General features: G+C 42.3%; 52 protein-coding genes and 1 tRNA gene (2 of these 53 only partly in view). 15 read left to right on the forward strand and 38 right to left on the reverse strand.

Going from position 1 to position 57,671, the window contains the following annotated elements:
* A protein-coding gene (locus FKV42_RS09915; RefSeq protein ID WP_196214107.1) for a PGF-pre-PGF domain-containing protein crosses the window boundary here: on the forward strand, nt 1-561 show its 3' portion. The gene continues 1,968 nt to the left of window position 1, outside the view; 561 of the gene's 2,529 nt are visible here — the last part of the coding sequence; its start codon lies beyond the left edge, outside the window; its stop codon occupies nt 559-561.
* 77 nt (nt 562-638) lie between these two features.
* Here FKV42_RS09915 and FKV42_RS09920 read toward each other — a convergent pair whose 3' ends face one another.
* The 6 genes from FKV42_RS09920 to mcrB form a co-directional block, all read right to left on the reverse strand.
* The gene (locus FKV42_RS09920; RefSeq protein ID WP_154810045.1) at nt 639-1,781 is read right to left on the reverse strand and encodes a TIGR04083 family peptide-modifying radical SAM enzyme; all 1,143 of its coding nucleotides are present in this window, start codon (nt 1,779-1,781) and stop codon (nt 639-641) included.
* A 181-nt stretch (nt 1,782-1,962) separates the two neighbouring features.
* Nucleotides 1,963-3,681, reverse strand: a complete 1,719-nt coding sequence (gene mcrA, locus FKV42_RS09925; RefSeq protein WP_154810046.1) for a coenzyme-B sulfoethylthiotransferase subunit alpha — start codon at nt 3,679-3,681, stop codon at nt 1,963-1,965.
* A gap of 10 nt (nt 3,682-3,691) precedes the next feature.
* On the reverse strand, nt 3,692-4,441 hold the full coding sequence (gene mcrG, locus FKV42_RS09930; RefSeq protein WP_154810047.1) for a coenzyme-B sulfoethylthiotransferase subunit gamma: 750 nt from the start codon (nt 4,439-4,441) through the stop codon (nt 3,692-3,694).
* Nucleotides 4,442-4,453: 12 nt separating this feature from the next.
* Nucleotides 4,454-5,056, reverse strand: a complete 603-nt coding sequence (gene mcrC / locus FKV42_RS09935) for a methyl-coenzyme M reductase I operon protein C (protein WP_154810048.1) — start codon at nt 5,054-5,056, stop codon at nt 4,454-4,456.
* A gap of 8 nt (nt 5,057-5,064) precedes the next feature.
* Nucleotides 5,065-5,559: a methyl-coenzyme M reductase operon protein D gene (mcrD, locus tag FKV42_RS09940; RefSeq protein WP_154810049.1), complete on the reverse strand. Its 495-nt coding sequence runs from the start codon at nt 5,557-5,559 to the stop codon at nt 5,065-5,067.
* Between the two features lie 49 nt (nt 5,560-5,608).
* On the reverse strand, nt 5,609-6,913 hold the full coding sequence (mcrB, locus tag FKV42_RS09945; RefSeq protein WP_154810050.1) for a coenzyme-B sulfoethylthiotransferase subunit beta: 1,305 nt from the start codon (nt 6,911-6,913) through the stop codon (nt 5,609-5,611).
* 398 nt (nt 6,914-7,311) lie between these two features.
* On the opposite strand from mcrB, the gene mmp10 reads away from it, so the two are divergent.
* Nucleotides 7,312-8,547, forward strand: a complete 1,236-nt coding sequence (mmp10, locus tag FKV42_RS09950; protein ID WP_154810051.1) for a methyl coenzyme M reductase-arginine methyltransferase Mmp10 — start codon at nt 7,312-7,314, stop codon at nt 8,545-8,547.
* A 46-nt stretch (nt 8,548-8,593) separates the two neighbouring features.
* Here mmp10 and FKV42_RS09955 read toward each other — a convergent pair whose 3' ends face one another.
* Complete coding sequence (locus tag FKV42_RS09955) at nt 8,594-12,016, reverse strand: DNA polymerase II large subunit (RefSeq protein WP_154810052.1); 3,423 nt, start codon at nt 12,014-12,016, stop codon at nt 8,594-8,596.
* A gap of 274 nt (nt 12,017-12,290) precedes the next feature.
* On the opposite strand from FKV42_RS09955, the gene FKV42_RS09960 reads away from it, so the two are divergent.
* Nucleotides 12,291-12,749 (forward strand): hypothetical protein, encoded by a 459-nt coding sequence (locus FKV42_RS09960; protein WP_154810053.1) that lies wholly within the window; start codon nt 12,291-12,293, stop codon nt 12,747-12,749.
* 42 nt (nt 12,750-12,791) lie between these two features.
* Here the strand turns inward: FKV42_RS09960 and FKV42_RS09965 are convergent, their stop codons facing one another.
* Complete coding sequence (locus tag FKV42_RS09965; RefSeq protein ID WP_230375588.1) at nt 12,792-13,004, reverse strand: winged helix-turn-helix domain-containing protein; 213 nt, start codon at nt 13,002-13,004, stop codon at nt 12,792-12,794.
* Nucleotides 13,005-13,274: 270 nt separating this feature from the next.
* On the opposite strand from FKV42_RS09965, the gene FKV42_RS09970 reads away from it, so the two are divergent.
* The 3 genes from FKV42_RS09970 to FKV42_RS09980 all read left to right on the forward strand — a co-directional run bounded on the left by FKV42_RS09970 (nt 13,275) and on the right by FKV42_RS09980 (nt 14,793).
* Nucleotides 13,275-13,360, forward strand: a tRNA-Leu gene (locus FKV42_RS09970).
* A gap of 18 nt (nt 13,361-13,378) precedes the next feature.
* Nucleotides 13,379-14,218: a fumarate hydratase gene (locus FKV42_RS09975; RefSeq protein WP_154810055.1), complete on the forward strand. Its 840-nt coding sequence runs from the start codon at nt 13,379-13,381 to the stop codon at nt 14,216-14,218.
* Nucleotides 14,218-14,793 carry a FumA C-terminus/TtdB family hydratase beta subunit gene (locus FKV42_RS09980; protein ID WP_154810056.1) on the forward strand — a complete coding sequence of 192 codons (576 nt, stop codon included), beginning with the start codon at nt 14,218-14,220 and terminating at the stop codon, nt 14,791-14,793. The genes FKV42_RS09975 and FKV42_RS09980 overlap by 1 nt, the downstream gene beginning before the upstream one ends.
* A 43-nt stretch (nt 14,794-14,836) precedes the next feature.
* On the opposite strand, the gene FKV42_RS09985 is transcribed toward FKV42_RS09980, so the two are convergent.
* The 4 genes from FKV42_RS09985 to minD form a co-directional block, all read right to left on the reverse strand.
* Complete coding sequence (locus tag FKV42_RS09985; protein WP_154810057.1) at nt 14,837-15,826, reverse strand: type II secretion system F family protein; 990 nt, start codon at nt 15,824-15,826, stop codon at nt 14,837-14,839.
* 1 nt (nt 15,827) lies between these two features.
* Nucleotides 15,828-16,751, reverse strand: coding sequence for a type II secretion system F family protein (locus tag FKV42_RS09990; RefSeq protein ID WP_154810058.1), 924 nt, complete (start codon nt 16,749-16,751; stop codon nt 15,828-15,830).
* On the reverse strand, nt 16,744-18,930 hold the full coding sequence (locus FKV42_RS09995; RefSeq protein WP_154810059.1) for a type II/IV secretion system ATPase subunit: 2,187 nt from the start codon (nt 18,928-18,930) through the stop codon (nt 16,744-16,746). Before FKV42_RS09995 ends, FKV42_RS09990 begins: the two co-directional genes overlap by 8 nt.
* Nucleotides 18,931-19,013: 83 nt before the next feature.
* Nucleotides 19,014-19,808 (reverse strand): cell division ATPase MinD, encoded by a 795-nt coding sequence (gene minD / locus FKV42_RS10000; protein WP_154810060.1) that lies wholly within the window; start codon nt 19,806-19,808, stop codon nt 19,014-19,016.
* 181 nt (nt 19,809-19,989) lie between these two features.
* Here minD and FKV42_RS10005 point away from each other — a divergent pair, with 181 nt between their 5' ends.
* Together FKV42_RS10005 and FKV42_RS10010 are read left to right on the forward strand one after the other, a co-directional pair.
* Nucleotides 19,990-20,511: a DUF367 family protein gene (locus FKV42_RS10005; protein WP_154810061.1), complete on the forward strand. Its 522-nt coding sequence runs from the start codon at nt 19,990-19,992 to the stop codon at nt 20,509-20,511.
* Nucleotides 20,512-20,537: 26 nt separating this feature from the next.
* Complete coding sequence (locus FKV42_RS10010; RefSeq protein WP_154810062.1) at nt 20,538-20,996, forward strand: TIGR00725 family protein; 459 nt, start codon at nt 20,538-20,540, stop codon at nt 20,994-20,996.
* 22 nt (nt 20,997-21,018) lie between these two features.
* Here FKV42_RS10010 and xth read toward each other — a convergent pair whose 3' ends face one another.
* On the reverse strand, nt 21,019-21,792 hold the full coding sequence (gene xth / locus FKV42_RS10015) for an exodeoxyribonuclease III (protein ID WP_154810063.1): 774 nt from the start codon (nt 21,790-21,792) through the stop codon (nt 21,019-21,021).
* A 246-nt stretch (nt 21,793-22,038) separates the two neighbouring features.
* Here xth and FKV42_RS10020 point away from each other — a divergent pair, with 246 nt between their 5' ends.
* From FKV42_RS10020 to FKV42_RS10040, 5 genes are all read left to right on the forward strand, one after another.
* Nucleotides 22,039-22,434: a Fur family transcriptional regulator gene (locus FKV42_RS10020; protein WP_154810064.1), complete on the forward strand. Its 396-nt coding sequence runs from the start codon at nt 22,039-22,041 to the stop codon at nt 22,432-22,434.
* A gap of 1 nt (nt 22,435) precedes the next feature.
* Nucleotides 22,436-23,110: a peroxiredoxin gene (locus FKV42_RS10025; RefSeq protein ID WP_268865978.1), complete on the forward strand. Its 675-nt coding sequence runs from the start codon at nt 22,436-22,438 to the stop codon at nt 23,108-23,110.
* Nucleotides 23,111-23,147: 37 nt separating this feature from the next.
* Complete coding sequence (locus tag FKV42_RS10030) at nt 23,148-23,645, forward strand: ferritin-like domain-containing protein (protein WP_154810065.1); 498 nt, start codon at nt 23,148-23,150, stop codon at nt 23,643-23,645.
* A 324-nt stretch (nt 23,646-23,969) separates the two neighbouring features.
* Nucleotides 23,970-26,213: a DNA topoisomerase I gene (locus tag FKV42_RS10035; RefSeq protein WP_154810066.1), complete on the forward strand. Its 2,244-nt coding sequence runs from the start codon at nt 23,970-23,972 to the stop codon at nt 26,211-26,213.
* A gap of 28 nt (nt 26,214-26,241) precedes the next feature.
* Entirely contained in the window at nt 26,242-27,480 is a 1,239-nt protein-coding gene (locus FKV42_RS10040) for an MBL fold metallo-hydrolase (RefSeq protein WP_154810067.1), read from the forward strand.
* Between the two features lie 37 nt (nt 27,481-27,517).
* Here FKV42_RS10040 and FKV42_RS10045 read toward each other — a convergent pair whose 3' ends face one another.
* The 5 genes from FKV42_RS10045 to FKV42_RS10065 all read right to left on the reverse strand — a co-directional run bounded on the left by FKV42_RS10045 (nt 27,518) and on the right by FKV42_RS10065 (nt 32,501).
* Nucleotides 27,518-28,165, reverse strand: a complete 648-nt coding sequence (locus FKV42_RS10045; RefSeq protein ID WP_154810068.1) for a tetratricopeptide repeat protein — start codon at nt 28,163-28,165, stop codon at nt 27,518-27,520.
* Nucleotides 28,166-28,385: 220 nt separating this feature from the next.
* Entirely contained in the window at nt 28,386-28,919 is a 534-nt protein-coding gene (locus FKV42_RS10050; RefSeq protein WP_230375591.1) for a hypothetical protein, read from the reverse strand.
* Nucleotides 28,920-28,977: 58 nt separating this feature from the next.
* A complete protein-coding gene (gene mobA, locus FKV42_RS10055; protein ID WP_154810069.1) occupies nt 28,978-29,580 on the reverse strand; it encodes a molybdenum cofactor guanylyltransferase in 603 nt (200 codons plus the stop codon).
* Nucleotides 29,577-31,556 carry a DUF460 domain-containing protein gene (locus tag FKV42_RS10060; RefSeq protein WP_154810070.1) on the reverse strand — a complete coding sequence of 660 codons (1,980 nt, stop codon included), beginning with the start codon at nt 31,554-31,556 and terminating at the stop codon, nt 29,577-29,579. Before FKV42_RS10060 ends, mobA begins: the two co-directional genes overlap by 4 nt.
* A 57-nt stretch (nt 31,557-31,613) precedes the next feature.
* The gene (locus FKV42_RS10065) at nt 31,614-32,501 is read right to left on the reverse strand and encodes a serine/threonine-protein kinase RIO2 (protein ID WP_154810071.1); all 888 of its coding nucleotides are present in this window, start codon (nt 32,499-32,501) and stop codon (nt 31,614-31,616) included.
* A gap of 218 nt (nt 32,502-32,719) precedes the next feature.
* Here FKV42_RS10065 and FKV42_RS10070 point away from each other — a divergent pair, with 218 nt between their 5' ends.
* Nucleotides 32,720-33,352 carry a hypothetical protein gene (locus FKV42_RS10070; protein ID WP_154810072.1) on the forward strand — a complete coding sequence of 211 codons (633 nt, stop codon included), beginning with the start codon at nt 32,720-32,722 and terminating at the stop codon, nt 33,350-33,352.
* Nucleotides 33,353-33,376: 24 nt separating this feature from the next.
* On the opposite strand, the gene larC is transcribed toward FKV42_RS10070, so the two are convergent.
* From larC to FKV42_RS10125, 11 genes are all read right to left on the reverse strand, one after another.
* Nucleotides 33,377-34,582, reverse strand: coding sequence for a nickel pincer cofactor biosynthesis protein LarC (larC, locus tag FKV42_RS10075; RefSeq protein ID WP_154810073.1), 1,206 nt, complete (start codon nt 34,580-34,582; stop codon nt 33,377-33,379).
* Between the two features lie 82 nt (nt 34,583-34,664).
* Nucleotides 34,665-35,441, reverse strand: a complete 777-nt coding sequence (larB, locus tag FKV42_RS10080; protein ID WP_154810074.1) for a nickel pincer cofactor biosynthesis protein LarB — start codon at nt 35,439-35,441, stop codon at nt 34,665-34,667.
* Between the two features lie 81 nt (nt 35,442-35,522).
* On the reverse strand, nt 35,523-36,080 hold the full coding sequence (larC2, locus tag FKV42_RS10085; protein ID WP_230375611.1) for a nickel pincer cofactor biosynthesis protein LarC2: 558 nt from the start codon (nt 36,078-36,080) through the stop codon (nt 35,523-35,525).
* 50 nt (nt 36,081-36,130) lie between these two features.
* Nucleotides 36,131-37,912, reverse strand: a complete 1,782-nt coding sequence (locus FKV42_RS10090) for a hypothetical protein (protein WP_154810076.1) — start codon at nt 37,910-37,912, stop codon at nt 36,131-36,133.
* Between the two features lie 114 nt (nt 37,913-38,026).
* The gene (locus FKV42_RS10095; protein WP_154810077.1) at nt 38,027-38,683 is read right to left on the reverse strand and encodes a flavodoxin family protein; all 657 of its coding nucleotides are present in this window, start codon (nt 38,681-38,683) and stop codon (nt 38,027-38,029) included.
* Between the two features lie 51 nt (nt 38,684-38,734).
* Nucleotides 38,735-39,934: an aldo/keto reductase gene (locus tag FKV42_RS10100; protein ID WP_154810078.1), complete on the reverse strand. Its 1,200-nt coding sequence runs from the start codon at nt 39,932-39,934 to the stop codon at nt 38,735-38,737.
* 169 nt (nt 39,935-40,103) lie between these two features.
* On the reverse strand, nt 40,104-40,418 hold the full coding sequence (locus tag FKV42_RS10105; RefSeq protein WP_154810079.1) for a DUF6951 family protein: 315 nt from the start codon (nt 40,416-40,418) through the stop codon (nt 40,104-40,106).
* Nucleotides 40,415-42,085 carry a methylamine methyltransferase corrinoid protein reductive activase gene (locus tag FKV42_RS10110; RefSeq protein WP_154810080.1) on the reverse strand — a complete coding sequence of 557 codons (1,671 nt, stop codon included), beginning with the start codon at nt 42,083-42,085 and terminating at the stop codon, nt 40,415-40,417. Before FKV42_RS10110 ends, FKV42_RS10105 begins: the two co-directional genes overlap by 4 nt.
* Nucleotides 42,067-42,228 carry a hypothetical protein gene (locus tag FKV42_RS10115; protein ID WP_154810081.1) on the reverse strand — a complete coding sequence of 54 codons (162 nt, stop codon included), beginning with the start codon at nt 42,226-42,228 and terminating at the stop codon, nt 42,067-42,069. The genes FKV42_RS10110 and FKV42_RS10115 overlap by 19 nt, the downstream gene beginning before the upstream one ends.
* A gap of 13 nt (nt 42,229-42,241) precedes the next feature.
* Nucleotides 42,242-43,852, reverse strand: coding sequence for a TCP-1/cpn60 chaperonin family protein (locus FKV42_RS10120; protein ID WP_154810082.1), 1,611 nt, complete (start codon nt 43,850-43,852; stop codon nt 42,242-42,244).
* Entirely contained in the window at nt 43,849-45,783 is a 1,935-nt protein-coding gene (locus tag FKV42_RS10125; protein WP_154810083.1) for a hydantoinase/oxoprolinase family protein, read from the reverse strand. Before FKV42_RS10125 ends, FKV42_RS10120 begins: the two co-directional genes overlap by 4 nt.
* Before the next feature lie 29 nt (nt 45,784-45,812).
* On the opposite strand from FKV42_RS10125, the gene FKV42_RS10130 reads away from it, so the two are divergent.
* Nucleotides 45,813-45,956, forward strand: coding sequence for a hypothetical protein (locus tag FKV42_RS10130; protein ID WP_154810084.1), 144 nt, complete (start codon nt 45,813-45,815; stop codon nt 45,954-45,956).
* 10 nt (nt 45,957-45,966) lie between these two features.
* Here FKV42_RS10130 and FKV42_RS10135 read toward each other — a convergent pair whose 3' ends face one another.
* The 9 genes from FKV42_RS10135 to FKV42_RS10175 form a co-directional block, all read right to left on the reverse strand.
* Complete coding sequence (locus FKV42_RS10135) at nt 45,967-47,871, reverse strand: methyltransferase cognate corrinoid protein (protein WP_154810085.1); 1,905 nt, start codon at nt 47,869-47,871, stop codon at nt 45,967-45,969.
* A gap of 366 nt (nt 47,872-48,237) precedes the next feature.
* On the reverse strand, nt 48,238-49,023 hold the full coding sequence (locus FKV42_RS10140) for a helix-turn-helix transcriptional regulator (RefSeq protein ID WP_154810086.1): 786 nt from the start codon (nt 49,021-49,023) through the stop codon (nt 48,238-48,240).
* Entirely contained in the window at nt 49,020-51,572 is a 2,553-nt protein-coding gene (locus tag FKV42_RS10145; protein ID WP_154810087.1) for a sensor histidine kinase, read from the reverse strand. Before FKV42_RS10145 ends, FKV42_RS10140 begins: the two co-directional genes overlap by 4 nt.
* A gap of 268 nt (nt 51,573-51,840) precedes the next feature.
* Nucleotides 51,841-53,040, reverse strand: coding sequence for an aldo/keto reductase (locus tag FKV42_RS10150; protein WP_154810088.1), 1,200 nt, complete (start codon nt 53,038-53,040; stop codon nt 51,841-51,843).
* A gap of 15 nt (nt 53,041-53,055) precedes the next feature.
* A complete protein-coding gene (locus FKV42_RS10155; protein ID WP_154810089.1) occupies nt 53,056-54,264 on the reverse strand; it encodes an MFS transporter in 1,209 nt (402 codons plus the stop codon).
* Nucleotides 54,265-54,488: 224 nt separating this feature from the next.
* Complete coding sequence (locus FKV42_RS10160; protein WP_154810090.1) at nt 54,489-55,592, reverse strand: aldo/keto reductase; 1,104 nt, start codon at nt 55,590-55,592, stop codon at nt 54,489-54,491.
* 206 nt (nt 55,593-55,798) lie between these two features.
* Nucleotides 55,799-56,788: an alpha/beta hydrolase gene (locus FKV42_RS10165; protein WP_154810091.1), complete on the reverse strand. Its 990-nt coding sequence runs from the start codon at nt 56,786-56,788 to the stop codon at nt 55,799-55,801.
* A 122-nt stretch (nt 56,789-56,910) separates the two neighbouring features.
* Nucleotides 56,911-57,486, reverse strand: coding sequence for a TetR/AcrR family transcriptional regulator (locus FKV42_RS10170; RefSeq protein ID WP_154810092.1), 576 nt, complete (start codon nt 57,484-57,486; stop codon nt 56,911-56,913).
* A 101-nt stretch (nt 57,487-57,587) separates the two neighbouring features.
* Nucleotides 57,588-57,671: the end of an ABC transporter permease gene (locus FKV42_RS10175; protein WP_154810093.1), read on the reverse strand. Its footprint extends 1,152 nt past the window's final position; only the last 84 of its 1,236 coding nucleotides appear in the window; its start codon lies beyond the right edge, outside the window; its stop codon occupies nt 57,588-57,590.

Consider the following 57,671-nt stretch of genomic DNA (forward strand, 5'->3'; position numbering starts at 1 on the left):
GATGGTGAAGGTCCTGTGCTTGGAATCGGTTTTGATGCAGAAACTGATGAAGGTCTCGTTGTTACAAAGGTCCAGGTTCTTGGTGGCACACCAGCAGACGTACCAATCCCGGATGGTAATTTGTATTCCGTGATGAGCATCGACGTTGGAGCCGAGGGTATAATTTCAAGTGACAATGCTGAGAACATAATGATACGTTTCAAGGTCAGCAGGGAATGGATCGATGATAACAACATCGATATGGATACGATCTGTCTGATGCATTTCTATGAAGGAAAATGGCAGGAGCTTCCGACAGACTTTGAAAGTGAAGATGAAAAAATCCTGTACTTCACTGCCGAGACACCTGGCTTCTCTATATTCTCGATTGTAGCTGACGCTGCCAGCGAGGAAGTATCAGAAGAAAGCGTCCAGACGGAAGAAACTGTATCATTAACTTCTGAAGAGGGACAACAAGAAGAAACAGATACTGAAGATACAAAGAACACGCCCGGTTTCAGTGCACTGGCAGGAATTGTCTTTGTATCACTTACACTGATTGTGCTCAGGAAAAATAAATAATAAAAATAAATGACGGGACACCTGTCCTGTCAGTTTTTTTGATTTTAAGAATGGTACTTCATACCTATTCCCACCACTTATGTTTTCTTGAACATCAGGGACATTATCCCTGGCTTTGAAGGTTTCATCGGGTTCTGGAAGAAATCCATTTCCATGCTTGGACCTCCGAACATCTCATTATTGACCCTCTCGGTTATTTCGTCGAGTATCATCTTGTAGGATATACAGTGTGGATCGACATCCTTTATTTCTCCGCCTGTAGGGGTTATGGCATTGTATGGGCAGCCGCCTCTGCAGTATTTTATGTGAGCACAGTCCTTGCAGTTCTCATCCACATAATCTTTGTAATCGAACATGAGCTTCCATGCATCAGATTTTGAAAGTTCTTCAATATCAGGATTGTCACGAACATTACCCATTACATATTCTGGCATTCCTACAAAGCGGTAGCATGGGTATATGCCACCATCAGGTCCAATGGCTAATACATCTCCCATACAGTCTACGAAAGTGCAGACCGCACCTCTGCCACTAAATACTCCTTTACAGAGGTGGTCGATGTTCATAACCTCGATCTTGTCTGCGTTTTCCAGGTATTTGTCCAGGAGGTAGATAAGAAGCCTGCCGTACTCTTCCGGATCAAGAGCCCATTTTTCGGGTTCATCGCCACGTAATGAAGGAAGAGCAGGGTGGAACTTAAGAGTCCAGCCGTTCTCCAGATAAAAATTGAAAATCTCTTCTCTGAACTTTTCGGAATGGGAGGTAAAAGTGGTGATAAATCTCACGGAAAGTCCATGTTTCTTTGCTATCTCGTAGCCACGCATGGTCTTTTCGAAATAGCCCTCACCTCTCTGGAAATCATTAAGCTCTTTCGGCCCGTCAAGGCTGGAACCAATGGGAATCTCATATTCCGCAAAGATCTCAGCTATCTCGTCAGTCATCCTCCAGAGGTTGGTCTGTATTGCAAAAGCCACTTTCTTCGGCTTTGCTCCCTCAACAAGGAGTGGTAAAGCTTCCCTGTAAAAATCTGCACCGGCCAAGAGCGGTTCTCCTCCGTGGAATGTAAAAGTAACTGAATCCTCCTCGAAGTTTTTGAGCCATTCAACTACTTCCTTGATGGTTTCGATGCTCATTATGGGGGATTTTTCCTCGGAACTCCAGCAGTATTTACATTCTCCAGGACAGCCCAGAGTGGGGATTAGCATCACGTGAAAAGACATTTTAATAGCACCTTGTTTTTAAGTTTCTTCAAGGTTTCAAATTATTAGTAGTTTTCTAAGAGCCATCTTTCAAGTATTACTGGGCAAAGAAGAATAGAACAGGATAAAATCAAAAACAGAAGAATAAAACGAATTCAAAAAAGAGTAAGTAGCAGGCATTAAGCCTGCACTTGTTTTAAAATTACTTTGCTGGAATGATGAGTGATCTCTCACCAGCAGGCTCGAACTCTCTGAGTGCGCCTCTTGCGAACTCCTTCCTTGGCTTTGTGAAGTCAAATGGCAGGAGGTCGTCTGCGAAGCAGATCTTGACGAGTGGGTTGACTGCATATGCATCTCCACGTCCTGCGTGTGCAGCGGAAGTGATTGCAGCGTATCCACCCTGGTGACCTACGTTCATTGCATAGTTTGGATAATTTGGTCCACGCAGTTCAAGAGCAAGACCTTCGTCGGACTGGTATGAGAGTACGTTTGTAGCACCACACTGGTCCTGCAGGTCGAATCCGAAGAAACCGAGACGGCCGTGTGATTCCTTGTGGAGGTACATACAGAGGTACCATCCGGAAAGACCAGCGTTTCCGTTTCCTGTTGCAAGAGCTACAGCGGAACCAGCTGCTGCGGAAAGACTTGTTGCTCTCTGTGATCCACCGAAGTGGTCTTCGAGGGTTGTTGGGTATTTCTCGTAGTTCTCAAGACCGTAGATTGTGGACTCTGTTGCGATGTCCTTTACTACATCGAGGTTTGCCTTTATCTTGTTGTCTGTTCCCTTGGTTGCTGCACCATCGTACTTGTCGTTGATGTAGTCAACATTGTAGTAGAGGTTGTCATCAAGGATGTTGTTACAGTATGCTGCTGTTGCGTACTGGGTGAAACCTACACCACCGGACATGTATGATCCGAGCCAGATCTGGTCGTAAAGCATACATCCTCCACCGACTACTTCAAGAGCTACGTGTGCAGGGTCCTCTGCGTCTACACGGCTTGTCTGGATGATATCTGCCATGTGACCGAATGGAATTCCTCCTGGCTCATTTGGTGCACGTGCACGTCTTGCTGGAAGCATTTCTCCCATCTGGATAACACCAGCGTGCTTTGCTGCGTATGAAAGGTCAGCTACTGCTGCTTCACCAGCACACATGCTGTATGCTGAAATGAATGACATACCGACCTGCATAGCCATCCACCTGCTTGTCTGACCACCGTCTGTGGTTCTGCTGACAATTGTTGGGATGTGTGCTGCCTGGAATGAGTTCTTTCCGATTGCTGCCTTAAGCTGCTCTGCCTGCTCTTCTGGGAACTGCTTGTTGATGTCGATGAGGAACTGCTTGTCGATCTCATCTGCGAGTTCATCGTCACCGGTGAACATCTTGACGTAACAGTCATCTACAAGAGCTGGGTGTGTCTCGACCATGTGTTCCTGAACAACTGCTCCACCAGGAAGTGCGTGGTTGAGTGTCTCAAGGTAGTGGTTGATTGTTTCTGGTGTGACTTCGATACCGAGCCTCTTCTCGAGGGTCTCGTGTGCCATGTCCATACCGACAATTACTGTCCTTCTGATGTCGTCCCACATCTGCTGCATTGCAGCGTTGTTGACGTAGTGAAGGTCATCGATTTCTACCATGTCATCTGTTCCGGAAAGGAATGATGGGGTAAGTGCTCTCTGACCGAGTGGGATACCACCACAGTGCATCATTGGGTTGTAACCGACAAGTCCTCTCTTCTTTGCGAGTTCCTGACCTGCCTTTTTCATTTCTAATTTACGTGGGTTCTGATCAACACCAAGTCTGTAGTATTCTACAGTCATGTCGGTGATCTTTCCACCTTCCATTTTGTTAGTACCGTGTTCTTTTGTGTACTTAATTTCCATGTGTTTTGCAAACATTCTCTTTCTGTCGTCTGCCATTATAATCACCTCAGTTCTCCGGCTTGAATCCGTATGTGGTTCTCTGGTCGAATACTCTGTGTACCCATTCGATGACCTCTGCGTCATCTCTGAATGCTACATTGTCGACACGGTAGATTGTGGTCCTCTTTGCTGCCTCTTCTGGGGACATTGGCTTGCCGAGGTTTACCTTCTTGTCGATTGGTCTTCCTACCTGGTCCTTGTGCATAATGATTACATCGCCTTCTTTTCTGCACCTGTCGAGCATGTCGAACATTACACCGTCTTCTGGAAGTCTGAGTGAGTGACCGTGTACTGTTGCACCTCTAAGACTTGCAAGTGCTGGGCAGGTCATTTCAGTTTCCATCTGGAACTTTGCGATCTCTTCCATGTCTCTCTCACGAGCTTCAACGACCTGACGACCGGAAAGTGTACCTGGGTCGACACCTCTGAAGTTGATTGCTGCACTGTATGATCTTACATATGGTACTGATGGACCGTTGTACATTGAGTCAACGAACTGTACGTACCTTACCCTGTCACCAGCTTTTGCACCTGGTGTTGGTTCTACGAGTTCTCTGATTGAACACTCTGGCTCGCCCATTTCTGCGAGTGGTGGGTGGGTGCTTGGGTAGTCACTACCTGGTGCACGGTGTCCGAGAACAAGTGTCAGGTCATCGTCGGAAATTTCTCTGAGTTTCTCGACTTTACCAGACATGTGTTTTCTTCTGTTTTCAGCAACGGATGTTGCTCCTGGATAATATTGTGGTTCATATGCCATAATTATTCACTCCTAATTCTCTAATGATCTCATTGTGGTTTTCACGGCTTTCACGAGTTCGTTCAGTTTTTCCCTGGAACATGATTCGCCTCGTGTAACTCCTGTCACAATTTCCATTACCCTTCCCTTTGCTAAAATATCACTATCTTTGGGTTTAACAAGCCGTGTCTTAATTCCTGCCATTGCAAAATCCTCGAAATCAACGAGGGTCTGGCAAACAACTACTGCTGGAACATCGGTCTGCTCAAGAATTGCCTTTACTTTACGGACCACATGGTCCCTGATGTTTCCTGTGTGGATCACAGCAACTTTGTGCCTGTTGATCTGTGCTATTTCTTCAGGACTAATTCCAAAAGACCCGGATCCCATATTTGTATCCGGAACACCTGAGCCGGTGTTAAGCACAAGCACACTAACCTGGATTTCCTCACGGCGCATGCCATATGTGAGTTCACATACTGGTTTTGTGATATGTCTTCTTCCCGGGCTCATTGCAACTGCGATGACATCAGGTCTTCCTGTTTCAGAAAGAGTACCTCGCTGTGCAAGTCCTCCTCCGCGGCCAAGACCCATTCCGTGTCTGCAATCTACAACCTGTGTTTCCCGGTCAAACATCTTATCACTTATTCCATATCATCAGGTCTTAGAATACATATTGACTGATTCTTCAGTTTACCTTTAGGATCTGTCATTCCAGTCATAAGAGGATCAGCATTCGGACCACGTCTTGCATAGTCGCTGACTGTCTGCCTCGTTGGAATGAAATGTCCTACTCTGAATTCGAATGGAACTGAAAGAACCTTTTCACAAACTTCCCTTACCTGCTCTTTTACATCCACATCTAAAACTTCCATACGGATGCTGCCTACGGATACAGCAAGTTCTATTGCCTGGCCTGCGACCTCGATTACAGCATTCCCTGAATGGTTCACAGGCAGTCCTGTGGCAGGTCCGTAAGGTACGGTCTGTGGAAGTCTTGGGCCATGGATGAACAGCCTTATTATTCCTTCAAGATCAGAGATCTCGTTAAGCAAGTTCTGGGCAGTTTCGGGTTTGAGCAGTCTTGATGGATAAATTTCAAGCTGCACATAGTTTGTGTCTGAAAAAGTATCTGACATTTTTGTTACCTTTGTGATTATCTGTGATATTTAAGGAGGGTGTTGTGTCTTAGAGTGCACCTGCTACTGCCTTGATTGGCTCCTTGAATTCTTCGATGGATCCAAATACGTTTCCGACAAGTGCGGATGTCTTCTCGATTGAGAACATCTGTGTGCCTGCGTCAAGTGAACATGCAGCACATACACAAGGAATTGCGAAACCTCTTGAGTGTCTGGTTACAACGTGGTTACCGTTGAAGATACCTGGTCCGCCACCACCATAGATGGAGTGACTGAAGAATGAGAATCCTACTGCAGTACCCTGTGCTCTACCCATGTCGACACCTGGAAGACCTGTTTCCTTCTCAAGTATGTCGTTGTAGTAGAGGATGGTTGATGATACGTTCTGAGCTGCTCTGCCTGCTGCTACGTTTACCATAGTTGCTGCAAGCTGACCTGCTGCTGCACATGCGTTCCACATTGAAACATCGTTTGCTTTGTAGAAGTTGTATCCAGATGGAGCTGTCTTGTCGACTGAGATAATATCTGCTTCAATAGCTCTGTCTACTACAGACTGAATTACAGTACCGATTGTACCGTCCTTTCCGTTCTCCTTTACGATGTCGTATACGAAGTTACCTGCGTTAAGACCCTGGTACGCAAGACCGAGTAACTGGTGTCTCTCGAATGGTCCTACAGCGTTACCCATTTCGTACATACCTACCTGCTCGAAGATTGATGAGAGTGCTGCTGCATTCATTGCCTTCTTGCCGGTGATTGCTGCTACGTGGTTTGTTGTGATGTTCCTCAGGGAGTAACCAAGACCTTCGTTGTTCTGTGGAATGCTGAGAATTGATGCGATGTTTGCGCCCTTCATGTCCATTGTCTGTGGGTAGCTTCCCCATACAGCGGACTTTACGATTGGTGCATCGAACATGTCAACGTTGAACATGTCAATGATTGTCTGGACCACTGCTGCACCTGTTACGGTACTTCCGGATACGTAGTCAGCACCGACCTGTGTCCTTATACTTGGGATCTGGACGAGGAGCTGCTTTCCGCCACCAAGTTCCTTTACGTTGGTGTCGTCATCATCGCTTACTTTTATGAGCTTCTCTACGGAATCAAGGATAGCACCGGAGTTGCCTAAGATATCATACTCAAGGCCTCTTCCAAGGATCTGTTTTTTAGTTCCGCCCATGGCACCGGTTTTCAATGCTTTCTCGATACCAGCGAGGTTTACAGCAACTGTCCTCTTTGTATCTTTGATGATATTTTGAATCGCTGCGTTTCTTGTTGGCGCGATTTCCATAAGATCAACGCCGCTTTCCAACAGTTTACCTCTGTCGTCGTAAATGTCTATTTTATCAGACACGTATATTTTCCTCCTATGTTTCTATTCAGAAATCACCCATTTGGAAATGTACAGGTGAAAGAATGAAAGTCAATTACTTTGTACCACATAGTAATTTCCTGTACGAAAATTTTTCCAATGGGAATTCTCGAAATTATTAAGCAACAATGACGTTTAAACCTTTTGCATCATTCCACGACAATTTCGCAATCATCAACCGCAAGCAATATTCCTGTGCAAAAATAATTGATTATGTATCTGGTCAGAGCTTGTACAGAGAAAACTTAAATAACAGTATTATTCTCAATACAAATCTTAATCTTTTAATACATTTGTAAAATGCAGTTCCACTGCGAATATGAATGTATATTAAAAGAACCGCAAACCTTTAAGTATCTATATAATATGTATCTCGTTTTATGGAGATCACTGCTGACGTAGGAGGCAATCCCGGAATTGATTGCAAAGGCTTCTGCACATACTGTTATTTCAAGAAAGTAAAAGAGAACCCTCCATTTGGATGCAAATACTGTTTGCCTTTCAAAAAGGGCTGTGATTACTGTACAAGAGGTGTAAGGGAATCTTATTCCGGTTTCAAGCCGGGGCAATATGTGTTCCAGGAGCTCTACCAGCGTCTCATGATGGCAGGTGACAACATTGAAAAGATCACCATAAGCGGTGGAGGTGATGTAAGCTGCTATCCTGACCTTATGGAACTGGTTGCTAACATTGCCCAGTTCGGACTTCCTATACATCTGGGTTACACCAGTGGAAAAGGATTCAGTAATGGTGATGAAGCGGAGTTCTTCATTGAATACGGAGTCACAGAAGTTTCATTCACAGTATTTGCAACAGATCCCGAACTACGAAGGAAATACATGCGTGACCCGGAACCAGAAGCCGCATTGAAAGTCCTGCGTCAGTTCTGCCAGCATTGTGATGTTTACGCAGCTATCGTTATCATTCCCGGAGTAAATGATGGTGAAGTACTTGACAAAACCCTTGCGGACCTTGAGGAAATGGGTGCTAAAGGAGCTATACTCATGCGCTTTGCCAATAAAACAGAGGAAGGTCTCATACTTAATAACGCTCCTGTTGTGGAAGGGGTTGAAACTCACAGCATTGAGGAATTCGTGAAAATTGTAAGGGATGCCGATGCAAAGTACAATCTGCGTATAACCGGAACACCACTTGAAGATCCATTGATTGGCTGTCCTTACGCCATCAGGAATGAACCGGAGTCACTGGAAAAACTTCCTGTTATTAGAAAAGATGCAACAATACTTACCAGTCGTGCTTCAAAGGAAAGGCTTCAGGAGATATTCACAAAACTTGGCAGCGCTGTCAATGTTGTTGCCGTGGACAAGGATATAGGTTGTCTTATTACCATAGATGATCTCAAAAAGCTGGATCTGTCTGATGTAAAGGAAACTGTTGTTATTCCGGGAAGGGCATTCGTATATGATCCGGAGGTAACAACTGTGCTTTCAGAAGATGGTGTTTCACGCTTTGTCCGCCGCGGACCTGATATGTTGACATACGATGGTGAAATGTCAATAGGTCTTACAAAAGAAGAAGTCCTTGAATTTGAGGTAAAGCAGTTCACAGAACTCATTCATGAAATTAATGCAATCGGCCTGCCTGTTAACCAATAAAGCAGATATCGCCTGCATTAATCATTTTTATTACTCGCTAAATAACTCACATAAACTCAAGAAGGCCGGTCTGCTTAGACTTGTCATTCTCAAAGAGTGATTGCATATCCAGGCCAAGCAGTTCTATTCTCTGCTTGGTGTAACTGGAAACGTTGTACTCATAAGCGACCTTCTTTGAGACCTTAAGATACTTTTTCACAGCACCTTCATGAACTGTAAGTATAACCCTGCCTCCGCATTTTGGACAAATTCCCGTAAGTGGAGGTCTGCGGAACTTCGCAGCACATTTCAGGCACCTTGTACCCTGCCTTGAAAACGCCCTGAGGTTACCGAACATATCAGGCAGGAAGTGTGAAATTAGTACCCTTTCAGCAACATCCGGTGCATCAACAGCTCTTATCTTGTCTGCAAGTGCAAGCTGTGCATCCATTTTCTCCACCATGCTGCCAAGTGTCTTGTATGCACTATTAAGTGGCCCTGCAGCAATATCGGTTGTATCGTGAGTGTACATAAAGTGCTCATACTGGTCTGGAGTTCCAAGTCTTGAGCTTATAAGGTCAAATGTGGATTCCAGTTCTTTTGGATTAGTGTAACTCTGGGTAGCTTCGTAGAACTCCAGAGGATAGTGGTCACACACATCTATGTTGTGTGCTTCTTTGTCAACTTCACTGGGGTCAAGACGAGTTGTAAGCACAAGAGGAGCGTCCATCTTTCCTCCCCTTTTTTCAGGAAGATAATCTCTTGAGAAATTAATCAGACCATCCATCAGCAGCATGACACAGTCCTCATCACCGTCACAGTTTCTTCTTTTAGCTGCGTGGAAGAAAGGATGGGCATAACCCACTGATGCTTTTGTAAAACCTACAAGTCTTCCGAGTACTCCTGCTGATGTATGAGGTGCAAGTCCCATTAGCATCACGCCAACAAGATCTTCTATCTTCTCTGCCTTATAAAATGGCTCTTCTCCATAGTATTTCTCAAGCAGGTCATCGATATACTTCGTTATTCGCAGAAGGTACCGGCCACAATCATAGGAAACCACAAGGTCCTGTACTTTCAGGCAGACAACCTGGTCACCCCTTTCCAGTTTGTTTCCGTATATGTCCTCTGTATACCCGATTCCGATTAATTTATCTACTTTGATTCCCAGCTCATCAGCACGAATATGAGTTAGCGGAATATCGGACATATCGTACCTGACAGTTCCATCCTTGAATGTATAAAGGTCATGTTTTGCGCGCAAAATTCCTTTTTCAAGAGGCTCAGGAGTCATGGTTCCTGACATCATTCTCTTGACGCCTTTAACCTCGATGTTCTCACGCTCTCCAACATTTGCAAAGGCAGCCTGGTAAATCTCTTTGAAATTGATATTCTGCATTTTCACGCAAGTGGTCTTTGATCCGCATTTCGGACATTCTCCTTTCTGCACTGCAATTCCGCATCTAGGACAGAAGAGCTTTGGTACGGTAAATTCTCCGCAGTCACAGCGATAAAGGAAAGTATCCTTTCCACAGGCAGGACATACTCTGTTACCTATCTCAACACGTATCTGTCCAACCTTACTGTTCATTGATGATATGTAGCCAGCCGCTGCCTCCATTTTACGCGTATTTCCCGCAGAATCTCCGATCGGGAACAATACATGAGGAGCAGGAGACATTTTTCTTTTATTTGATTTCTCTGGACGCCCCATTCTGGCTCCGATTCTGATTGGTGCGCGCTCCCTGACAATAAGGCCGCTGAGTTCATTGACCACAGGCACTGTTTCTGTAAGTTCTTCCGGCAAAGCCGTCCATTTTTTCTTCAGGTCTGTGTCCAGCCCCAGACATTTGATGAATGGTAAAGGATTTTCGATGATTATCTTTCCATCATCCAGTCTGTGAAGGACAAGAAGATGTTCAAGGATTGTTTTAATTCCCGAATCTGTTGTTAGGGAAAGTGGAAGCTCAAGTATCTTTGAATCTGAAGAAAGAACTCCATTCTCTGATACAAATAATGCAAGTTTTTCGTATTCTTGAACAGATATATCGTGCCACAGATGGGTATGAGCAGGATGAAGCGGAACATTGTATTTTTCGCATAGTTCCAGTGCAAGTTCCTGGGATGGATCTTTAAGTTCTTCTCTTGAGTAAGGTGAATTCTCTACTGCTTTTTCAAATTCCAGTATCCACCATTCAAAACAATAAGATGCAGGTACAAGAGGATGGTTGTTCTCAAGGAAGTCACCGAAATTGATGAGTATTTCACCAATATCAATTATGGCTTCAACCTCCGGGTGAATTTCGATAGCTTCCTGCTCGTCATCAACTCTTATTACATCGCCTGACTTCAATCTCACAGTAGGACCTTCCAGGCTGTCAACAGGTGCCATTCCTGCGGCTTTTCCAGGTCTTTCAACTTTAAGCTGCGTGCCTGAAACGATAAAACTGTCCATAATATACATGCTGGCAGGACTTATCCCTGCAGCAGCGAAAGATGTGTTTCTTGACCTGCCGTAGCGGAGTCTGAAACCACCGGGTCTCATGGGGTGTGAGAATACAGGTCTTCCTGCTATCAGGTCACGCAGGTATTTATCCTTGGGCTTGACACCCACAAATCCGTCATCGTCGCCTGAGCTTTTTGTTCCGGCTATAAATGTGTTAAGCCAGTTCCATCCATCCATCTCAAGTTTATTTACGTGCTTCAGGACCTTTGGGGCTTTCAGTGCCAGACCTTCTGCAAGGACCAGGCACATACCACCACGAATCCTGTTCGTCTCAATCCTGTCAAGGTTCCTGTAACCTTCAACTTCCTCGGCTTCAGTGGGTTCACCGTCTATGCATATAGGGCAATTCTCAACGATAAGCCTGATTTCATCTTCAGATGGTGTATACTGTAAAGTTGCCACACGCCTGTAAAGCAGGATCTCTTCCACGTATCGTTCAACTTCTTCCTTTCGTGGTTTATACCTATCAATTCCTACTGCACGGCGGACATAATCTCCAACAAGAACGGACAATGCCTGGGCTGTACCTCCTGCACTGCGTATCGGTCCAGAATAAAATATCCGGATGTATTCGCTTCCGTCATCGTTCTTTCCAAGTGTGACCTTGTCAATTCCCTCGATTGGTGCTGCTACCACACCTTCAGTAAGCATTGCAACGGATACACGGATGGCAGCTTCGATTGCCTCTTCCTTTGAATCAAATGTACCAACAGCACCTTCAGCAACGGCTTTTCCGATAGCGAGAGCTCCTTCTTCACGTGACATTGTCTCGTCAAATATGCGGATCTGCTCCGCAACACCTTTTACGCCGATGAGATTCTCAACCCTGTCCGCAAGATCTTTAGCAAGAGGAATTTCTATATGGGGTTTAGGGTCTCCGCCTTTTGAACGTGCACGGTTGGCAATCTCTATCTCTTTATGGAGATTGGCCTCAAGCCCTTCAAAATAGTCTCTCATGGCATCGCTTACTACTATCTCGCCCATTAGAAATCGCCTTCCTGAAGATGCAATTATATTTATGTTCTTAAAACAGTTTTCCTGCAAAAAATTATTCTTTCATATCCGGTCACAGACAACTATAACTATAATTGAATCCAATATATAATTGGTACGATTAATAGGTGTTCTACATGGCTGGAAATATGGTCGTATACTGGTTTTTTTCCTGTTTTTCTATTATTCAGGAAATTTTGTGATTTACCATGTTCATATTTACCTATCTGTCAATTAGGACTTAATCATACACGGGAGGGCTTATATGAAAAAAATAATAATTATTTTAATGCTGCTGATGTTGTTCATGCCGGTGGCAAGTGCGGATATAGTCAGTGACCTTGAAATAAAAGTCAATGAATATAATGCAAATGCAGAGAACCTGTCTTCTTCTCTCAAAAGCCTGCTTGGGGATGAAGTAATAAAACTTGTCATCGTAGATGATTCCGGTAATGAGATTTACATAAAGGCAGTTACTGAAGACGCATATGTAACTACCTTTGAAGAAGTATCAGAAGATGATGAGTTTGATGCCACCATGATCATTGGGGCCAGCGAGGCCACTGTAAGAAGCGTGATGGATTCGGAAACACCGCTCGAGACCTTCGTTGAAGCAAAGGATAATGGTGATATTGTTATTGAACCTGTAGGCCTTGTGAACAATATAACTTACACTGTGGCAAATGTTGTCCTTAAGATTTCACAGTTACTGGGTCTCATCTGAAACAAGTAAGTCCAATAACATCAAAAATAACTAAAATCAATGTCAGCGAATATCTAATTCGCTGGCCATATCTTTATACATTTTTCCTTTATCCGTAGTAACAAATATATTATCTTTTTGCATTATAAGCTGTTTTTCTTCCAGCCTCGTGAGATATTTATTTGCAATTGTTGAATTAAGGTTTGCTCCGTAAACTATCTGTGTCTTTTTTGCGCCATCCACTGCTATTTTCAGAATGGCTATTGTAATATCCAACCGACTCCGCCTAATAGTATGCCCCCTGCATTCTATTCTTGTACTCCATAAACCAGTCATACAATACTGTACCACTGGTCTACCACTATACTCCTAATTTAAGTCCTCTTGTATATAATTCCTTTGATTAGTAGTAATAATAGGTATATATGTTACTGAACTGACAGCATTTATTATTTGTTGCACACTTTCGCAAGTTTGGATTTATGTATTCAGCGACAGTTAAATTTATAATAAATACGGCAATAGAGGTATCGTTATATCTCAGATGCGGGAGTAACCAAGTGGCCAACGGTGGCAGACTCAAGATCTGCTCGCGCAGGCGTTCGGGGGTTCGAATCCCTTCTCCCGCACCACACCAAAGGTGATCTTTTTTGTCAAATTCCATTGATTATGATAGTGTCGTATCAGCCGTTGTTGATATTTTAGAAGAGGCTGAGACCGTACTGCCACAGGATGTTGTTGGCGCATTAGAAATAGCCGCATCAGAGGAAACATCCCCGGTTGCAAAAGAGCAACTTGAAGCCATTTTGAAGAATATAGGGATCGCATCCCGACAGAAAGTACCCATGTGCCAGGACACTGGCATACTGATTTTCTTTGTAGAGCTTGGCCGTGATTCCAGAATGGATTTCAGGCTGGAGGATGCTATTCTTGAAGGTGTGAGGAAAGCAACTCAGTCGATACCATTGCGTCCAAACGCTGTTGATCCTTTAACCCGCAGTAACAGTGGGAATAATACAGGAAACGGAATTCCGGATATTAAATACGAACTTGTGGACGGCAGCAGTGTAAAAATAACCGTGGCACCGAAAGGTGCAGGTTCTGAGAATATGAGTTCCATTAAGATGCTTAATCCCACTGAAAAGGACAGTATTCGTAACTTTGTCCTTGAAACAGTTCTTAATGCAGGTGGAAAACCATGTCCTCCGGTTGTTGTAGGTGTGGGTATTGGTGGTTCATTTGACAAAGCTGCAAGACTTGCAAAGTCAGCTCTGCTTGAGAAAGTTGATGTGATGAACGAAGAAGAAAAAACTCTCCTCAAAGACATTAATTCGCTGGGTATCGGACCAATGGGACTTGGAGGAAAAACTACCGCCCTGGCAGTTCACATTAAAAAAGCACACTGTCATACTGCATCACTTCCGGTTGCGGTGAACATACAATGCTGGGCAAATCGTCATGCATCAGTTGTTCTTGGTGGTGATGAATAATGGAATACAGGCTAAGTACGCCACTGAAAAAGGAAGATGTCGATAAGCTAAAAGCTGGTGACATTGTCTATCTCAGCGGGACTATTTACACTGCAAGGGATGAAGCCCATGCAAGAATTCTTGAAATGGCAGAGGAAAAGAAAGAACTTCCATTTGATCTTGAAGGTGCGGTAATATATCATTGCGGCCCTCTCATGAAGGGAAAAGATGATAGCTGGGAAGTAGTTGCTGCCGGACCTACCACAAGTGCAAGAATGTCAAAAATGACACCCTCTCTTCTTGATATTCACCAGGTGCGTGCATTTGTAGGAAAAGGTGGCATGGATAACGTGACAGAATCCATGAAAGGAAAGTCAGTTTATCTGGCATTTACAGGAGGATGCGCAGCCCTTGCAGCCATGAGCATAGAAAAGGTAATTGCAGTTCACTGGCTGGACCTTGGGATGCCTGAAGCCGTTTGGGAACTTAAGGTGGAGAATTTTGGTCCTCTGGTCGTGGGAATTGATTCTCATGAAAATGATCTTTTCACAGATGTGAGAAAAAAAGCACTGGAAGCTTATTCTAAAATAGAATAAGCCTTCCTTTGATTATTCTTATTTTTGTTTTATTTGACTGGTTTCAGATAACGAACGTGAATATTATCCAGGCTATCAGAGTAAGGATTATTGAGTGTTTGAAACCCTGGAATACAGAACCTTCGCCCATCTGTCCAGCTACAAGTCCGCTCATAAATCCCTGGATAACACCAGTATGCATCATGAGACGTGTGTACTTTGAAGGATCAAATGCACCAATGAACTGGCTTCCTGCACCAGCTGCACTTGCAGCTTTTCCGGCTTCTGCCATTGTTGGTACGAAAGTGGATGTAAGCATTCCAATCACAAAAAGGAACACAAAGAATGACATGTAACTGATGACTACATATACCATCATATTACCACGTCTCTCACGTTCCAGCAATTTTACTTCTCTGGCATCTCTGGCAGCAGCTTCAAGAACAGAAACAACACGTCCTCCTGCCTTGCTTGCCTGTGTGATAAGTGCAACTGTCCTCGTGATAATTGGAGTTGGAACTCTTTTTGCAAAGTTCTCCAGTGACTCTTCAAAAGAAACACCCCAGGACATCGAAGCATCCATGGCCTGAACTTCTTTTGTAAGAGCTCCGTATTCTCCTCTTGCAACGGTGTTTACCGCTCTTGGAAGTGTAAGTCCTGCCCTGCTCATTTCGGAAATATCCCTGAGGAAAGTAGGCAGATATTCTTCGATGGTATTTGTCCTCTTGTATTTCTTATGGAAAGTAAATGCAGGAAGTGTAATAGTAATAAGCACTGAAAAGATAATCACGTCATCTATAATAGGAGTGCCCCATGTAGCTATCATGCCAATTGCAAAAAAGACCATTGCAATAGGCACACTAATGGCAAATGCATATTCCGGATGTGTATATAGTGTATCTAAAGGATCCTTCAGGAATTCCTTTATCGCTACATTCTTCTTTGCTTCCTCCATTTTTGAATTGATCAGGTTGTCTTCCAGCTCTGTTAATTCTTCTTCCGTAAGCATGTCCTGATCTTCTGTTTTGAGATTCAAAAATTCAGCTAATTTCATATTAGGCCTCCGGAGTCATCATGCTGATAAGAACGACATACATAATACTGCCAATAGGTATCAGGGCATAGATTATGATATACAGGAAAACCATTTGTGCACTTCCCATTATTGACATAATAGAAATTACAACCACAAGGAAAAGCGGACCGGCAACAAAAGCCGTCACATATGTTTCTCCCAGAAGGCCAAGAGTTTCCAGGAATTCCTTCTGGTTCTGGCGGTTCTCCATAATATATTGTTCAGTCTTAATCTCGAAGTACGGCTCAAGTTGTCCTCCTGAAGCTACTACAGTGATGGCACCCTGCAGAAAATCCTGGAATGCCGTTGATGGTGTTGTTACAGAAAGATTTTTCATAGCAGTTACAAGGTCATGACCCAGAATTTCCAGATCACGTACAAGATATCTGCATTCGACTGACATTTCTCCGTAAATATCATTGTTTGCAAGTGATCTGAAAAGATCAACCGGAAGAACTCCTGCACCTGACATAGCTGACATATAGTTAACAGCATATGGAAGCATGGTGTCAATTCTTCTTTTCCTGTCACCTGCCATTATAGACGGATACACAAGGAATATCTTATAAACGATTGCAAACACCAGAGCTGTGAAAAATATTTCGAAAAACACGCCAAGCACAATGGACTTGTATTGGAGGTATGGTGTCATCCATCCAGGGATCATAATTCTGGTTGGTTGTACATTGGGAACACCAAATATCAGAAAAAGGAAAGTAATAACAAGTAAAGCTACCAGTGCAGACAGGATCGAACTCAGGAGTGCAGAGGACATGTACACATCAAAAGACAGGTCTAACCTGTTCTTTAGAAGATTATGCCGCAGGCCGAAAAATTCAACCCTTTTTTTCTCATAGTATTTTCCAAAAAGGTTGTAAGCAAAGATAAAATACGGATTAGCCATACAATTCCTGCCTTACGAGTTTCATTATCATTTCCGGTTCACGGTTGTATCCTATGACGACCTTTGCGAAGTCTCTGAAGTGAGTGACCTTTTTAACACGGGCCCATTCAAGTATATCCTGCCGTCGTTTAAGTTCATCACGAACCTTTTCTTCAGCCCAACCGCGGCTTTCCATTACGCTTTCAATTATGTAGGATCGTCCTGAATACTGGAACATATCACGTGCAGCATCCCATACGAAAACATCATTTGTAAGCAATTCACCCGTTCTTGGGTCTACACCTACAATTTCAGTCAGGCTCTTGCACCTTCTGACACGTTCATCACCAACCTTTACCTGCACCTGGATTGCCACAAGATCAAGTGCCTGTATCATGATTCTCGGCACGTTAATAGGTGGATTTTCTAGTCTGTGTACTACTGACTGTACGGAATCGGCATGCATTGTTGAGAATGTAGTGTGTCCTGTGGACATTGCCTGGAACAGTACATAGGCTTCAGCACCTCGCACCTCGCCCACAAGGATGTATTCAGGTCTTTGCCTGAGGGCTGCCCTGAGAAGTTCGTACATTTCAATGGAACCTTTGTCCTCTCCGGCAAATGCCTGTCTGGTAACACCAGGGATCCAGTTTGGATGTGAAAGGTTCAGCTCCCTTGTATCCTCAATGGAAACTATCTTCATTTCCGGCAGGATGAAAAGTGAAACCGCATTCATAGCAGTAGTTTTACCGGATGCGGTACCTCCTGCAAATACCAGGCTCTTATTTGATTCTACAGCCAGCCACATATAGGCCATCATAGCTGTTGAGAATGTGTGATATTCTATAAGGTTTGCAGGAGTGATCGGATTATCCTTGAATCTCCTGATGGTGAAAGTACTTCCACGTGTTGTGATTTCACGTCCAAGGGTCATCTGGATACGCGAACCATCAGGCATTGTAGCATCAAGTAGTGGATTTGCAATGGAAATATGTCTTCCACATATCTGTGCGATCCTTATGGCAAAAGAATCCAGAACATTATCGGAAGGGAACACAATGTCACTCGGAATCGAGTTGTATTCTTTATGGAAAATATACACAGGTGTGTTAGGTCCGTCACAGGAAACATCTTCCAGGTTCGGATCTCTCATGAGAACATCAATCTCTCCATATCCTACATAGTCACGGACAATGTGGTACATTATTCTCTCACGTTTTCTCGGAGAGATGTCGATCTTGAATTCAATCAGATATTTAGCTACATTCTCTCTCAGGAATTCCTCTGCATTCTGGCGGGATATTTCCTTAAGATTCACATCCAGTGTCTCAATGAATTTGAGTTTGATAGTTTCAAGCAGTTCCTTCTCTTTTTCCGTTAGCACAGCTTCTATCACTTGATACTGATATTCATGAGATTCCGGGTCATATGCGATTCTGACATATGCATAGAGTGGATTAACTTCATACAGTTCAACTTCCCTGTAAGGGCTGTCTGCTGGCATTGTAAGGTCTACTAATGGTCCGTGCTCAATAACATTATATGGTTCCAGTTCGATCTTCGTTGTTGGTATTAACTTGTTGATACGGTCAAGAATAGATTCGCCTTTTTCCTCTTCTACAAACAGTTCTTCTTCGATGGGTTCTTCACTATATATCTCAGAAATAGTGTCTTTCCAGAAAGAATCCCTGTCTTCTTCAATATCATCCCTATATAATGGAATGTAAACATCGTCAATCTTGCTTTTCAGGTCTTCAATATTTACTGGTTCTGCATCGGGAAGGATAAGGTCTGCAAGTTCGCTTATTGCATCATCCTCGTCAACTGTCAGAGACTCAGTCTCATCTTCCAGTATGTCATCTGCAACGATTTCATGACCAACGATATCCGATAATCCTGTTTCTTTATCTATTGTTTCCTCTTCAATGGGAATCTCTTCCGTTTCAGCGTCTTCTATCTTGTCGGTTACGCTATCTTCCAGGATTATATCTTCTGCAGGTTCTTCTATGGGAATGTCATCCAGAAGGATGTCATTTTCTGTATTCTCTGCAGATAATTCGGTTTTTGCATCTGATTCTTTTATTTCCCGCAGGAAATCTTCAACTTCAGATGATTCACTTTCAGTCTGAAGGGATGTCTCAATCTCATCTGCATCTTCTGTTGCAGTTTTCCGGTCATCAGGATTATTATCTAAACTCATAATTACCAACCCCGGTGACCACGGTCATCCCATTAATTATCATAATAATCTTTTCCGGCATTATCTCCATATTCACACCCGGATCACTTCTTGTTTTTTGCAAGGGAGAACTTTCTTGCTTTCTTTTTCTTTTCAGGCTTTTCGTGAGATAGTTCTTCTACTGGTGCTTTGATGCCTGCAATTTCAGCACCCAGACGGTTGAAGTTCACACTCACCTGGGAAGCTGGATATTTTGTGATAATCGGAGCTTTGAATGCCAGTGAATTCTTCACATTCTTCTCTTCCGGTAATGTTGCCAGTACCTTGAGTCCAAGGGCAGTTTCTATCCGCTCCGAACTAATTTCGTTCTGGGTAACACCAGTCCTGTTAAGCAGTATTCCTCTGAACTGCTTGCCCATATTGTCAGAAATAGCTTTGATTTTCATTGCTCCGGCAAGAGATGCAATGTCCGGATTAATAAGCTGGATTATTTCATCAGCAAGAGATATTGCCAGTAGAGAATTCTTGTTAATCCCGGTAGCAGAATCAATTATGATATATTCATATTTTTCTTTGACACTCTCCACAATGTCATCGAGTATCTCTGTGTTTGCGTTCACAAAACCTTGGAGTGAAATACTTCCCGGGAGAATGTGCATGTTATTTGGTCCGTCATAAATAGCTTCATTAAGTTCTACTTTGCCTGCAAGTACTTCGTGAATAGTTCCTTTTGAAGTTTCAAGTCCCAACATCAGTCCAATGGTGGGCATTCCGATGTCAGCATCGATAAGAATTGTTTTTTTTGCAAACCCTGCCAGAGCGGCACCCAAATTTATAGCAGCGGTGCTTGTGCCCGCACCACCCTTCCCTGAGACGATTGTGAAAATTGTTGCTGTCATAAAATGCCTCGATTAATGATCGCAGTTGATGTACCATTCAAATACCGATCAATTTTGTTAGCGTATATACTGTATAATCATCACTAAATACTACTTAAAATTATAAATACATATCTATATTATTTTTGTGTTAAAATGTTCACAGAACAAGAATTTATAGCATCATGACGCTTTTTCCCACATGATACAAGCTGATGAAAAAGACATTAAACTCTTCCTATATCATGCAAAACAATGTGATCCGAAAAAGTGTACCGGCAAGAAAATGGCAAAATTCGGGCTTGTAAATCTTTTTGAGAAAATAGATAGAATTCCTTCCCGGTCTATTTTGCTGGATCCTATGGCTGAAAAAGCCCTTTCACCAGAGGACAGCGCAAAAAAAGGTATTACTGTTCTGGATTGTTCCTGGGAGGAAGTTGAAAGGGTGTTCCCCCAGCTTCTCAGAATGAGGCTGGAACACCGTGCATTGCCTTACCTTGTGGCTGCAAACCCTGTAAACTTCGGAAGACCATTCAAACTTACATCGGTTGAGGCATTTGCCGCAGCTCTGTATATACTTGGTAACAAGCAGCAGGCAGAGAAGATAATGTCCAAGTTCAACTGGGGCCACACTTTTCTTGAGCTTAACCATGAGCCCCTGGAAGAATATTCTGAGGCTAAGGACAGTAAAGATGTTTTGCGGATACAGAGCGAGTACATGTGAAATAGGTGATTAGGGGTTTGTGTTCTATGATACAAATAGGAGTAATCGGTGCAGGCTCGTGTGACAGGGAAATGGAAATTCTGGCTGAAGAAGTAGGTGCTGAGATTGCCCGAAATGGTGCTCTTCTTATTTGCGGCGGACTTGGTGGGGTAATGGAAGCCTCTGCCAGGGGTGCAAAAAAAGAATCCGGTACAACTGTTGGTCTTCTTCCGGGTGACAGCCGAAAAAGTGCCAATCCTTATATTGACATTGCTATTGTTACTGAAATGGGACATGCAAGGAATGTTATCATTGCACGCTCTTCTGATGCTTTAATAGCTGTAGGCGGGGAATATGGTACACTCTCAGAGATTGCGCACTCTCTTAAGATGGGTAAAACAGTGGTGACCCTGAATTCAAAATGGGATATAGAGGGTACCATTAGGGCAAGTGACCCAAAAGATGCTGTCAGGATTGCCCTGAACAGCATAAGTGAAAAACAATAAATTCTTTTTTCGTTTTTGGAAATCAGAACTCAACATCAATCCCAATAGGGCAGTGATCCGAACCCATTACATCAGCCAGTATGAACGCATCTTTGATGTTGTCTTTTACATTGTCACTTGCAAAAAAGTAATCAATTCTCCAGCCAACGTTTCTTTCCCGGGCTTTAGTTCTCATGCTCCACCAGGTATAGTTTTCAGGTTCTTCGTTGAACATTCTAAGAGTATCCACATAACCGTTGTCAAGTAGCTTATCTATCCAGGCGCGTTCTTCAGGAAGGAAGCCTGACACAGTTTCATTTTCCTTTGGTCTGGCAAGGTCGATTTCCTTGTGTGCTGTGTTCACATCACCGCAGACAATTATTTTCTTACCTCTGGACTTGAGAGTATTAGCATATTCAAGGAAAGCATCGTAGAATTCCATTTTGTATGCAAGTCTTTCGGCTGATGCTTTGCCGTTGGGGAAGTATATATTAAAGAGCACAAAATCTCCAAAATCTGCAATTTGTGTGCGTCCTTCACTATCGAATTTCTCTATTCCAAAACCGCACTTTATATCTACGGGCTCTTTTTTGGTGTAAAGTGCAACTCCGCTGTAGCCTTTTTTCTCTGCAGAGGCGAAGTAATTGTAATAACCATTTGTTTCAAGAAGCTCGGCAGGAAGCTGTTCCCTGCGTGCTTTTGTTTCCTGGATACAGAGTATATCTGGTTTCTCTTCATTGAACCAGTCAAGGAACCCTTTCTTGTGAACTGCCCTTATGCCATTTACATTCCATGAAATTATCCTGGTCTTACTCATTTTATTTCTCCGGGATTTTGATGATTATTTGCTACTAATCTGCTAATTATCTTTTAAGTAACTTGCTCAAATGAATTTCATTTTGTTTGCTGGCCTGGTTTTTTAACATTATTTATTCAAATATATAGTTCTAAATAGGTCTAAATACTAAATAGGAACAAAGCTTAAATAATAATAATTATTATTTAGAATTCGTTCTTACATAAGATATGTTAGAAACCTGAAAAAACAAAAAGTTGGTCAGATATGAAACAAGCAGACATCAAATATACAAACCAGCGGATTGAGATCCTGGATTTCCTCAAGGAATTTGATGGTCATCCAACTGTAGATGATGTCTATGAGGGAGTAAGGCAAAAACTGACACGTATCAGCAAAGCTACAGTTTATAATAACCTGAAGTTCCTGGCTGAAAAGGGACTGATAAAGGAGGTGAATGTTAAGGGGGTTTCAAGGTTCGAAGCGAATCTGGTGCCTCATCATCACACAATATGCCTTGAGTGTGGAGAAATCACAGACTATGAATCAGAAGAACTTAGCGAGTATGCTATGAAAATAGCAGAAGAGATAGATGACTTCAAAATAGAATCAGCAGACACTAACTTTTACGGAATTTGTAAGAAATGTATGGAGATGGAGTAATATGGAAGAAGAAATAGTAACAATGCCACTTATCGGAGACGACGCACCAAGTTTTAAAGCGGTGACAACTATGGGTGAGATCAATTTCCCTAAAGATTACAAGGGGAAGTGGGTAATTCTTTTCAGTCACCCTGCAGACTTTACACCTGTATGTACAACTGAATTTATGACATTCGCAACTATGCAGGAAGAATTCAGGGAACTTAACACAGAACTTATTGGACTTTCCATTGACAGTATCTATGCTCACATTGCATGGCTGCGCACCATTAAAGAGAAGATCGTTTACAAGGGAATGAAGGATGTTGAAGTGAACTTCCCTGTAATTGAAGACCTTAAGATGGATGTTGCAAAGAAGTTCGGAATGGTACAGCCAAATGCCTCCACAACACAGGCTGTCAGAGCAGTTTTCATCATGGACCCAAAAGCAAAGGTTAGAGCAATCCTCTACTATCCATTGTCTAACGGCAGGAACATGGATGAGATCAAGAGAATTATACTTGCAATGCAGAAGTCCGATGCAGAAAACATTGCAACCCCTGCAAACTGGCAACCAGGAGATGACGTAATAATTCCACCACCCGGATCATGCGGAACTGCAAAGGAAAGGGTCGAGACCGAAGAAGAAGGAAAGTATTGCCTCGACTGGTTCATGTGCCTGAAGAAACAGTCTTAAATACGTATTCTAAGATATAATTCATAGGTGACCTATCATGGGAACAAAAGGTGTGGAAATACTAGGGTTAGATGTCAATGAACTGATTGACTTATTGAATAGAGCACTTGCGGACGAGTGGTTAGCATACTACCAGTACTGGATTGGTGCAAAAGTTATCAAAGGCCCAATGAGGGAAGCTGCAACAGCTGAACTCATAGAGCATGCAAACGATGAACTGCGCCATGCAGACATGGTTTCTAACAGGATAGTACAGCTTGGAGGAACTCCAGTTCTTTCTCCACAGGAATGGTACGATATCACAAACTGTGGATATGAAGCTCCAGAGGATTCTTTTGTAAAGAAAATCCTTGAGCAGAACATCAAAGGAGAGCAGTGTGCTATTCAGGTCTACAGCAATATTCTTGAGAAAGTCAAGGACAAAGACCCTGTTACCTACGAGATTGTATTGCAGATTCTCACCGATGAGATCGAGCATGAGGATGATCTGCAGGCAGTTATGGAAGATATCGAACTTATGCAGAGAAGGGACTAACCTTCTTCTGCGGATGGAAGGATTAGACATTTCCTGTTCAGTTAAATTGAGCAGGAAACGTATTATCTTACATTAATTATTGTTTTTGTGCACCCGTGCACATATTTTTATTTATTAGACTGCATCGCATGATGCTACTTTTCTCAAAGTGCTGTTTTGTTTTATTTGTTATGTATTTGCGATAGGTATATTTAGAAGAATGTTTGTTAGATTTAATCATTAAATAACACTGTAAAAATAAAGATTTCCTGTCAAAAGTATCGGATCAGATAAACATTCAATTATTTAGTTACTATCACACATTTCAAGATACACGGAGATAACATGCATCTCATCATAGCAGAAAAACACATTGCAGCAAAAAGAATAGCCGCAATCCTGGCGCCACAGAAAGTGAAACAGGTTCGTGTAAGTGGTGTAGACACTTATGAATATGAGTTAGATGAGGAAAGAAAAGTGTTCATTGGCCTCAGCGGTCATATTGTGAAACTGGATTTCCCCAAAGCATATAATAACTGGCAGAAAGTGGAAGCGAATGAACTCGTTGGTGCAGAGATTATTACAGCTTCAACTCAGGTAAAGATAGTATCCGCACTTAAAAAGCTTGGAAAGGAAGCTACAAAAGTCACCATTGCAACTGACTACGACAGGGAAGGAGAACTCATTGGGGTTGAGGCTCTTGATATCATCAAGCAGGTGAATGAAAATGTAGTCTTTGACCGTGTTCACTACAGTGCCATCACTCCAAAAGCTATTGATAATGCATTTTCCAATCCTTCAGATGTGGATTTCAACCTCGCAGATGCCGGACATTCCCGTCAGGTTATTGACCTTGTATGGGGTGCATCACTGACACGTTATATCTCACTTGCAGCCGGACGTTTGGGAAAGATGTTCCTGTCGGTTGGTAGGGTTCAGTCTCCTACACTTGCACTTATCGTTGAACGTGAAAAAGAACGTGAAGCCTTTATCCCCAAACCATACTGGGAACTCTCGGCGATGCTTAAGAGCAAAAATGGTGAAGAATTCAAGGTTGAGCACCGTACAAAGAGGTTCTGGGAGAAGGCAGAGGTCGATGCCGCAATGGCGAAGATCTCCATTGGTGATGACGCTCAGGTGATCGAACTCAAAACATCTGAAAAAACAGACAAACCTCCAACACCTTTTAACACTACTGAATTTATCAGTGCGGCAAGTTCTATTGGCTTTACTGCAGCAAATGCTATGAGAATTGCTGAGACGCTTTACACTAACGGTTTTATATCATATCCAAGGACAGACAACACTGTTTATCCTGATACTCTTGACCTGAGGGCACAGATCGAGATATTTAAGACAGGTACATTTAAAGAGTATGCTCTGAAGCTGCTGGAAAAGAAAGAGCTTGTACCAACAAAGGGTAAGAAAGAGACAACGGACCACCCGCCAATTTTCCCTGCATCTCTTGCCAAGAAATCCGAGATGAACGAACAGGAATGGAAACTTTACGAGATGGTTGTCAGGAGATTCTTCGCAACCTTTGCCGACCCTGCAAAATGGGAAACTATCAGGTCAAGGTATGACATTAAGGGTGAGGAATTCAAGGCAAATGGTGCAAGACTTGTGGAACCTGGATGGAGATGGTACTATCATTATAATGCACCTGAGGACAGGCTGCTTCCAAAAATGGAAGAAGGCGACATACATTCCGTACTTAAGATCGATGTTGAGGCAAAAGAGACACAGCCTCCCGGAAGATATGGGCAGGGTCGTCTTATAAAGATCATGGAAGAGATGGGTCTTGGTACAAAGGCTACACGTCACGACATTATCAGTAAACTTTATTCAAGAGCTTATGTTCATGGGAATCCACTTCAACCTACTAAAACTGCTGTTGCAGTTGTAGATGCGCTTGAAAAATTCGCACCTACCATTTCAAAGCCTGATATGACCAGCAAACTTGAAGCTGATATGGACAGGATTGCAGAAGGTGGTATTCCGGAAGATAATGTTCTGAACGAGTCCAGGGAAATGCTTGAAGAGGTATTTACTGATCTTGAAAAGAACAAGGATGACATTAGTGAGTCTCTTCGTGCAGGTCTGCGAGAGGATAAGATCATAGGTACATGTGTAGAATGCGGATCAAACCTCATGGTAATGCGTTCAAAGCGTGGAGGTCGTTTCATCGGATGTGAGGGTTATCCTGATTGTACATTCTCACTACCGCTTCCAAGGTCCGGTCAGATTATTGTAACGGACAAACAATGTGAAGAACACGGTTTGTATCATATACGAATTATCAATGCAGGCAAAAGGCCATGGAACCTTGGATGTCCTGAGTGTAATTTCATTGAATGGCAGAAAACACAGGAAGAGGAGAAGAAAAAGAAAAAGGAAGAATCTCCTGATAAGGAAAAGCCAAAGACCCTGAATGATATATCAGGAATTGGCAAGGTCACCGCAGAGAAACTTGCTGATGCAGGAATCTGTAGTGTTGATGAATTATGTGAGGCTGACGCACTGGAACTTGCAAAAGCTACAAGTATACCTGTTAAGAAAATTAAAACATGGCAATCTGATATTGTCTGAAGGATTGCCTGAAAGGAGGCAGGTTAAAATGGAACTGGAATTCAAGGGTGCATGCAGGGAAGTCGGCAGATCGGCGGTACTGGTTGATGAAAAGATCATGATGGATTACGGAGTTTCTCCAGGAGAACATATCAAGTATCCATTGAACGGTTCAAGGCCACAGGCTGTTCTTTTATCGCATGCTCACATTGACCATTCAGGTGCAGTTCCTAATCTCATGGACCTTGATCCTGATGTATTCATGACGCCACCTACTTTTGATCTTTCAAATATGCTGGCACAGGATACTCTTAGAATCGCTGAAAGAGAAGGCCAGATGCCTGCTTTTGATTCCATTGACCTTACAAGGTTTGCACACAGAACCAAACAGATAGATAATGGTGTACCATTCCATACTCATGGATATGATGTTGAGTTTTTTGATGCAGGACACATACCTGGTGCGTCCTCGATATTCCTTAAGGATAAAGATGCTAAGAGTCTGTACTATACAGGTGACATCAATACCTCGGATACAAGACTTGTCTCCGGTGCAGTTGAATTCCCGGATACTGATGTCCTCATAACAGAAAGCACGTATTTTGGTGATGAACATCCACCTCGCAGGGAAGTTGAAAGCCAGTTCATAGATTCCGTGATGGACACTCTGGATATAGGTGGTACGGTTATTATTCCTGCATTTGCAATCGGAAGAACACAGGAAATACTGATGCTTCTGGATGCACATGGAATCAGGGCTTACGTTGATGGTATGGGAGTCCATGCATACAAAGTGATGTCAAAGCATATGGATTACATCAGAAATCCAACACATCTTAAGAAGGCATTTGATAACGCAACCACAGTCTCTGGAAGAAAAAGAGATTCGGTACATCTTGAATCTTCTGTTATTGTTACAACAGCCGGAATGCTGAATGGTGGTCCTGTATTATATTATCTCAATAAGAAGTACAAAGACCCCAAATCAAAGATTCTACTTACTGGTTATCAGGTAGAAGGCACCAATGGTAGAATGGCTATGGATACTGGTATCATTGAAAATGACGGATTTATCCAGCATCTGAAACCAAAGATAGAGCAATATGATTTCTCCGCTCATTCAGGTGATAAAGAACTTAAGGAAATGGTAAAAGATTTCTGTGACAGGGGAACTGAGCATGTATTTACCATGCACGGTGACAACTGTGAAGGTTTTGCAGACTGGATTACTGAGGAGGTTGGTGTGAAAGCCTACGCTCCTGAGATTGGGGAACGTTTCACTGTATAATCAATATATGAAAAGTATTATTTGTAGATATCAAATGTTACATTTTACAGGCCGAGGGGTTTGAGAGTCTAATCTCCTCGTTGATCTGTTTTGCTTTTGACATTGCAGCTTTAAGGTTCTCTATTGCATCAATATGTTCGGGATCAATTTTAAGAACCCTGTTAAAACATTTGATTGCATCTTCGTATTTTCCAAGACCAAAATAAGCAAGACCCTTTTTATTCCACACAATTGCAAACTTATTGTCAAGCTCGATCTCCTTATGGACCTTGCTGTAACATTCAATGGCTTCATTGTGCATTCCCTGCACTCTAAGAATATCACCTTTTTTTACCCAGGCATTTTCATTTGAAGGGTCAAGTCTTAGTATGCGGTTATAACATTTGATTGCATCTTCGTAGTTACCGGTGCTGAAAAGAATAACTCCCATGTTGCACCAGACATCAACATCACTTTTGTTAAGTCGGACAGAGTTCTTGAAGCATTCAAGAGCTTCTTCATCATGTCCAAGAAAAGAAAGCGCTATACCTTTATTGTTCCAGACCAGCGCAAGCGCTTCATTACTCCATAGCTCTGGGTCAAGATTCTCATATTCAAGGATAAGTGAGAAATATTCGATTTTTTCTTCCGGATCTTCAGCATCAAATGCTAATTTGAACCATTCTTCCGGTGTATCAGAATCCATTCAACCAACCAACTCCAGAACTTGTAATAAGATACTAAACAACATGATATTTACAGTAATCTTATTCTCTTCTTCCTTTTCCTTAATGCACATAACATATTTATTAAGTTATCGAAATTATTCGGAGTTAAGGGATGCATATATTAACAAAATAATAAAAAAAATAACGTAATATTAACATGAAGTATAAACAGTGATTAGTTTATTCTCCATAGGTATATTATGAGCAACTTGCCGGTGCTTTGCGAATCTCATCAATATGCATTAGTTTGTTGGCATCAATTCCCACAAGACACATACCTTTTTTGTCCATTGCCCACACATCACATTTCTCTTTGATGTCATCCGGTATTTTTTCACCTGGCAGGTCTTTCGGGTCAATGCTGCATTTCTGAAGACCAGGATATTCATCAGGATTGAGTTCCATGATAGTGATTACCTTCTTCAGTTCTGATAATAATACTTCAATATCTTCATGGTCCCAATTGCGTATACGTTCACAGATCAAAGGAATTAATCTCTTAGCAACACCTGCATTGGCAAGTATTTTGTTAGAAAGGCACAGGGCTGCATTACCATATTTTACATCCTCGTTTGGTCCCCTGAAACAGAAAATTCCTTCGCTGACCATTTTTTCAAGGTCCAGCGGGACTTCTGATGTGTTAATGGCATTTTCTACAGTTTCAATATCAAAACCGTATTCATCGGCAATTCTTCTGATAGCTTTTTCAATAACAATACCGTTATCTATCATTCTGACACATCCTGCCGGAACATCAGATACATGATCTTTCGCGTAATTTGTATGGCGATCATCTTTCCAGTTTCAGCATATCTTCCGGCGTATTAACGTTAACAAAACTCTTAAAGTCTTTGTCTATTGTCCTTATAACTTCGGCATCAAGATAAATCACATCATCAAGGAATGATACCGGGGAAAGTATACTTCTGCTGCCTTCATCAAGGGCATTTTCAATTGCCTCAAGCATACTATCTCTATGATATACCGCATGTAGCGGTTCTTTTGTACCATATTCACTGATAGGTATGAGCGCTTCATGCTCACCAACCATGTCGAACATCATGTCAATTAGTGTCCTGTTCAGGTACGGCATATCGCATGCAACAGTAAAAACATAGTCTCCGCCTGCTCTCTCAAAACCAGATAACATTCCGGCAAGTGGACCTGCATTTCTGATCCTGTCTGTTACGATAATTCTGTCATGAAGATATGGTGAGAATTCCTGACCCTGTTCCTCATCCCGCAGGGAAACGATCACTTCATCTGAAACATCATCAAGAACTGAAAGTGAACGCTCCAGCAGAGTACTATCTTCAAACATCATCAGGGCTTTTTCCCTGCCATTCATGCGGGTGCCAAGTCCGCCGGCAAGCAGGAGCGATGAGCGTATCATGCAAGACCTCTTCTGCGTTCACTCCTGTATTCATCAAGAATGGACTGGAATTGTTCCTGCTCTTTTTCACGACGGCGCTTTTCAGCTCCTTCCTCCCAACGTTCAATTGCTTCTTCAAGAATATCAGGGTCAACGGAAGCCAGATCTCCTACACGGTGTATCTGAATATCTTTCAAAACCGGCACGTCCTTATCATAAAATGCTTCAAGTGCAGCATGTGGCATATCTTCAGTTATAATCACAGCTTTTACTTTTGATTCGGCAAGCAGCGATGCTGTGATAGGTCCGCCTCCGCTTGGGTCTTTGAGGAAGATGACATCATTCTCTTTGATTCCATAGAGTTCTTTTGTATGCTGTATCGCTTCCCTTGTAAAAGCAGATATAACTTTGACAGGAAGTCCTTCACCCTTGATTTCCTTCTTACGTATCTGCTTCAGGCGTTTGTTCTGCCTGCGCTGATTCTTAAGGTTTTTCCGGGTTTTTGCAAGCTCTTTATTGAGACGCTCAATTTCAGCATCCCTAATCTGTATCTCCCTTTCCTTCTTTACCTGCTTGTAAATGGAATTCTTGAATTTACTGATACGCATCTCAAGTTTTTCGATATTCTTCTCTTTCTGTCCGGATTCGTACTTTATTTCAGAAACATATTCCTTGAGCTGCTTTATCTGGGAATTCTTCTGACGGATTTCCTCACGGAGTTTCTTCACAAGTTCATCAGTGTCTGTAAGTTCTTCTTTTTCCGGTTCCGGTTCAGGCTTAACACGTACTTGTATCTTAGACTCAGAAGCTACTTTCTCAATGGCTTCTTCTATAGAATCCCCGTTAATAACATGGAATTTGATGCTATCTACATTGAGGTATTTAGGTGCCCTTTTCTCAACTCTGGAAAAAACATTCTTGTAAGATTTATAGGTTGCAATTGCTGCTGTAAGTGAATCACGCTCGTGATCATTGGAATATCCGTATGTCCGTGCAAGAGCAATTTTTTCCTCTGCCCTGATTTCTCCCCCCGGACTCCATGCAACTGCATTGAAACTGCGGCGAATCTTCTCCACGGCTGAAGGCGTAGGATAAACATCTGTGGCAACGATGGCAGGCTTTCCGTATTCCGCTATCATCCTGACAACTTCATCATGGGAAATCCCGCGAATGCTTTCTGAGAGCAGGAGTTCCCCGTCAAGTGAAAGGATTGCAATTCCCACGGTTGTTCCGGGGTCAATACCAACTATAGTATATTTTCTTCCGGCTTTCTTCAGGGGTATGTATTGTATCTTGTCTCTTTCCACACTTTTGACAGTGACCTGCACATCAGCATTGGATGATGGTTTAATCGGTACTCTGTCCCTACGTGTTTTTACCGTAAATTCAGCTCTGACATAACCTCCAAACCCTTCGGTAAAACGTTCATCATAACTGTATCCGGTGTCCCGGGAGAATTTGCGCAGGATGTTCTCAATTTCCCTGCTTTTTTCCTTGACTGCACCATGAACCTTTCTTCTATAGCGGTTCTGACTCCAGCCACCTCTTCCAAGGGAGCGGGCACGGCTGACCTTGATACGTGTGATATCTTCAAAAAGGGATACTTCTTCTCCCACACCAAGACTTGCAAGTATGGCACAGGTTTCAGCTTCCTGTATGGGGTCAAACTGGTTCATGGAAAGTCCGTGTTCCTGTGCAAGTCTTAGAAGTGGTTTCTGGTGTATCCTGCCTGTGACCTGTACAAGTCTGGTGTTATCCGGGAGCTTTTCAAGTAAATGAATAAGTGCTTTTTTGTTTGGTGCAAGCTCAAAAATGTTGTCAACTGCAATGTAATCTGGCCTGTCCTTGTTCAGCATCCGCAGTATCCTGTGAAGCCTGACCATTGTATAATGGCTGATTTCTCCGTCCCTGAGTACGGCAACGGCATATTTGGGTACTTCCTGTGCACGGGATGAACCCTTTGCTATGTCGATACCGTAAATTACCCCGTTTTGCATACGGTTTATTTTATGTTACTACTAAGATATATGAATGACCACAGGCGATTTTCAGTTTCAGCTATTCATTATTTCTGAAACTATTTCTTTTGCATTTCTATCTATCCTGTACTTTCGTTTGAAGTGCTTCAGGACATTGGCTACATCTCTTTCTAGCAGTTCCTCAGCATGTGGATGGCTGATCTCAACGTACTGCGGCCAGTCAATGAACTGAACTCCGTTCTCGTTCACAAAAATGTTGTATTCGCTGAGGTCTGAATGGATGTAACCTTTTTCATAAACGAGTGCTACCTGACTGAGTATTTCATTGAGGAACCACTCCGGGTCTTCCAGTTTTGTTTTATAGAGAAGTGTTCCCTTTGCCACATCCATGACAAGCGCATGACGATTGTTGTCCAGTAGTTTTGGAACAGATACATCAGGGTAGAGTTCTTTTATGATTGCAGCTTCCCTTTTTGCTGCAAGCCTGGCTGCATAAATCCATGAAAAATGTTCTTTCCCTTCAAGGTGGGATCGGGTTCTTTTGACGCTTTTAAAACTGGTCCTTCCTTCCCTGTGGAATTTGAGTATAACTCCCTGAGCTTCGCCAAAGGCAAGTTCAGGTTCTTTTACAGCTTCATGAACAACGGATTCTTTCCCAACGCCAATCTCGTCGCCAATAGCACTGATTGTCCCTCTTTTTACGAGTGTGTTAAGAGCAAGTGTATCGTAACCATCAAAGTATATCTGGTAACCCTCGTATGGCTGATAGGTAGCGATTACCATGTTATTCTTGATGAGTGTTTTAAGTTTGAACTCAAGGGCTGAGTATGAAAGGCGTGTGTATTTCATTATATCTTCAACAGGCACCCATTCAAAGTGCTTCATGCCTATCTCAATACCTGCAAGTATACGCAGGTCCTTGCTGTCCAGTTCCTTAAATAACTTCACAACGTCGTCTATCATCTGAATTCCTAATTGCCGGGATGGTTTAGATTGTTTGTGGTAGGCGGCACTTTAACATTAGTTTCCCTAATTAAAAGTCTAGGCTTCATCGGTTATTTTCTTTCTATATATTTTAAAAAATGTATAGATTATACAAAGAAATAAATATTCTCCGAAAAGTTTTATTAAAATGGGGTTAGAACATTAAACTTTGTACACCACTAATATTATTTGTTTTTTTGTTAGCAAACATAAGCATAGTTACTGCAGTAGACAACAACAGTTCAGATTCCAATGAAACATTTGACAAACTCATGGCTATGTATGTAGCTCGTGAAGAATCTAAACAACAGATGGAGTTCAATGAGTCGGTAGATATGAAGTCTCTGGATATAACAAGGACTCATCCCGGTGTATTTGAGGTAAGAGGTAAGGTTCCTGTTACCAATTCAGATTTAGAGCGCGAAGCTTTGTCTGAAAGGTACCAACAAATATTGGAAAATACAAAAGAAGAAATAATTAATAAGTACTTAAGTCCAAACGGACCAGTAATTGCTTGGGGTCTTAGTGTCGATAATTATCTAATTGTTTCAATTTTGGCTGGGTCTGAAATTGATAATGAAACCCTGGATTCATTGTATCAAATTCTCGAAGAGGAAGCCATAAAAGTAGGTATTGAAAATGTACCTGTTGCTTTTGAGTATGAAGAAATGCCTCGCGATGATGAAGGACTTCCATCCGAAGAAAGTGATATAGAAATCGCTACAGGTGAATCTGAAAATGAGACTAAAAGTGAAAATAGCAACTCAACACCCGGCTTCTCAGCTTTGACACTATTGATGGTGTTCTCAATACTAATGTGGTTAAGATGAGAATAGGTGCTTTTAGCACCTTTTTTAAATTAGCTGGTGGTAGTTATAATCCAAACTTCCCCACGCTTCTTCTTCAACCCTGCGAATCACTTCTTTAAGTGGCAGCCCAACTTTATCAGCAATCTTCCGGCAGTCCTCATACTCAGCAGAAATATGCAGGACTTCTCCGGTTTTATCCTGTGCAATTTTCACTGCACTGGCAAATTCCTCACCTTTAAGCTGGATGCTTACTTCATCCATCCTGCGGTCAGCCACAAAACGATGTACGGTTGGAATAACCCTGATACCCAATGTGCCGGTTTCTTTCATGATTTCCCTGGCGACACGTTCGCTATTCTGGGATTTAGTGATAACTTTGATTATATGGCCTGACCTGCCTTTTTTCATGATTGTAGGTGTGATGGCAACATCGCGGGCACCCGCTGCAAGTAGTTTGTCGAACAGGTTTCCAAGAACTTCTCCGGTAACATCGTCAACATTAGTTTCCAGGACTTCGATTTTGTCTTTAGTAAGGATATCATCCATCTCAACCAACATGCTTCTGAGAACGTTAGGGTCTTCGGTATCAGCATCACCTGCTCCGTAGCCAACTGAAAAAACTTTTCCCTTTGGCAGATTATCAATGGGCTTTGCAAAATATGATAGTAAAGCGGCACCGGTTGGTGTGAGAAGTTCTCTTTTACCGTTTCCGTAAGATAAGAGTTCTCCTGAACGCAGGATTTCCAGTGTTGCTGGTGCAGGTACAGCCATAAGTCCGTGTGCAGCCTTTACCTTTCCGCCGCCAACGTTGACAGGTGTGCAGAATATCGCTTCAGAACCAATCTCATGGATTGCTGCACAGGAACCAATAACATCTGCCAGAGCATCATTCTGTCCAACTTCATGGAAATGAATTGTTTCCAGAGATTCACCGTGAACCTTTGATTCGGCTTCAGCCATGATGGCAAAAACATCGAGTGCACTTTTTTCAACCTGTGGATGAAGTCCTGCTGACTTGATTATATCTACAAGTTCATGGTAATGTCTGGAATGTTCCTCGTGTGCGACATGAATCTTAACATCGGTGGCTGATATGCCTCTCTTATTGGCCTTGTCAACAGATACTTTCACATCAACTGCGGATTCGATTACTTCGCATATCTTTGCAGCATCTGCTCCAAGATCAATGAGACTTCCCAGTATCATATCACCGGCAGCACCGGAGAATGGGTCAAATATTAGGGATTTCATTTAATTCATTCCAGATAATAATTTTAAATTTCAAACTTCAAATAAGGACCTTTCAATTTGTAACATTGAAATGGTGTACTTCTCATTCATTCTTCCTTGCTTCTGAAACCCTGTTTGCAATTCTTGCTGCAAAGGAACCTGCTACAAATCCTGCATCGATATTGACAACCGAAAGCACGGAACATGACTGTAACATGGAAAGCAGTGCAGCCTCGCCCTTTGCACCGGCTCCGTAACCAGTTGAAACCGGAAGACCAATTACCGGAACATCCATAAGACTTGAAACTACTGTTGGCAGAGTTCCTTCCCTTCCTGCTGCAACTACTATGGAATCAGGTTTTTTGTCTTTAAGCCTCTGCATTTCGGATACCAGCCTGTGGAATCCTGCAACTCCAACATCATAGATTGCAATGGTCTCGCAGCCCATTTCATGAGCTACCATCCTTGCTTCCTCAGCGACATCAATATCAGCGGTTCCGGCTGTGATTATTGCTACAACTCCTCCGGTTCTTGGAGCAGGAGTGCCGTTGTGGACAACAACACCTTTTGAATGCAGATCCCACTCAAGTTCATCTGAATTGAACATGGCCTCAATCATTTCCCGGTGATTTTCGTTGAGTCTTGTGATGAGAACTCTTCCACTCGCAGCAACCTGTGCTTTTGCGATTTCCACAACATCGGCAGGGTCCTTGCCTTCAGCAAGGATAGCTTCCATTATGCCCGTGCGGTGCTTTCGGAAAACATCAATCTTTGCAATGTCTGTAACAGGTACATAACCCATGGAGCGAATATTTGATTCTGCAGTTTCAAGATCAAGTTCACCGTTTTTCAGCTTATTTAATAAGTTTTTGAGATCCATTTATTCTCCTGCTTTTTTATTATAACTATTATTAACGTTAATTATTATTTGTCCTCATGAGAGAAAGTTAAGATAAATATTTTATTTCACATAAATGGATTTGTCAACTGAGAAGCGAAGCATAGGAGTTTCTAAGTCCAGATCATTTCCTTTGCAGTTAAGGAACACATCCTTGAATTGCTCCAGTGCTCGCTGCTCCAGCATCTCTTTCATTTCATAGAGGGAAATATTTAAGCCGGTATTTCTCAGACATTCCGTCAGATCCTTAATCTCTTCGTATTCAGCTCTTATAGATATGTTTTCACCCTTCCTATTGCAGACTATTTTGAAATTAACGACTCCTTCCCATAGGACCTCATTATTACCGCTTTCAAATGAAAGTTCCATCTTTTTGAACATGTAATCAAAAGGATAATGCTTGTTTTGAAGAATCCGGACACCCAGAGTTCCTGTCTCCATTGCCATGAACTCTGCAAAGTCTTCTATCTGTTCTTCTTTGCAATCAATAAGAAAAATGTATTCATTCCTTCCCTTTTTAGTAATGGCCGGAACTACATGGACATTTTTTGCGTCCCTTTTCATTAATTCATCAATTAGATAGGGTATATGATCGCAATTAATGTTGTCAACATTGGTCATCAATAGCAGGGCAAACCCTCCTTTTGGAAAAGTAATTCCGGATTATGGAATTACTTCAATTCATCCATAATCCTTACTGCCAGTTTGGAGACACGCTTTGCTTTATCCTTTGCACCTGGAATTGCAGCACTGCAGTATTTTCCACCGGCTTCGCATTTCTTTGCTGCATCCTTTGGTTCCTCAATCTTCATTGCTGCTGCAACTGCTGCAGGAACAGTGATGTTTATAATTGAATGACCGGAGAGTTGTAATTCTGATACCGGGATTGCGGCAAATGGAATAATATCCAAAACATCTTTGTCATCATTAAACACCGCATCAGGTATGACCTTCTGTGCAACTCCTCTCAGTTCATACTTTGTGCCATCCAACGTGATATCGACATCAACATCCGTGTCAAAACCATAGTACGCATTTGTGAACGGATGTGATCTTCTGGCTCCACCAGCTATTTTCACGATTTTGATATCAACTTCGTGACCGGTCATCATTCCAAGCATAGCAGAGGCGTTCTTCTCTACCGTTTCTTTTCTCTCAGCATCAAGTTCTTTGACAACCTCATCAACCGATTTACCAGCTTTAAGATCATAATATGCTTTTTGTGCACGATAGAATATTGCTGCTGATCTTACGGGTTCCGTACCTGCTATAATGGTTTTAGTAATAGGACCACGCCTAACCTGCTCAGCTTTTCTTGCAATCGTATTTGCTCCTACGGCAGCCATGACAGGGTCAAGCCATTCTGTCTTTTTAATCTGTGCTATCATTTCTGCAGCTTTATCAATATCCTTCTCTACTGAGATAAGGCATCTTAATGTGACAATTGCATCAGATGACATATGACCAAGTGGAGGCATGATAGGACCGCCGGAGAAACCTGCTCCTATCTGAACTGATTCCTGGAATGAGCAAAGCATCTCACCAAAAGCCATCATTCCTACAACAGTTGGAGCACCAATGTCCTTTATGATTACTCCCAGGTCACCGATGACCCTTGCAGAATCATATTCTTCATTGGTTCCTCTCATATGCAGTTTCTCAGGAATACCGGCAACTTCACATGCTGCTTTTCCTGCCAGGTATGCACTATTGACATCGAAGAAACCGCCATATTCTTCTCCTACAAATGAATCAGGATGAACGATTTCAAGGGTTGCTGCCACACCCATGATGGCACTTATGACCGGGCTGGGAGATACACCGGCACCACTGTATGCATCCATCATTGCCTGCGTACCTATCTTTGCTCCGTTTACGGCAACTTCAACAAATCCGACATCCTCTCCAAGTGTGTTGTGTCCGTAAAGCGGACCGCCTGCAACTCCAAGAGGTAGTTTTTTACCTACAACTTTTGTCAGCTTTCCTTCCCTGAGGGCTTCATAGAGTGCCTGTACGGCAGCAAAACCTGATACTTTGTTGTTAGATTTTGGTGTTGGAACTGCAGCTACTCCGCTACGTGGTACACCTGCAATCATTCTGGCAAGAGCACCAAGCTTCCTGTTACCCGCAGGTACTCCAGCCTGTGCATTAGTTCCCGCAAAATAGCAAACTGTTGCTGCAAATAGTGCTGCATTAGTAGGATCAGCACCTGCTTCCTTAGCAGCTTCAATTCCTTTTCTCAGGACATCATCTATCTGAAGGCTCCCTGTATCCTCATCTGTAAGAAGGATGTTCACTCCGCGGAATACTTCAGTTGCAATTGCATTTGCCGCACAAATAGCAGCAATGTTTGTCATTCCATGTCCTTTTGTTAAGGCTTCGATTCTGTCATTGGTTATGTTCTCGATCTCTGAGACCACAGCCATGGCTCCGGCGTATATTTCGTTCTCCACACATATTCCTTCCTTAAAATTTAATAATTAAAGTCTCATAACAAAGGATATAAGACTGCCGGTATTTGTTAACACTGTTACATCAGAAGGCCGATTCCTTGTTTATTTGCACAACTAAATTACCTTAGGCTTTTCAGCGAATCTGGCCCCCATCTCAAAGGCTTTAGCACAATCATTCGGGAATTCCTCTTCTCGTTTCCTGGCTTTTTCTTCAGCATTGAAAGCTGTTGAAACGTATTTGGAGTAATCATCGAACTGATACGTGTCGAATGCACATAGTGATTCCGTATATCCGAAAAACCTCTGTAGCTGCGTTTCCATGTTGCTGAAAATAGAAGAATCATAACCCAGCATTTTCATCTGCTGCTCGTCAACATTCATGGTGTACATAAAAGCAGTAGCTGTCTTTTTCTGACAACTTGCAGAGTAGTTTTCATCATATACAAGGTACTGGAAAAACAATCTTTCCAGAAAAGACCTCATCTCTCCGGTCACATCCCCGAAGTAAATAGGGGAACCAAAAATAAGAACATCAGCTTCTTCTATTTTCTCAAGGACATTTTTCAGGTCATCCTTCATGGTACAAATACCATTTTGAGCGTCTACCCTCTTGCAGGCAAAGCAACTGATGCATCCTTTATAATCCAGATCGTATAGGTGGATGAGTTCTGTTTTCGCACCCCTGGATTCAGCTCCTTTAAGCGCATGCTCAAGAAGAGTTGCAGTGTTCCAGTTCTTTCTAGGACTTCCGTTTATTGCTATAACTTTCATGTGATCATCTCAAGATCTATAACGGGATTCTTTTTCCTTATTTTTCTCTTTTTATACCTGCTTGAACATCTCCTTTGCCATTGCAATTCTCTGTTCTATTTCAGGACCTTCCATTTCTTCCACAATTGTACCAAGGACAGTTGGTATATCAATATGCTGAGGGCATTTCTCAAGGCATTTTCCACACTGGACACACTGGGATGCAAGTGCAGGATTTCCACAGTCGACAAGACCTCCCAGTCTTACAGCATACTGGAACTTTTCGCCTTCCGGATCATCGACTAAGTACATGTTGTTGTACTCCTCAAAACAGAGAGGAATATTCACACCTGCAGGACATGGCATACAATACTGGCAGGCAGTACAGCCTACTTTCATCACTTCGCGATATTTGGCAGTTACTCTGTTTACCAGTTGCAATTCCACATCTGTCAGAGAATCAGGATGCGCTTCACCTGCAATCTTAAGATTCTCTTCGATATGTGCTTCCTCATTCATACCGGAAAGTACTACTGTGATCTCCGGGTGGTCCCATATCCAGCGCAGAGCCCATTCTACAGGTGATCTTTTTGTCGGAGCTTCGTCCCATATATCCTGTACAGCCCGAGGCACGTTCTTTACAAGGTTTCCTCCACGCAGAGGTTCCATTATAATGACACCAAGACCTTTGGAAGCAGCATATTCCATGCCAGCAGTACCTGCCTGGTTTGTTTGATCAAGGAAGTTGTACTGAATCTGGCAGAAGTCCCAGTCATAAGCATCCACTATACGGTTGAAATCCTCGCTTGCTCCGTGGAAGGAGAAACCAGCGTTGATGATGCGACCATCAGCTTTGGCCTGTTCAAGAAACTCGATCGCACCAAGCTTCTCAATATCATCCCACAGGTCACCGACAATATAGTGGAGAAGATAATAATCAATATGATCAGTGTTCAATTTCTCAAGCTGGGCATTGAGGAACTTGTCCATATCTTCCCTTGTTTCTAAAAGGAATGAAGGGAGTTTTGTTGCAAGCTTCACTTTTTCACGGTAGCCGTCAGCAAGGGCACGACCAAGGAAAGGTTCACTCTCACCCATATGATATGGCCAGGCGGTGTCAATATAGTTCACACCATGATCAATTGAGTCGCGAATTTGCCTGGTGGCTCTTTCTTCATCTATGCTGCCGTTTTCTTTTGAGGCAAGACGCATGCATCCGAATCCAAGGATTGAAAGCTCATCCCCATTTTTTGGCATTTTTCTGTATAACATTTGAGTTCTCCTTTTGTTTTGAATTGAATAAGATTAGATCATCGCATATTGACTGAACAGTCAGTCATAGAGGGATTTGTTAATATATATTTGCTTTGATTGACCAATCACTCCTTAAAAAGTTGAAAAAAATTAACTTTCAGTTAGATTCATTTGGATATTTGTCAGATCACAGGAATTCCATACTGATACTTCCTGTATCTTTGGCAAGTGTACCCGACATGAAACCTGATTCTATACAACATACATGCATCACTGCACAGGGCACAAGGCATGTGGAAGTGCATCTTGCCACTTTAGCATTTTCCATTACAAGATTATCTTTTATATCGAACAGATCCATCATATCGACTTCCAGATGAGACATCTTTTTAATCTTCTCACATGGAGTGTCGATATCAACAATTATCTTTTGACCATCCTTTCTACCCCTGACAACATGAGTGAACCCACAAATATTGGAATTTACCTTTACTTCTGTCATTGAAATCCTCCTGCAGCCCATGTAGGAAGAACTGAAAGTGAATAATCATGCATGAGCTTTATTTCCTTGTAGTCAAGGGCATGTATCGGACACACGCTCACACATCTTTTGCATGCCGTCCCCAAACATTTAAGGGTATTATACTCTGCAATGAAGCTACCGTCTACATTTTTAATGGATATTGCGTTCTCAGGACATTCATTTTCACATTTGTGGCACATTATGCATCCCACTGCCAGTTCTTCAAGGGTGATACCGATATCATCTATCACTTCTACACGGCCTGTGCCGGTTTCACTGATATCTTCCGTGGCCCTTTTCTCAAGTACAGGATCGGCAATAGGAGCTGGTAGTTCAGGCAATTTAGACATCTTCAAAAGTTTCCGGTACATCTCCATGGACATGCCCTCTGTCCAGTATCCCAATTCACAGGCGTAGAGCTTCTTGAAGGTTTCACTGGTAGCCATCATAAGATGATCGGCCTTTATGTTTCCTGCCAATTCGATCAGCACATCAAGTTTCACATTTTCAAGAACGATGTCCCTTGCAAGAGAGAGAGACGTATTTCCAAATTGCACTGTTCTCTTTGTAAAATCCGGGCATGAGCCTATTTTTCTTGCTTTGGCAGGGTTGACATAGGTTCCGGAAGCACCGCTCATATACATGGTCTCAAGATTCTCATAGGCAATACCGGATTCATGTATCAAGGTCAACTGAGCAGCCCTTATAGCACCTATGGCCTTACCAGCCTCAATTATATCTTCTTCTGATATCTCTATTCCCTCACCCAATTCGATCCTTCCGTATTTTAGTCTGGGAGGACTTGTAATTAGTCCGGTATCTATCGCAAGAGACAATATAGAAATAAGACCAGTTCCCGTAACCCCAACCGGTACTATACCTGATCTTTCAATTATCGTTCCGCTTATCGGGTCTATAAGATGACCTTTTTCAACGTCCATATTCTCATTCAGTACGTATATTCTCCAGAACTTATCTTCCAGATCAACATCCGTGATAGCTCCAGGAGCTGCAAGCATACCACAACTTATACCCTGTCCTTCTATAGCAGGTCCGGCGGCAGCACTTCCTGTTATTATCCTGTGACCGACTTTTATGGCCATCTCAGCATTCGTTCCGTAATCCGTCACAAGAGTTGGTTCTTCCTGTTCAAGAAAATCTGTCTCCACCATCATAGCGAGAGCATCTGCCCCGATCTCATGCTCAATGGCAGGTGGAATGATAATCAAACAATTCTCAAGGTTCAGGATTCTATGGAATATATCCGTGGCCTTGAAAATCCTGGCATCACGTTGTATGTTGTCTATGCCCAGTCTTTTTCGCATATTCCTTCCCACATAGGCCAGGTCACGTATCTCCGAATTCTGGAAAAGGGAAAGCTGGATCGGGTTACCACAGACAGCTATCTTTGATATCTGCAAGGGATCAACATCGAATCCTTCTATCATTTTACCGACAGCATCTATGATTACACCATGTGCCACATCTTCTCCAATAGATATGGCAAAGTCAAGATGATCTGTCACGTTCCCACCTGGCAACGGATGCTTCATTGTCATTGAAGTCTTAATTACTTCTTTTGTTTCCAGGTCAATCAACTGAGCCCTAAAGCCACTAGTTCCCACATCTAATGCAATTCCATACATTTTATTACCCCTTTTAAAATATGATGCATTGACTTCCATAGGATTGCCATCTTTTCCAGAGGTGTATTCAGTGGTACCCTGTCCACTTCTTTTAGTTCAAGAGCGTTGATAAAACGTTCCTTGGAAGTCATTTTATCTTGCATTTAACTCCTCCAATCAGGACTTTTTCAATACGATCTTATCAATTCTCAACATATTGCTTACAGCCTCGGTAGCTGCGATAACAGCCATTTGTTTGATGCTGAAAGAATCATATACAGGAGGATTATTGGCAACGACTTCTCGCGTAAAATCGATTCTGCAGTCAATTCCCTTGTTATACGAATTGAGCATTTTCGTTATCGCATCCACTTCATTGAGACCCACGTTTCGTGCGAGTGTTCTGGGAATCTCTTCAAGGGCGTTTGCATATTCGACAACAGCGAGTTGCTCTTTTCCTTCAATGGTGGAAGAATACTGCCTGAGCATCTGTGAGAGCACAAATTCGACATCTCCTCCTCCTCTAAGGACAAGAGGATTCTTCAGTATGAATGCAGCATTATTGACTGCATCATCTACTGCTTCCTCAATCTTTTCAAGACCATAACTGAAAGGCTCCCATATCATGATCGTGGATATCAGTTGATCACTGACAGAAAGGAAAAGGAAATGCTCATTGTTTCTTTTCTCGACCTTTGCCTCATCGGCAAAACCCAGATTATGAGGCATTATATCATCCCTGATAGAAAGAATGCTTGCACCTGTTGCCTTTGAGACCATCTCCATGTCCCTTTTCTTTAGTTTCTGGAAAAGTAGAATACCATGTTTTGCGAGTGATCCCTCAACAGATTCGTCCACATCTCCTTCACAAAAGACCAGGTTAGCCCCTGAATCAATTATCTTCTGTGACATGGATCTCAGATTTCTTTCCTTTCCATGGAGGATAAGCATTGGATCGGCCAGATCATCTATTCTCAGATTGCGCTGGGAATTTATGATCTTGCTCTCAAGTTTCACATTGCCATTAATCATGAGGACGCTTGCATTTTCCAGATGATAAGGCATATCTGACCTTGCAGGTCTTTCGTCCAGCACCATTCCTGAAATAGATTCTATTGATGGGGTTCCTATCTTTTTTATAACTTTTACATAATCATTGAGATCTATGTGAGCATCACCATTAATATCCCGGATCTTAGAGAGTGTCTTAAGAACGATATCAGCTATTATCCGGGCCTGATGTGCTTCAATTCCTTTACCCAGGCTGGCATTCTCTATGACAGAATGCAGGTCCCTTTCTGAGCTAATACGAATACTCTCATAATTCAGGATATCATAGGCTTTGTTCAGAGCAAGCTGGTATCCTTTTATGATGGTTGTCGGATGCAGGCCGATAGCCATAAGTTTAGCAGCATTTTCGATAAGGGATGCAGCAAGAATGACCGCGGTCTTTGTACCATCACCGCATACCCTGTCCATGGACATCGCAAGCTCTTTAAGAGAAGTGACCACCGGATGCAATACATCTATCTGTTCAATTATCGTTTTCCCGTCACTCGTAAGATAAACATCGTCTGTTGGACTGATTATTATCTTGCTCTGACCACGGGGGCCAAAAGATGATACAAGAAGATCCTTGATATCTCTGGAAGCCTGTAGCATCTGATATATTAGCCCGTCTTCTTCAACATCCTCTTTAATTCCAATACGGTTGCGTACGCTCTGACGCAGGGTATCCATATTGTCCAGTGCATTCGCATTTTGCACATGTTCCAGCGAAGTGCTCATATTACCCTCCTTGGAGAACCAACAGCCACTCCAACAATCTTTGTCTCAAGAGGTACCGTTCCGATACTTCCTATGTTATTAGATTCAAGATCAAATCTGACGTTGTCCATACTTAATCCGTAACCTGCCATATACTCTGAAACTGTTTTATTGACAAGTGAATTAGCCATGTCAAGAGCTTCCTGATAATCATCAAAAGTTTGTCTTCCATTTTCGGAAAATAGCCTATACTCTGAACTACCAGGAGCTTTTGGCCTTATCAGTACTTCTTCCCTGTAGATCACATTACCGACAAGGGCACCCACTGCATTACCTACTTCATGGTACTGCGGGACTCTTATATCCGCGTCAATGAGATATTTCATATATTTCACATATGGTGCTACCGGGGCACCCACCATTGCCACCGGGGTTTTTATTTTGAATTTCATTAGTTCTGTGCCATTCAATATCTTTTCCAGATCTGCCTTCTTCACATTATCTGCACAGTGTGCAATGAGATTGAGCACAATACCTCTGGCTACGTCTTCTTTGAGTTTGTCACAGAGGTCGAAGGGTTCCATGGAGAAATATTCTGAAATTATAGAGGCTCCCAACATCGATGCACTGGGATTCCATCTTACATAGTCGCCGGTCACATGAAGAACATCTGTCGGGGTGAAACCCACCTGTCTTACATATCTTTTCCGTATGAGTGCTCTCAGGATACCTTCGAACATCAGAGGATGCTTATTTGTCCTTGATGCAATATCCGATATTGAGGAAGGTTCTTCTGTGATCGCATCGAATATTTCCATTTCTTCGATCTCAAGTTCAGAAGCATGCAGGGAGTGGGATTTTGTCCCAATGGACATGAAGAATGTTGTTGGCTGGATGATATCGTTCATTATGCGCTTAGAGGACTTTTCAGCGTTCTGCAGTTTACTAATAATAGATGGGAATTCAGCAGCGCAAAGACATAGAGGTATGACCCTGTTAGGTCCGATATACGTTCTTTCCTTCATCCATATATGACTGTCTCCTCCAATGGCAGAGGTGTTCATTTTAATAGCTTTTACCATTGTATCCCAGCCACCGACCACAGCGCCGGAACTGCTGATCTCAGGCATTCCACCCTGGATCATAGAGATGTCTGTACTGGTACCTCCAACATCTACGGTGAGGCAGTCTTTCAGACCCGTTAGATGTGCAGCACCCAGCAGACTCGCAGCAGGTCCGGAAAAAATGGATTCCACTGGTTTTTTCAAAGCCTCTTCTATCCTTACCAGCGAGCCGTCACATCTCATCATCATCAGGACTGAATTGATGTTCTTAGCCTGCATTACGGACCGTACAGACCTTATGAACTGGTCTATTACAGGGATTAGCTGTGCATTGAGGAGTGCTGTCAAAGCTCTTTCGTAGGCTCCAAGATCCATGGAAAGTTCATGTCCGCAGACCACCGGAAGATCTGTCATCTCCTGTATCATTTCCTTTATCGTGAGTTCATGTTCTGGGTTCCGTACGCCAAAATATGAAGATATGGCAAACGAAGAGACCTTATGCTGGTTCATTGTTACAAATTCTTTAACGGTGTTCAGGTTACCCAGTGGTTCCACTTCATTTCCATCGGCATCATGCCTGCCTTCTATGGAAAGTATATGGTCTGTCGGAATTTTCCGGGATATATTATAACCAATAAGTATCAGACCAGCCGGGTATCCCTTGCCCTCCAGCGTGGTGTTGGTGGCAAGTGTGGTGGATACTGAGGTGAATCTTACATTCGCAAGATATTCGGCTTTGAGGCCATCAATTGAATTTACTATGCCCTTAATTAGATCAGGGTAAGTAGTAAGCGATTTGTTTGAATCTATTAATGTTCCATCTTCAAGATCCATTATCACGGCATCTGTATATGTGCCGCCAGTGTCTATGCCAAGTCCGAGATTCATTCTTGTCACCTTTTATGCGGAGGATTTGTGTGGGGATTAATGTGGAGGCAGAGTGGCTTACCCCCTCTGTGTATATTGTGGAGCAGAGCGGTTCACCACACTGTGGATATAGCCCTCATATAATGATCTTCAGATCACGCATGAGTAAAAAAAGGAAAAGCAGGGGGAAGTGATAGTTCCTGCTTATCCGAAAATCTGTTTCTGAAGGTCCGGCCCCAGTTCTTTAACCACGTCTACCATTGCCTTCACAGTTGTAAGAGTTCCTCCGGGTGGGGTCTCACAACCGGTTGACATGACATATTTGGATTGCAGTCCGTTCTCCTTGAGTACAGGAAGCACACCTTCAAGCAGATCCTTAGTGTCATCCTTTACCTTCTGAATACCTTCAGAAGTATTATCCATGAACTGTACCGGATTTATCTCTCCCATCATACAGCATACATCACCATACTTTGGAATAAGGTCTGCATAGTTCTGTGATCCCTTGCTCCTTAGTTTTGGATAGTATGCGTAGCTGTACAATTGAGTTCCGAATTTCTTGATCTGTGTGTCAAAGTGCACTGCATCTGCACAGTTGTGTATTATGTAGGGCTGGTCGTATTTCTTGAATATTGGAATATGCTGTTCGTATACGAACTTCCCATCAAACTTCCAGTAGTCCTCCTCGCTCATGATCACGTTGTTAGACCAGAGGTTGTCGATACACAGTGCATTACAGGCATTTTCTGCAAAGAACAATTCAGATACCTGGCAGATGTAATCCGTACATTTCTGGACTGCTTCAAGCACCACATCAGGATGTGTCTTCATATCCATCAGGACACGGTCTGCACCCATTAGTTGGGTAAGGGTAAGCAGTGGACCTTCATGGAATCCGACAAATGGGGTGTTGAGTTCCTTGTTAAGTTTTTCAGTAGCTGCTTTAGATGCCATTATAAGCTCATAGGCACGAGTACCTTCCTTGACTTCAGGAACTTCTATCTGTTCATATGCCTCAAGGTGTCCTTCAGATGAGGGTGTGTCATCTTCAGGGTACTTTATTTTACATCCGAAGTCAGCCGATGTTGCAGAAAGATCAATGAGACCTACGAACATGTCCGTATCCAGATATTTGGATCCAAGGTAAGCACTCTCAACAAACGCATTTATGTCAGTGGCATACTCCCTGTAGTTGACATCAGCAAATTTCCTCAAAGAACCACAGGCCAGAGGATAAACAGGCAATCTGTCTACCTTTTTGTCAGCCATTGCAGCTAATGTCCTGTCTATATGGGTCATTTCCTCCTTCGTCTTGACAGCTACACTCTCAAAGTCTGCAATGATCTGCTTTGCAGTTTCCAGACCAATGTCCGTCTTTCCTTTGACCTTCTTTTTAGACAGAATCTCTCTGTATTTGACCTTGCCAAGTGAGATCTTCTCCTCACTCCACCTCTCTTCAGCAGGGGCAAGTTTGCTTACAGCTTCCTTTGCCCATTCTGTAGCTACCATTGAATCGGGATGTGTTGAGTCCGCACCGATCTGTTCTGCGAATTCCGGGGAAACAGGTGCTCCTCCTATCATGACTATGAGGGAATCTCTGGTACCTTCTTCCTGCAGCATCTCAATTACTTTCTCCATGTTGGTCATGGTAGTTGTCATCAAGGCACTCATTGAAACCAGGTCTGCCTTCTTCTCCTTCGCTACCTCTACAAATTTCTCAACCGGTACATCGTGTCCCAGATCGATCATATCAAAGCCGGATGCAGACATCATTGTCTTGACAAGGTTTTTTCCAATATCGTGGACATCTCCTTCGATAGTTCCTATAACGCCTATGGCACGCTTTCCACTGCTCTCTACATTCATATGTGGAGTCAGTATATCCATACCTGCATACATGGCACCGGATGCGATGAGCAGGTGTGGTACAAAGGCTTCACCTTTTTCGTATTTGTCACTTACAATTACCATTCCTTTTGCAAGTCCGTCCACAATAGCCTCATAAGGATCAACGCCTTCATCAAGGGCTTTTTGTGCAAGTTCTTCTGCCAGGTCTTCGTCACCTTCGACCACAGCTTCCGCTAATTGGTTCAGAATTGCTGTTTTCATAGTTTACCTCCAAAATTAAGGTCGTTTACACAGTGAACCTCCATTTGTCACTGTTAACAAATACCAGTATTTCACTTGCGATATATATCATAACCGGAGGTAATATATCATAGATTCTAATATTATTAATCGGCTATCTTTTTAAGCAGGGCCATAATCCTATGAATGAAACCCTCGTGATTAACGCCGTTAACGGCTGAAACGAATAACAATTAGATTAATGGCTTTACTCAAATCAATGGCTTTACTCAAATTAATGGCTTTGATCTGATGAACGCAAAAATAGAATATATTCATTCAAGGACTTCAGGATAAAACAAGTAAAATACTAATCAGGGGAAATATCCTCTACATAAAATACGGACTTCAGAGATCAGTCACTTCTTGTGCTATTTTTCTGTAAAACTGATACATATTTTCTCCCCATTTCAATGCATCCATTTCAAAACTCATCATAGCATGATTGTGGAACATACCGTTCTTATAGAACAGTGTTAATGAAAGGAATCTGTCTGTTACTACACTTGACGCAAAATCAATATCCTCTTTACACACAAAAAGTTCCGTATTTTCCATCCTGAGATAATCCTTCAATTGTTCTAAATACTCTGTTTCAAATCTTTCAAATACAGACTCAGTTATTATTACTGAGATTCGGACACCTTTTCTGGCAAGTTCAATGTATTTATAGGGATAAGCAGGGCTGAATGAAGAGGAGATTTCCATGATATATTCTGACTGTACAAGATTGTCGGTGAACTTTTTCGGCAATTCATACATACGATTGAGTTCCGGCTCAACAAGTTCACAGGAACCTAGCTCTTCTATACTCTCTAGAAGATGTGCCGGAATTCCTTTTACCTTATGATTTTCCCAGTATTGTTTATTGTCTTCAAAGACCATTAACGTATTTAACAGAGGCACCATTTTCTTTACAATAACTTCACCGAAACTGGAAAGCTGGTACTGATCATTCTCATAAAGTATTATGCCCTGATCAATGAGGATCTTTATTTGCGTCATCATGGCACTGGACGTGACATTAAGTGTACTTTTGATCTCATCGATGTTCATAGGTTTTTCTATCAGCAGAAGGAGAAGATCTTTTCTTTTGTCTGAGAGAAAAAGAGTACCTAACAAAGCCAATTTCATGTCATCATCTCACGTTTGATATTTTGTGCGGAATTGTCTTTCACAACCTCTATTGGAAGCCTTATGTGGAATGTTGTTCCTTTACCCTTTTCACTTTCAATCCATATCTCGCCTTTATGTTCAAGGATTATATCCTTACAGATGTACAGACCGGATTCAAGTCCCTGGAACATTCGACTCATTGAGTCCTCCATCTGGTAGAATTTCTGGAAGATATGCGGAATAAGATCTTTTTGTATACCCGGTCCCGTATCAGATATCCTCAAGTGCAGATGGGCACTTTCTTCATTCAGATCTATGTTTATTCTTCCGCATTCAGGAGTGAATTTGATCGCATTATCTATGAGAATTATCAATGTTTGAGTCAGTTTATCCTTATCAGAGCTTATTGTCGGTAATCCCTCAGGCACATTAACTTCTAAATTAATTCCTTTCTCATCTATTAGTAGTATAAGATTCATCAAGGCTTCAGATATTAGTTTATCTACATGTGTCTGGGAAAAAGTATATACAATCTTTCCAGCCTGTTCCTGACTCATATACAGAAGTGAATTTACCATACGTTTCAGTCTTTCAGAGTTAAGTAATACGGAATCGATAGCTTTTGCCTGCTGATCATCAATAACCATGACCATTTCATCATCAAAGATACCGCACTCTGCGCGCTCAGGACCATATATAGACTCCAGCCGTTCTGCAATGAACTCGGTCTTCATCTTGTTGATGGACCTTAGTTCCTCATTTGCCATCTTTAGCTCATCAGAATATTGTTTTAAGGCGTCTTCTATTTGTTTTCTTTGAATAAGACTCCACATACCCTGCATTAATAAGGTCAGCTGGCGTAAATCTGATTCATCATAATCTTCCGTTTTATTGCCAACACCTGCAACGGCAACTATGTGGTCACCATCGAATATCGGGATGTTCATATGCCTGGTAAGTTCTATGTGGTCCTCAGGGTATCCCTTTTTCATAGGACTTGGATGAGAATAATCGTTTGTGATTATAGGTTTGCGCTGCCTTATTGCTTCACCCCATAACCCAGTGGTCTTTATGGGATACACAAAACTTTTGTCTTTGATACCACATTCCTTCATAGCACTTTTCGACCAGGAATGCATAATAAGGGCTGTCTCATCTGCATTCATGAACGCAAGGTATCCAAGCGTACTTTCGGTAAGCCTTACAGCTTCTTCTCTTGCAAAATCGGTGATCTCATTCAATGATGCACCTGTCATACTATTTAGTTTAACAAGCGCTTCAAGCCTTTCTTCTTCTAGCCGGCGCTTTCTTTCGGCTCTTTTGCGCTCAGTAATGTCTCTGGCAACTGACAGAATGGTTTTTTTACCATCATATATTATGAATCGGGCACTGACTTCCAGCGGTATTTTCCTGCCATCCTTACGTATCGCCTCAGTCTCATATATTGCCCTTCCATCCTTTTCGATTTTCGTCATAAGTTTTGACACTCGACGCACATCTTTTGATGGAATTGTGTCGATAGGGTATGAATTTAACATCTCATTCCTGCTGTAACCCAATGTATCTACTACAGCTTGATTAACAGCAAGTGTTTTCCCGTCAAGTTCACTGATATAGATCAGATCGTTCACATTGTTGAGAATGACCTTAAGCTTTTGTTCAGATTCGACAGCATTATCCAATACTCTCTTTTTGTTTATTGCAATAGCTGCAAGATTGGCGTTTGCTTTTAGGATATCAATCTCTTCTTTTGTAGGCACGTGGGGTTCACGGAAGTATATTCCAAAAGTTCCAAAGACCTCATTATTCGAACTAATTATAGGTTCGCAACAACTAGCTCTAAGGCCTGCCTGAACTGCAACTTCCCTAAGATCATCCCAGTATGGATGCTCCATTATGTCTTCTACAACAACCCTTTTCCCGGTGTGAACAGCAGTTGAACAGGATCCAATACCTTCGCCTATGGGCAGTCCTTCAATAGCTTTTTTATAGAAATCCGGAAGATGAGTAGAAATAGCATGAACAAGATGTTTCTTTTCCTCGTCCAGTAACATGACAATACTGATTGCTTCCGGTATCAGTCTTTTAGTAGATCTCACCAAACGCGTAAGAATCTCATTCAGAGTTTCATCTAAAGCCAGAGCTTCAAGAACCTGATTGCGGCAATCAATTATTGATTCAGAGAGTTTTCGCTGGCTTATATCAAGTAGAACACCTTCATAATACTGAATATTACCATTGTCATCCCTTTGGATGATTGTCCTGTCGTCAACACAACGTGCTTCGCCAGATGCCGTTAATATTCTATATTCCTGTACAAAATTATCAACATGTTTTTCTGAGTATTCAGTAACCTCTTTGTGTACACGCTCAATATCATCCGGATGGATAATATCTTCATACTTTAGTCTGCCTGAAAAAAACTCTTCAGATGAATATCCAAACTGTTTGACATTCTCTGAAACAAATTCTACTGGCCACTCTTCTTCTGGCTTCCATATGAAAATTGTTACAGGACTATCATTGACAACTTTTGCAATTTCCGAATTTACATCGAGTTGTGTCATTTATTATCATCATGTAATTGAATCAACTAGTGCTTAGGCACATCTTAGAAAAGTATCAATACTTAACATATAATATATTAATGGTCAATGTAACCCTTTCTATTCAATTGTGAGCAGACCTTCCTGCCAAATTAATTCATTAAATTATTAGTATCTACTACATAGATATGGCAGATATGAATACACTTATTCCATTCGGGTAAGCTTCCTGTATGTCCATGATGAAATCTTTCTTGTTGTCTTTTTGCACGACAGAGAATTTCTTCAATTAGACCTGCTTGAACATTTCCTTTGCCTTTGCAACTCTCTGTTCAAGATCGTCTCTTTCCATTTCTTCTACAACAGTTGCAAGGACTGCTGGAATGTCAATGTGCTGGGGACATTTTTTAAGGCATTTTCCACATTGAATGCACTGTGATGCAAATCCCGTTTCTCCGCCGTATATGATGCCACTCAGTTGTACCACATAGTGAAGATCTGCTTCTTCTGGTTTTCCGGACAAATACTTGTCATTGTACACTTCAAAGCAGTTAGGGATGTTCACCCCTGCCGTGCAGGGCATACAATACAGGCAACCGGTGCAGCTGACCTTCATCAGTTCACGGTACTTTTTCTCCGCTTGTGCAACTAACTGCAATTCCTGCTCGGTCAGAGAGTTCGGATACGCTTCGTCTGCAACCCGGAGATTCTCCTCAATATGTGCTTCCTCATTCATCCCGGAGAGGACTACAGTAACCTCGGGATGATTCCAGACCCACCGAAGACCCCATTCAGCTGGAGTTTTTCTGGTTGGGGCACGATCCCAGATATCTTTCACCTCGGGAGGTACCGGATGTGTCAGTTTTCCTCCCCTAAGGGGTTCCATAATCATAACCGCAAGGCCTTTGGATGCCGCATATTCAAGACCAGCAGTTCCTGCCTGTTTCTCTTCATCAAGATAGTTGTACTGGATCTGGCAGAAATCCCATTCATAGCTATCAACGATGTGATTAAAATCGCTCCCTTTACCATGGAATGAGAAACCTGCATATTTTATCCGGCCATCTGCCTTTGCCTCATCAAAGAATTCATGAATTCCCAGTTTTTCAAGCCTGTCCCATTCATCTCCAACCAGAGAATGGGCGAGATAATACTCGATCCGATCGGTCTGGAGTTTCTCCAGCTGTGCATTCAGGAACTTGTCCATATCCTCCCGGGTTTCGACAAGCCATGAAGGAAGTTTTGTTGCGATGTTTACCTTCTCGCGATAGCCGCCCATCAGGGCGCGACCCAGGAATGGTTCACTCTCCCCCATGTGATATGGCCAGGCTGTATCAACATAGTTAACTCCCTGGTCAATTGCATCGCGTACCTGTCTGGTGGCTCTTTCTTCATCTATACTACTGTCTTCTTTTGAGGGAAGGCGCATGCATCCAAATCCAAGTATCGAAAGTTCATCTCCGCTTTTTGGCATTTTTCTGTATAACATTTTAGTTCCCCTTTCCTAATTTACTGTTAAACCTTGCTGTCTCTTGTTTCTGCTTAAAGCGATGAGTGCAATTATGCAAACTAATGCTACTAACAGGCCATATCCAACTGCAATTCCAAATAACGTGAAACCACTGGCTAAGCGTGCTACGATTAGATTTGGGATAGCTGCACCACTATAAGATATCAGATAAATGCTTGAAAGCAGACCTGCCCTGTCTTTCTGGCTGGTCTTATCCAGCAAGCTGCGCATACTTCCAGTAAATGCTAAACCCTGTGATATTCCTGCAAGCACGGTTGATATTAAGAAAGGAATCATGATGCTGACATCCAGTGAATAAATGATAGCCATAATACACAGGAAAAAAGCTACTATTCCAATACGTTGAGCTTCGTCAGGTTCAAAACGACCACTCAGCCAACCACCTATGGCATAGGGCGTCATCAAACAGGCAAACACCGCTGCAGCTACTATAATACTATTTGTGTTAAGCAGGTCTGCTGCCATGGTAGAACTGAAAGCCTGATAAAATCCACCGATAGCCCAGGTTCCAACAAATATACTAATTGCAGCCGGAAGAAGATAGTAAATATTCCGGGGTATAGATATTCGTGGAACCATGGAAATAATAACTCCCCTGGTACGTGTTACTGTCTCCGGGCCTACTGCGATTAGCATTGCACAAAGGGCAAGCAGAACAATAAATATCTCATATGTGAATGACATGGAGCCTAAACTGTACTCTTTAATAACACCGGCACCAAACGCACCTGCTGAAAGTCCAACCACAGGCGCTCCACTGATAACTGCCGCACTTAGCCATTTTGGAGAAGTTGGTGCGTTATCCACAGTATATGCTGTAATAGTACTGGATGCCAGACCTGAAGCAATTCCCTGTACAAATCTTCCAATCAAAAGCATTTGTGCATTCTGAACGTAAATAAATATGATACATGCAATTGCAGACAGTGCCAATGTAGCAAGTGATACTGGACGCCTTCCTAAATGATTTGACACCCTGGCAAACGTCAGCAGTGCTATTACACACCCAACAAAGTATGCAACTGCTGTCATGGAAAGATCGCCACTTGTAAGATCAAGGGTCTGAAGATACGTGTTTAAAAGAGGAATAGGAGCAGATGAGGCAGCATATACAACAACTAAAGAAAAAGTTCCTGCTATGAAGCCTGTCCATCTCTCGTTTAAGTTTAATTTATTTGTCATTAATTTAATCCGATGGTATTGTTTTTGGTTACGGAGTCTAACGTTTTTTAGCACAGGTCTGAATCAACAGCTGCAATCACAATGAGATGGCTGGAAAACCTTTTGATCTATCATACTGGCAATCTCATACACGTTGCTGGAATGCGAAAAAGTGCCTATACTAATTTTCTTTGCACCTTCATCGAAATTTGTACATTCTTTTGTAGTCACTGAATTTTTCCTCTTTACTTACTTTTATTTTCAAAATAATTCCTGGCTTCTTTCATCCTGCTGCGGACATTCACATGGAAAGGACAGTTCTCTTCGCAAACACCACATTCTGTGCAGTCATTTGCATTTTTGCTTAATTTCATGTAATGGTCTTTTGCGAGTTCATCACCTGCTTTTGCCAGATCCAGGTATTTGTTCACAGAACCTATATCGATGCCAGATGGACACGGTTGACAGTGATTGCAGTAAATACAGGTGTCCTGCATGTTTTTATGCGGAAGATTACCGATGAACGAATAGTTGCGCTGCTCTCCGGAAGCGGAGAAATAATTGAGTGCTTCCTCCAGATCGGTTCTGGAACGTACTCCTGCCAGACATGAAAGAACAGCAGGTCGGTCCAGCGCATATTGTATGCATTGATTGATGCTCATTTCAGCGTTTAAGGGAGATGTTTTTGCATTCAGCAGTTTTCCACCATCATAAGGCTTCATTACTGTAATGCCGACTCCATCTTTTTCGCATTCCCGATAGAGTTCCATGCGTTTGTGGGACAAAACCAGCTTGCCTTCTGCCGGTTCAAAATCATAGGCTGCATTAAGACTAAACATAAAAATATCAATCTCTCCCGTATCGAGAAAGAGTCTGCATATATCCGGGGAATGTGAAGAAAAACCGAGATAGCGAATTGTTCCTTCCCGCTTTAGCTTTCGTGCATAGTCAAAAATACCATCCGACATGATCTTTTCAAAATCACCAACTTCGTCAACACAATGAAGTATACCAATATCAGCATAGTCCGTACCGTATTTTTTGAGTTCTTGCTCAAAACCTCTCTTTACTTTTGAAAGGTCTCTTGTCCTGGAATATGTTCCTTTATGATAGACGGCACCCAGATGCATCTGCATGTTCATCTCGTCCCGCCGTCCTTTAAGTGCCTGTGCTATAGGTTCAGCTGCTCTGGAATCAGGCATTACCGCATCAATAAGATTTATGCCATTTTCCATACCATAATCGATGATGTTTACGATTTCCTGCGGTGTAGATTCATGCAGGTTCCCTGCCCCAATGCCAATTGTGCTTATTTTGTCATTGCTACTTGGCAAACTTCTGTATTCCATAATTTTTCGCTCACTTGCCAGGAAAATATAATTATTCTGATTGCGGGCTTTCCTGAAGAAAAAGAGACCTGTATCTTTTTAACAGGTCTCTGGTTTTTCTTCGAAATAGATATCGTTTTTAAGTACCCGTTTTCCGGCAATTACTGTCGTCACCTCATTAGAACAGCAACCTGCCACGACCGTAAACGCCGGATAGATAGGGTTATTTAAGCCAGGTTTTCTTTGAAGAATGATTCCAGTTTGTCAAATGGGATCATGTCTGTCCTGTCGTACAGATCGATATGCCTTGCACCGGGAACAATGTAGAGTTCTTTTGGTTCAGCAGCCATTTCATAGGCATCTTCACTGAAATATCTGGAGTGAGCATTCTCGCCGATGATGAACAGAATTGGCCTTGGTGAGATTGTGTCAATGTAGTTCAGCAAAGGGAAGTTCATGAATGACATGGTACTTGTCACAGTGAATGCTGCTGCTGCATTAATATGGAATCCTCTTTTCATAGCATAATATTCAAAGAATTCACTTGTAATTGGGTCAAGTTCTTCCGGAACTGAATCAGCAGGTTCACGAGGGAATCCTTCAGGCAATAATGGTGTGCCGTTTTCAAAATCTGTCCAGCGCTGCTCGCCCAGTTGAACCAGAGTTTCAGCACGCTGCTCGTCAGTCATGGAGTCCATCCATCCTTTACGTAGCATTCTGCTCATATCATACATGCTTGCAGTAGCAACTGCTTTGATACGTGGGTCAACCTGAGCTGCAGTAACTGAAAATGCTCCACTTCCGCAAATACCGATTGCTCCGATTTTCTCCCTGTCCACAAAGTCCCTTGTTCCAATAAAGTCAACTGCTGCACTAAAGTCTTCAACAAACAGATCAGGAGATGAGATATGTCTTGGTTCTCCACCGCTTTCTCCGTTATATGATTCGTCGAATGCCATGGCAACAAAACCTCTCTGTGCCAGGTTCTGTGCATATATACCTGCGCCCTGCTCCTTTACTCCACCGTAAGGTGTTCCAATAATAATTGCAGGGTATTTTTTGGATGTATCAATGTCTTTTGATATGTACAGGTGTGCTGCAACTGTAATTCCGTATTTGTTCTTAAATCTGACTTCTTCTGCAGTTACATTTTCACTCAGTGTGAAAGTAAGACCACTAGGGTCTACAGCATTTGTGTTGTTATTTTCTGATTTCATCTTTTATACCTCTGATTGATAAATTATTAGCTACTATGACTGAATAGTCAGTCACAATAACGGATCAATAGTACATATAAGTTTTGATTGACTACTCACTCACCGGCGTGGCGAAAAAAATATTATTTTTCCGTCAGTCCTTTCCATATGATTGCAAATCCATCCTCTATAGCTTTGTTTTTATCCTGTGGTTCTGAATAAAGAATAAGGTCTACTATTGTCCGGCTGGACTGATAGAATATTGAAGCGACCATTCCTTCCGAATAGTCTCCGAACTCACCAGTTGCAATTCCATCTTTTACAAGGTCGTGATAGAAACTATATTCACCCATGACCACTTCACGCGTATAGTCCGAAATGTAAGGTGAAGAACAGAACTGATCGACGAAATGGAAATCCTCCTGATTGTTGAGTCCCCATTCAATAAGATCATACCATATTTTCCAGAATTTATCGTGAAGTGTACTCTGGTTCTGGATATCTTTCGCCAGACTTCGGCTCAATTTCCCCTTTATATCAAAATAGAGAGCGTTGATAAGATCTTCTTTAGTAGGGAAGTAGTTGAATAAGGTTCCTGTGGCGACGCCTGCCTCTTTTGATATATGGGCAGTGGATGTGCCATGGAATCCATTTTCTGTAAAAAGCTTCAGAGACGCTTGCAGAAGGGCTGCTTTCTTGTCTTCAACTTGTTTTTTCATGAATTATCCCATTTATTGACTGATTAGTCATTTCGATCTATACAACTGATTTGTTCTATAAAATCTTTTTGTATCACATTTTATGAAGAATTGAACCAAATTCATTCATATCTCAATGCATCCACTGGCTTCATTTTTGATGCATTGTACGCAGGTATCAGACCTGAAATTACTCCTATAAACAT

Origin of the sequence: Methanolobus vulcani (genome assembly GCF_006546655.1) — an archaeon.
Taxonomy (GTDB): domain Archaea; phylum Halobacteriota; class Methanosarcinia; order Methanosarcinales; family Methanosarcinaceae; genus Methanolobus; species Methanolobus vulcani_A.

Coding starts and splice junctions, on each gene's coding strand:
- FKV42_RS10005 (WP_154810061.1), top strand. CDS start 19,990: ATGATACAAGCTGATGAAAAAGACATTAAACTCTTCCTATATCATGCA.
- FKV42_RS10065 (WP_154810071.1), bottom strand. CDS start 32,501: ATGATAGACGACGTTGTGAAGTTATTTAAGGAACTGGACAGCAAGGAC.
- FKV42_RS10050 (WP_230375591.1), bottom strand. CDS start 28,919: ATGATAGATAACGGTATTGTTATTGAAAAAGCTATCAGAAGAATTGCC.
- mobA (WP_154810069.1), bottom strand. CDS start 29,580: ATGATACGCTCATCGCTCCTGCTTGCCGGCGGACTTGGCACCCGCATG.
- mcrD (WP_154810049.1), bottom strand. CDS start 5,559: ATGTCAGATACTTTTTCAGACACAAACTATGTGCAGCTTGAAATTTAT.
- FKV42_RS09995 (WP_154810059.1), bottom strand. CDS start 18,930: ATGAGTTTAGATAATAATCCTGATGACCGGAAAACTGCAACAGAAGAT.
- FKV42_RS10165 (WP_154810091.1), bottom strand. CDS start 56,788: ATGAAATCAGAAAATAACAACACAAATGCTGTAGACCCTAGTGGTCTT.
- FKV42_RS09960 (WP_154810053.1), top strand. CDS start 12,291: ATGAAAAAAATAATAATTATTTTAATGCTGCTGATGTTGTTCATGCCG.
- mcrC (WP_154810048.1), bottom strand. CDS start 5,056: ATGTTTGACCGGGAAACACAGGTTGTAGATTGCAGACACGGAATGGGT.
- FKV42_RS10135 (WP_154810085.1), bottom strand. CDS start 47,871: ATGAAAACAGCAATTCTGAACCAATTAGCGGAAGCTGTGGTCGAAGGT.
- FKV42_RS10125 (WP_154810083.1), bottom strand. CDS start 45,783: ATGAATCTCGGACTTGGCATAGACACTGGCGGCACATATACAGATGCC.
- FKV42_RS10150 (WP_154810088.1), bottom strand. CDS start 53,040: ATGTTATACAGAAAAATGCCAAAAAGCGGAGATGAACTTTCGATACTT.
- mmp10 (WP_154810051.1), top strand. CDS start 7,312: ATGGAGATCACTGCTGACGTAGGAGGCAATCCCGGAATTGATTGCAAA.
- xth (WP_154810063.1), bottom strand. CDS start 21,792: ATGAGTAAGACCAGGATAATTTCATGGAATGTAAATGGCATAAGGGCA.
- FKV42_RS09985 (WP_154810057.1), bottom strand. CDS start 15,826: ATGAAATTAGCTGAATTTTTGAATCTCAAAACAGAAGATCAGGACATG.
- FKV42_RS10010 (WP_154810062.1), top strand. CDS start 20,538: ATGATACAAATAGGAGTAATCGGTGCAGGCTCGTGTGACAGGGAAATG.
- FKV42_RS10120 (WP_154810082.1), bottom strand. CDS start 43,852: ATGAGCACTTCGCTGGAACATGTGCAAAATGCGAATGCACTGGACAAT.
- FKV42_RS10045 (WP_154810068.1), bottom strand. CDS start 28,165: ATGGATTCTGATACACCGGAAGAATGGTTCAAATTAGCATTTGATGCT.
- larB (WP_154810074.1), bottom strand. CDS start 35,441: ATGGATCTCAAAAACTTATTAAATAAGCTGAAAAACGGTGAACTTGAT.
- FKV42_RS10020 (WP_154810064.1), top strand. CDS start 22,039: ATGAAACAAGCAGACATCAAATATACAAACCAGCGGATTGAGATCCTG.
- larC2 (WP_230375611.1), bottom strand. CDS start 36,080: ATGACCAATGTTGACAACATTAATTGCGATCATATACCCTATCTAATT.
- FKV42_RS10040 (WP_154810067.1), top strand. CDS start 26,242: ATGGAACTGGAATTCAAGGGTGCATGCAGGGAAGTCGGCAGATCGGCG.
- FKV42_RS10170 (WP_154810092.1), bottom strand. CDS start 57,486: ATGAAAAAACAAGTTGAAGACAAGAAAGCAGCCCTTCTGCAAGCGTCT.
- FKV42_RS10155 (WP_154810089.1), bottom strand. CDS start 54,264: ATGACAAATAAATTAAACTTAAACGAGAGATGGACAGGCTTCATAGCA.
- FKV42_RS10060 (WP_154810070.1), bottom strand. CDS start 31,556: ATGCAAAACGGGGTAATTTACGGTATCGACATAGCAAAGGGTTCATCC.
- FKV42_RS09920 (WP_154810045.1), bottom strand. CDS start 1,781: ATGTCTTTTCACGTGATGCTAATCCCCACTCTGGGCTGTCCTGGAGAA.
- FKV42_RS10025 (WP_268865978.1), top strand. CDS start 22,436: ATGGAAGAAGAAATAGTAACAATGCCACTTATCGGAGACGACGCACCA.
- FKV42_RS10110 (WP_154810080.1), bottom strand. CDS start 42,085: ATGTATGGAATTGCATTAGATGTGGGAACTAGTGGCTTTAGGGCTCAG.
- minD (WP_154810060.1), bottom strand. CDS start 19,808: ATGACAGCAACAATTTTCACAATCGTCTCAGGGAAGGGTGGTGCGGGC.
- FKV42_RS10105 (WP_154810079.1), bottom strand. CDS start 40,418: ATGACAGAAGTAAAGGTAAATTCCAATATTTGTGGGTTCACTCATGTT.
- FKV42_RS10035 (WP_154810066.1), top strand. CDS start 23,970: ATGCATCTCATCATAGCAGAAAAACACATTGCAGCAAAAAGAATAGCC.
- FKV42_RS10095 (WP_154810077.1), bottom strand. CDS start 38,683: ATGAAAGTTATAGCAATAAACGGAAGTCCTAGAAAGAACTGGAACACT.
- mcrA (WP_154810046.1), bottom strand. CDS start 3,681: ATGGCAGACGACAGAAAGAGAATGTTTGCAAAACACATGGAAATTAAG.
- FKV42_RS09955 (WP_154810052.1), bottom strand. CDS start 12,016: ATGGGCGAGATAGTAGTAAGCGATGCCATGAGAGACTATTTTGAAGGG.
- FKV42_RS10140 (WP_154810086.1), bottom strand. CDS start 49,023: ATGAAATTGGCTTTGTTAGGTACTCTTTTTCTCTCAGACAAAAGAAAA.
- FKV42_RS09990 (WP_154810058.1), bottom strand. CDS start 16,751: ATGGCTAATCCGTATTTTATCTTTGCTTACAACCTTTTTGGAAAATAC.
- FKV42_RS10115 (WP_154810081.1), bottom strand. CDS start 42,228: ATGCAAGATAAAATGACTTCCAAGGAACGTTTTATCAACGCTCTTGAA.
- FKV42_RS10160 (WP_154810090.1), bottom strand. CDS start 55,592: ATGGAATACAGAAGTTTGCCAAGTAGCAATGACAAAATAAGCACAATT.
- FKV42_RS09980 (WP_154810056.1), top strand. CDS start 14,218: ATGGAATACAGGCTAAGTACGCCACTGAAAAAGGAAGATGTCGATAAG.
- larC (WP_154810073.1), bottom strand. CDS start 34,582: ATGAAATCCCTAATATTTGACCCATTCTCCGGTGCTGCCGGTGATATG.
- mcrG (WP_154810047.1), bottom strand. CDS start 4,441: ATGGCATATGAACCACAATATTATCCAGGAGCAACATCCGTTGCTGAA.
- FKV42_RS10100 (WP_154810078.1), bottom strand. CDS start 39,934: ATGTTATACAGAAAAATGCCAAAAAATGGGGATGAGCTTTCAATCCTT.
- FKV42_RS10030 (WP_154810065.1), top strand. CDS start 23,148: ATGGGAACAAAAGGTGTGGAAATACTAGGGTTAGATGTCAATGAACTG.
- FKV42_RS10145 (WP_154810087.1), bottom strand. CDS start 51,572: ATGACACAACTCGATGTAAATTCGGAAATTGCAAAAGTTGTCAATGAT.